This is a genomic window from Emticicia sp. TH156 (genome assembly GCF_002855535.1).
In the GTDB taxonomy this organism is placed as follows: Bacteria; Bacteroidota; Bacteroidia; order Cytophagales; family Spirosomataceae; genus Emticicia; species Emticicia fluvialis.
Window position 1 is genome coordinate 447,859 of record NZ_PKRS01000002.1, and the last position, 55,340, is coordinate 503,198.

General features: G+C 41.0%; 63 protein-coding genes, 1 tRNA gene and 1 riboswitch (2 of these 65 only partly in view). Of the genes, 36 read left to right on the forward strand and 28 right to left on the reverse strand.

Features of this window, described 5'->3' with window-relative positions; translation table 11 throughout:
• A protein-coding gene (locus C0V77_RS05845; RefSeq protein ID WP_173830524.1) for a histidine phosphatase family protein crosses the window boundary here: on the reverse strand, window positions 1-461 show its 5' portion. The gene continues 52 nt to the left of window position 1, outside the view; only the first 461 of its 513 coding nucleotides appear in the window; its start codon is at window positions 459-461; its stop codon lies off the left edge, out of view.
• Between the two features lie 194 nt (window positions 462-655).
• Here C0V77_RS05845 and C0V77_RS05850 point away from each other — a divergent pair, with 194 nt between their 5' ends.
• Both C0V77_RS05850 and C0V77_RS05855 read left to right on the forward strand, forming a co-directional pair.
• The gene (locus C0V77_RS05850; protein WP_101725385.1) at window positions 656-1,522 is read left to right on the forward strand and encodes a bestrophin family protein; all 867 of its coding nucleotides are present in this window, start codon (window positions 656-658) and stop codon (window positions 1,520-1,522) included.
• A gap of 102 nt (window positions 1,523-1,624) precedes the next feature.
• The gene (locus C0V77_RS05855) at window positions 1,625-3,043 is read left to right on the forward strand and encodes a S41 family peptidase (protein ID WP_101725386.1); all 1,419 of its coding nucleotides are present in this window, start codon (window positions 1,625-1,627) and stop codon (window positions 3,041-3,043) included.
• 188 nt (window positions 3,044-3,231) lie between these two features.
• Here C0V77_RS05855 and C0V77_RS05860 read toward each other — a convergent pair whose 3' ends face one another.
• Window positions 3,232-4,185, reverse strand: a complete 954-nt coding sequence (locus C0V77_RS05860; protein WP_101725387.1) for a hypothetical protein — start codon at window positions 4,183-4,185, stop codon at window positions 3,232-3,234.
• Between the two features lie 152 nt (window positions 4,186-4,337).
• Between C0V77_RS05860 and C0V77_RS05865 the strand changes: the two genes are divergently transcribed.
• On the forward strand, window positions 4,338-5,549 hold the full coding sequence (locus C0V77_RS05865; protein WP_101725388.1) for an MFS transporter: 1,212 nt from the start codon (window positions 4,338-4,340) through the stop codon (window positions 5,547-5,549).
• A 6-nt stretch (window positions 5,550-5,555) separates the two neighbouring features.
• On the opposite strand, the gene C0V77_RS05870 is transcribed toward C0V77_RS05865, so the two are convergent.
• Complete coding sequence (locus C0V77_RS05870; RefSeq protein ID WP_101725389.1) at window positions 5,556-5,927, reverse strand: DUF423 domain-containing protein; 372 nt, start codon at window positions 5,925-5,927, stop codon at window positions 5,556-5,558.
• A gap of 175 nt (window positions 5,928-6,102) precedes the next feature.
• On the opposite strand from C0V77_RS05870, the gene ygiD reads away from it, so the two are divergent.
• Window positions 6,103-6,927 (forward strand): 4,5-DOPA dioxygenase extradiol, encoded by an 825-nt coding sequence (gene ygiD / locus C0V77_RS05875; RefSeq protein ID WP_101725390.1) that lies wholly within the window; start codon window positions 6,103-6,105, stop codon window positions 6,925-6,927.
• On the opposite strand, the gene C0V77_RS05880 is transcribed toward ygiD, so the two are convergent.
• The 3 genes from C0V77_RS05880 to C0V77_RS05890 are packed head-to-tail and all read right to left on the reverse strand — an operon-like array spanning window position 6,915 to window position 9,352.
• Window positions 6,915-7,580: a YggS family pyridoxal phosphate-dependent enzyme gene (locus tag C0V77_RS05880; protein WP_101725391.1), complete on the reverse strand. Its 666-nt coding sequence runs from the start codon at window positions 7,578-7,580 to the stop codon at window positions 6,915-6,917. The two genes, ygiD and C0V77_RS05880, sit on opposite strands and share 13 nt — an antisense overlap.
• Window positions 7,581-7,583: 3 nt before the next feature.
• Window positions 7,584-8,837 (reverse strand): peptidase T, encoded by a 1,254-nt coding sequence (gene pepT, locus C0V77_RS05885; protein WP_101725392.1) that lies wholly within the window; start codon window positions 8,835-8,837, stop codon window positions 7,584-7,586.
• Window positions 8,838-8,881: 44 nt separating this feature from the next.
• Window positions 8,882-9,352, reverse strand: coding sequence for a nucleoside triphosphate pyrophosphohydrolase family protein (locus C0V77_RS05890; protein WP_101725393.1), 471 nt, complete (start codon window positions 9,350-9,352; stop codon window positions 8,882-8,884).
• Between the two features lie 230 nt (window positions 9,353-9,582).
• On the opposite strand from C0V77_RS05890, the gene C0V77_RS23275 reads away from it, so the two are divergent.
• The 5 genes from C0V77_RS23275 to C0V77_RS05915 all read left to right on the forward strand — a co-directional run bounded on the left by C0V77_RS23275 (window position 9,583) and on the right by C0V77_RS05915 (window position 13,593).
• On the forward strand, window positions 9,583-10,197 hold the full coding sequence (locus C0V77_RS23275) for a collagen-like protein (RefSeq protein ID WP_101725394.1): 615 nt from the start codon (window positions 9,583-9,585) through the stop codon (window positions 10,195-10,197).
• A gap of 115 nt (window positions 10,198-10,312) precedes the next feature.
• A complete protein-coding gene (locus C0V77_RS05900) occupies window positions 10,313-11,425 on the forward strand; it encodes a M48 family metallopeptidase (RefSeq protein ID WP_143706015.1) in 1,113 nt (370 codons plus the stop codon).
• A 300-nt stretch (window positions 11,426-11,725) separates the two neighbouring features.
• Entirely contained in the window at window positions 11,726-12,241 is a 516-nt protein-coding gene (locus C0V77_RS05905) for a ubiquinol-cytochrome c reductase iron-sulfur subunit (protein ID WP_101725511.1), read from the forward strand.
• Between the two features lie 127 nt (window positions 12,242-12,368).
• Window positions 12,369-13,010, forward strand: coding sequence for a hypothetical protein (locus C0V77_RS05910; RefSeq protein WP_101725396.1), 642 nt, complete (start codon window positions 12,369-12,371; stop codon window positions 13,008-13,010).
• Window positions 13,011-13,038: 28 nt separating this feature from the next.
• The gene (locus C0V77_RS05915; protein ID WP_101725512.1) at window positions 13,039-13,593 is read left to right on the forward strand and encodes a YceI family protein; all 555 of its coding nucleotides are present in this window, start codon (window positions 13,039-13,041) and stop codon (window positions 13,591-13,593) included.
• A gap of 10 nt (window positions 13,594-13,603) precedes the next feature.
• On the opposite strand, the gene gldD is transcribed toward C0V77_RS05915, so the two are convergent.
• Window positions 13,604-14,209 carry a gliding motility lipoprotein GldD gene (gene gldD, locus C0V77_RS05920; RefSeq protein WP_101725397.1) on the reverse strand — a complete coding sequence of 202 codons (606 nt, stop codon included), beginning with the start codon at window positions 14,207-14,209 and terminating at the stop codon, window positions 13,604-13,606.
• 12 nt (window positions 14,210-14,221) lie between these two features.
• Window positions 14,222-14,722, reverse strand: a complete 501-nt coding sequence (locus C0V77_RS05925; protein ID WP_101725398.1) for a phosphoribosyltransferase family protein — start codon at window positions 14,720-14,722, stop codon at window positions 14,222-14,224.
• Between the two features lie 281 nt (window positions 14,723-15,003).
• Between C0V77_RS05925 and C0V77_RS05930 the strand changes: the two genes are divergently transcribed.
• Window positions 15,004-15,498, forward strand: a complete 495-nt coding sequence (locus C0V77_RS05930; protein ID WP_101725399.1) for a YcxB family protein — start codon at window positions 15,004-15,006, stop codon at window positions 15,496-15,498.
• A gap of 33 nt (window positions 15,499-15,531) precedes the next feature.
• On the opposite strand, the gene C0V77_RS05935 is transcribed toward C0V77_RS05930, so the two are convergent.
• Window positions 15,532-16,557, reverse strand: coding sequence for a low specificity L-threonine aldolase (locus tag C0V77_RS05935; protein ID WP_101725400.1), 1,026 nt, complete (start codon window positions 16,555-16,557; stop codon window positions 15,532-15,534).
• A gap of 327 nt (window positions 16,558-16,884) precedes the next feature.
• Here C0V77_RS05935 and C0V77_RS05940 point away from each other — a divergent pair, with 327 nt between their 5' ends.
• The 7 genes from C0V77_RS05940 (at window position 16,885) to C0V77_RS05970 (ending at window position 23,004) form a co-directional block, all read left to right on the forward strand.
• Window positions 16,885-17,376: a (2Fe-2S)-binding protein gene (locus tag C0V77_RS05940; protein ID WP_101725401.1), complete on the forward strand. Its 492-nt coding sequence runs from the start codon at window positions 16,885-16,887 to the stop codon at window positions 17,374-17,376.
• Between the two features lie 24 nt (window positions 17,377-17,400).
• Window positions 17,401-19,563, forward strand: a complete 2,163-nt coding sequence (locus tag C0V77_RS05945; protein ID WP_101725402.1) for a molybdopterin cofactor-binding domain-containing protein — start codon at window positions 17,401-17,403, stop codon at window positions 19,561-19,563.
• Window positions 19,564-19,612: 49 nt separating this feature from the next.
• Entirely contained in the window at window positions 19,613-20,185 is a 573-nt protein-coding gene (locus C0V77_RS05950) for a Crp/Fnr family transcriptional regulator (RefSeq protein WP_101725403.1), read from the forward strand.
• Window positions 20,186-20,262: 77 nt separating this feature from the next.
• Window positions 20,263-20,697 (forward strand): carboxymuconolactone decarboxylase family protein, encoded by a 435-nt coding sequence (locus C0V77_RS05955; RefSeq protein ID WP_101725404.1) that lies wholly within the window; start codon window positions 20,263-20,265, stop codon window positions 20,695-20,697.
• A gap of 85 nt (window positions 20,698-20,782) precedes the next feature.
• Window positions 20,783-20,848: riboswitch (Fluoride riboswitch) on the forward strand.
• A gap of 27 nt (window positions 20,849-20,875) precedes the next feature.
• The gene (locus tag C0V77_RS05960; RefSeq protein WP_101725405.1) at window positions 20,876-22,174 is read left to right on the forward strand and encodes a voltage-gated chloride channel family protein; all 1,299 of its coding nucleotides are present in this window, start codon (window positions 20,876-20,878) and stop codon (window positions 22,172-22,174) included.
• A 22-nt stretch (window positions 22,175-22,196) separates the two neighbouring features.
• A complete protein-coding gene (locus C0V77_RS05965) occupies window positions 22,197-22,664 on the forward strand; it encodes a CYTH domain-containing protein (protein WP_101725406.1) in 468 nt (155 codons plus the stop codon).
• A 1-nt stretch (window position 22,665) separates the two neighbouring features.
• Complete coding sequence (locus tag C0V77_RS05970; protein ID WP_101725407.1) at window positions 22,666-23,004, forward strand: DUF6984 family protein; 339 nt, start codon at window positions 22,666-22,668, stop codon at window positions 23,002-23,004.
• 4 nt (window positions 23,005-23,008) lie between these two features.
• On the opposite strand, the gene C0V77_RS05975 is transcribed toward C0V77_RS05970, so the two are convergent.
• The gene (locus tag C0V77_RS05975; RefSeq protein ID WP_101725408.1) at window positions 23,009-23,989 is read right to left on the reverse strand and encodes a GlxA family transcriptional regulator; all 981 of its coding nucleotides are present in this window, start codon (window positions 23,987-23,989) and stop codon (window positions 23,009-23,011) included.
• A 112-nt stretch (window positions 23,990-24,101) separates the two neighbouring features.
• Here C0V77_RS05975 and C0V77_RS05980 point away from each other — a divergent pair, with 112 nt between their 5' ends.
• Both C0V77_RS05980 and C0V77_RS05985 read left to right on the forward strand, forming a co-directional pair.
• Window positions 24,102-24,509: a pentapeptide repeat-containing protein gene (locus C0V77_RS05980; RefSeq protein WP_101725409.1), complete on the forward strand. Its 408-nt coding sequence runs from the start codon at window positions 24,102-24,104 to the stop codon at window positions 24,507-24,509.
• Between the two features lie 66 nt (window positions 24,510-24,575).
• Complete coding sequence (locus C0V77_RS05985) at window positions 24,576-24,950, forward strand: DUF1801 domain-containing protein (protein ID WP_158237888.1); 375 nt, start codon at window positions 24,576-24,578, stop codon at window positions 24,948-24,950.
• Between the two features lie 17 nt (window positions 24,951-24,967).
• Here C0V77_RS05985 and C0V77_RS05990 read toward each other — a convergent pair whose 3' ends face one another.
• Window positions 24,968-25,939, reverse strand: a complete 972-nt coding sequence (locus C0V77_RS05990) for a GlxA family transcriptional regulator (protein WP_101725411.1) — start codon at window positions 25,937-25,939, stop codon at window positions 24,968-24,970.
• Window positions 25,940-26,069: 130 nt separating this feature from the next.
• Between C0V77_RS05990 and C0V77_RS05995 the strand changes: the two genes are divergently transcribed.
• The 3 genes from C0V77_RS05995 (at window position 26,070) to C0V77_RS06005 (ending at window position 26,901) form a co-directional block, all read left to right on the forward strand.
• On the forward strand, window positions 26,070-26,510 hold the full coding sequence (locus tag C0V77_RS05995; RefSeq protein WP_101725412.1) for an SRPBCC domain-containing protein: 441 nt from the start codon (window positions 26,070-26,072) through the stop codon (window positions 26,508-26,510).
• A 5-nt stretch (window positions 26,511-26,515) separates the two neighbouring features.
• Entirely contained in the window at window positions 26,516-26,737 is a 222-nt protein-coding gene (locus C0V77_RS06000; RefSeq protein ID WP_229236208.1) for a hypothetical protein, read from the forward strand.
• Between the two features lie 87 nt (window positions 26,738-26,824).
• Window positions 26,825-26,901: transfer RNA gene (locus tag C0V77_RS06005), tRNA-Ile, on the forward strand.
• Between the two features lie 52 nt (window positions 26,902-26,953).
• Here the strand turns inward: C0V77_RS06005 and C0V77_RS06010 are convergent.
• Window positions 26,954-27,787: a universal stress protein gene (locus tag C0V77_RS06010; RefSeq protein ID WP_101725413.1), complete on the reverse strand. Its 834-nt coding sequence runs from the start codon at window positions 27,785-27,787 to the stop codon at window positions 26,954-26,956.
• A 159-nt stretch (window positions 27,788-27,946) separates the two neighbouring features.
• Between C0V77_RS06010 and C0V77_RS06015 the strand changes: the two genes are divergently transcribed.
• Together C0V77_RS06015 and C0V77_RS06020 are read left to right on the forward strand one after the other, a co-directional pair.
• A complete protein-coding gene (locus C0V77_RS06015) occupies window positions 27,947-28,768 on the forward strand; it encodes a bifunctional 2-polyprenyl-6-hydroxyphenol methylase/3-demethylubiquinol 3-O-methyltransferase UbiG (RefSeq protein ID WP_101725414.1) in 822 nt (273 codons plus the stop codon).
• A 104-nt stretch (window positions 28,769-28,872) separates the two neighbouring features.
• The gene (locus C0V77_RS06020; protein ID WP_101725415.1) at window positions 28,873-29,082 is read left to right on the forward strand and encodes a hypothetical protein; all 210 of its coding nucleotides are present in this window, start codon (window positions 28,873-28,875) and stop codon (window positions 29,080-29,082) included.
• 23 nt (window positions 29,083-29,105) lie between these two features.
• On the opposite strand, the gene C0V77_RS06025 is transcribed toward C0V77_RS06020, so the two are convergent.
• The 4 genes from C0V77_RS06025 to C0V77_RS06040 all read right to left on the reverse strand — a co-directional run bounded on the left by C0V77_RS06025 (window position 29,106) and on the right by C0V77_RS06040 (window position 31,376).
• Window positions 29,106-30,035 (reverse strand): AraC family transcriptional regulator, encoded by a 930-nt coding sequence (locus C0V77_RS06025; protein ID WP_143706016.1) that lies wholly within the window; start codon window positions 30,033-30,035, stop codon window positions 29,106-29,108.
• 21 nt (window positions 30,036-30,056) lie between these two features.
• Window positions 30,057-30,356, reverse strand: a complete 300-nt coding sequence (locus C0V77_RS06030) for a DUF3817 domain-containing protein (protein ID WP_101725417.1) — start codon at window positions 30,354-30,356, stop codon at window positions 30,057-30,059.
• An 11-nt stretch (window positions 30,357-30,367) separates the two neighbouring features.
• Window positions 30,368-30,748 (reverse strand): hypothetical protein, encoded by a 381-nt coding sequence (locus C0V77_RS06035; protein ID WP_143706017.1) that lies wholly within the window; start codon window positions 30,746-30,748, stop codon window positions 30,368-30,370.
• Between the two features lie 184 nt (window positions 30,749-30,932).
• Entirely contained in the window at window positions 30,933-31,376 is a 444-nt protein-coding gene (locus tag C0V77_RS06040; protein WP_101725419.1) for a GNAT family N-acetyltransferase, read from the reverse strand.
• 322 nt (window positions 31,377-31,698) lie between these two features.
• Here C0V77_RS06040 and C0V77_RS06045 point away from each other — a divergent pair, with 322 nt between their 5' ends.
• Complete coding sequence (locus tag C0V77_RS06045; RefSeq protein ID WP_158237889.1) at window positions 31,699-33,189, forward strand: two-component regulator propeller domain-containing protein; 1,491 nt, start codon at window positions 31,699-31,701, stop codon at window positions 33,187-33,189.
• Window positions 33,190-33,194: 5 nt separating this feature from the next.
• Window positions 33,195-35,792 carry a response regulator gene (locus C0V77_RS06050; RefSeq protein WP_101725421.1) on the forward strand — a complete coding sequence of 866 codons (2,598 nt, stop codon included), beginning with the start codon at window positions 33,195-33,197 and terminating at the stop codon, window positions 35,790-35,792.
• A gap of 451 nt (window positions 35,793-36,243) precedes the next feature.
• Here C0V77_RS06050 and C0V77_RS06055 read toward each other — a convergent pair whose 3' ends face one another.
• The 3 genes from C0V77_RS06055 to C0V77_RS06065 form a co-directional block, all read right to left on the reverse strand.
• The gene (locus tag C0V77_RS06055) at window positions 36,244-36,426 is read right to left on the reverse strand and encodes a hypothetical protein (protein ID WP_101725422.1); all 183 of its coding nucleotides are present in this window, start codon (window positions 36,424-36,426) and stop codon (window positions 36,244-36,246) included.
• Window positions 36,427-36,489: 63 nt separating this feature from the next.
• A complete protein-coding gene (locus C0V77_RS06060) occupies window positions 36,490-36,915 on the reverse strand; it encodes a hypothetical protein (protein WP_101725423.1) in 426 nt (141 codons plus the stop codon).
• Between the two features lie 49 nt (window positions 36,916-36,964).
• Window positions 36,965-37,612, reverse strand: coding sequence for an MgtC/SapB family protein (locus C0V77_RS06065; protein WP_101725424.1), 648 nt, complete (start codon window positions 37,610-37,612; stop codon window positions 36,965-36,967).
• Window positions 37,613-37,792: 180 nt separating this feature from the next.
• On the opposite strand from C0V77_RS06065, the gene C0V77_RS06070 reads away from it, so the two are divergent.
• Complete coding sequence (locus tag C0V77_RS06070; RefSeq protein WP_101725425.1) at window positions 37,793-38,173, forward strand: histone H1/H5 family protein, HCT subfamily; 381 nt, start codon at window positions 37,793-37,795, stop codon at window positions 38,171-38,173.
• A 28-nt stretch (window positions 38,174-38,201) separates the two neighbouring features.
• Window positions 38,202-39,917 carry a lamin tail domain-containing protein gene (locus tag C0V77_RS06075; protein WP_101725426.1) on the forward strand — a complete coding sequence of 572 codons (1,716 nt, stop codon included), beginning with the start codon at window positions 38,202-38,204 and terminating at the stop codon, window positions 39,915-39,917.
• 57 nt (window positions 39,918-39,974) lie between these two features.
• On the opposite strand, the gene C0V77_RS23025 is transcribed toward C0V77_RS06075, so the two are convergent.
• The gene (locus C0V77_RS23025) at window positions 39,975-40,112 is read right to left on the reverse strand and encodes a hypothetical protein (RefSeq protein WP_158237891.1); all 138 of its coding nucleotides are present in this window, start codon (window positions 40,110-40,112) and stop codon (window positions 39,975-39,977) included.
• A 188-nt stretch (window positions 40,113-40,300) separates the two neighbouring features.
• On the opposite strand from C0V77_RS23025, the gene C0V77_RS06080 reads away from it, so the two are divergent.
• Window positions 40,301-41,179, forward strand: a complete 879-nt coding sequence (locus C0V77_RS06080; RefSeq protein ID WP_101725427.1) for a serine hydrolase — start codon at window positions 40,301-40,303, stop codon at window positions 41,177-41,179.
• Window positions 41,180-41,181: 2 nt separating this feature from the next.
• Here the strand turns inward: C0V77_RS06080 and uvrC are convergent, their stop codons facing one another.
• Complete coding sequence (gene uvrC / locus C0V77_RS06085; RefSeq protein WP_101725428.1) at window positions 41,182-42,996, reverse strand: excinuclease ABC subunit UvrC; 1,815 nt, start codon at window positions 42,994-42,996, stop codon at window positions 41,182-41,184.
• A 261-nt stretch (window positions 42,997-43,257) separates the two neighbouring features.
• Here uvrC and C0V77_RS06090 point away from each other — a divergent pair, with 261 nt between their 5' ends.
• The 5 genes from C0V77_RS06090 to C0V77_RS06110 are packed head-to-tail and all read left to right on the forward strand — an operon-like array spanning window position 43,258 to window position 46,842.
• Window positions 43,258-43,959, forward strand: coding sequence for a DUF1361 domain-containing protein (locus tag C0V77_RS06090; protein WP_101725429.1), 702 nt, complete (start codon window positions 43,258-43,260; stop codon window positions 43,957-43,959).
• Window positions 43,943-44,287, forward strand: coding sequence for a diacylglycerol kinase family protein (locus tag C0V77_RS06095; RefSeq protein WP_229236209.1), 345 nt, complete (start codon window positions 43,943-43,945; stop codon window positions 44,285-44,287). Before C0V77_RS06090 ends, C0V77_RS06095 begins: the two co-directional genes overlap by 17 nt.
• Complete coding sequence (locus C0V77_RS06100) at window positions 44,284-44,895, forward strand: hypothetical protein (RefSeq protein ID WP_101725431.1); 612 nt, start codon at window positions 44,284-44,286, stop codon at window positions 44,893-44,895. Before C0V77_RS06095 ends, C0V77_RS06100 begins: the two co-directional genes overlap by 4 nt.
• A gap of 44 nt (window positions 44,896-44,939) precedes the next feature.
• Window positions 44,940-45,233, forward strand: coding sequence for a transcriptional regulator (locus C0V77_RS06105; RefSeq protein WP_216824397.1), 294 nt, complete (start codon window positions 44,940-44,942; stop codon window positions 45,231-45,233).
• A gap of 52 nt (window positions 45,234-45,285) precedes the next feature.
• On the forward strand, window positions 45,286-46,842 hold the full coding sequence (locus C0V77_RS06110; RefSeq protein WP_101725433.1) for a DUF4153 domain-containing protein: 1,557 nt from the start codon (window positions 45,286-45,288) through the stop codon (window positions 46,840-46,842).
• Window positions 46,843-46,906: 64 nt separating this feature from the next.
• Here C0V77_RS06110 and C0V77_RS06115 read toward each other — a convergent pair whose 3' ends face one another.
• Both C0V77_RS06115 and lptB read right to left on the reverse strand, forming a co-directional pair.
• Window positions 46,907-47,626 (reverse strand): Bax inhibitor-1/YccA family protein, encoded by a 720-nt coding sequence (locus tag C0V77_RS06115; RefSeq protein WP_101725434.1) that lies wholly within the window; start codon window positions 47,624-47,626, stop codon window positions 46,907-46,909.
• Window positions 47,627-47,769: 143 nt separating this feature from the next.
• On the reverse strand, window positions 47,770-48,507 hold the full coding sequence (gene lptB / locus C0V77_RS06120) for an LPS export ABC transporter ATP-binding protein (protein WP_101725435.1): 738 nt from the start codon (window positions 48,505-48,507) through the stop codon (window positions 47,770-47,772).
• A gap of 121 nt (window positions 48,508-48,628) precedes the next feature.
• Here lptB and C0V77_RS06125 point away from each other — a divergent pair, with 121 nt between their 5' ends.
• Together C0V77_RS06125 and C0V77_RS06130 are read left to right on the forward strand one after the other, a co-directional pair.
• Window positions 48,629-49,213, forward strand: coding sequence for a Crp/Fnr family transcriptional regulator (locus C0V77_RS06125; RefSeq protein ID WP_101725436.1), 585 nt, complete (start codon window positions 48,629-48,631; stop codon window positions 49,211-49,213).
• 72 nt (window positions 49,214-49,285) lie between these two features.
• Window positions 49,286-49,861, forward strand: a complete 576-nt coding sequence (locus C0V77_RS06130) for a DinB family protein (protein WP_101725437.1) — start codon at window positions 49,286-49,288, stop codon at window positions 49,859-49,861.
• 39 nt (window positions 49,862-49,900) lie between these two features.
• On the opposite strand, the gene recJ is transcribed toward C0V77_RS06130, so the two are convergent.
• From recJ to C0V77_RS06155, 5 genes are all read right to left on the reverse strand, one after another.
• Window positions 49,901-51,616, reverse strand: coding sequence for a single-stranded-DNA-specific exonuclease RecJ (gene recJ / locus C0V77_RS06135; protein WP_101725438.1), 1,716 nt, complete (start codon window positions 51,614-51,616; stop codon window positions 49,901-49,903).
• Between the two features lie 36 nt (window positions 51,617-51,652).
• Entirely contained in the window at window positions 51,653-53,797 is a 2,145-nt protein-coding gene (locus C0V77_RS06140) for a 3-hydroxyacyl-CoA dehydrogenase NAD-binding domain-containing protein (protein ID WP_101725439.1), read from the reverse strand.
• Complete coding sequence (locus C0V77_RS06145) at window positions 53,787-54,275, reverse strand: hypothetical protein (protein ID WP_101725440.1); 489 nt, start codon at window positions 54,273-54,275, stop codon at window positions 53,787-53,789. The genes C0V77_RS06140 and C0V77_RS06145 overlap by 11 nt, the downstream gene beginning before the upstream one ends.
• A gap of 149 nt (window positions 54,276-54,424) precedes the next feature.
• The gene (locus C0V77_RS06150; RefSeq protein WP_101725441.1) at window positions 54,425-54,787 is read right to left on the reverse strand and encodes a DUF1304 domain-containing protein; all 363 of its coding nucleotides are present in this window, start codon (window positions 54,785-54,787) and stop codon (window positions 54,425-54,427) included.
• Between the two features lie 11 nt (window positions 54,788-54,798).
• On the reverse strand, window positions 54,799-55,340 hold the 3' portion of the coding sequence (locus tag C0V77_RS06155) for an LD-carboxypeptidase (protein WP_101725442.1). Its footprint extends 370 nt past the window's final position; only the last 542 of its 912 coding nucleotides appear in the window; the start codon falls outside the window, past its right edge; its stop codon occupies window positions 54,799-54,801.

Sequence of the window (55,340 nt, forward strand, 5' to 3'; positions counted from 1 at the left end):
TTGTTCGAAATCTCATTCCAATTTACGTCTTCAAATTCAATGGCTACTACGCTGGCCTTTTCCATAGACCCGCCAATATCGGCACGGGTAAGGTATTCGGCAAAAAAAGTAATATCCGGATTATGCCCGAAAATAGCCACCGATTTAACTTTCTCATCTAAATTATTAACAGCAGCCAGATAAGCCCTTGCACCGCCGCCGTAAATGGCCTCATCCAGTTTAATTTCATCAGCATCTACATGTAGTTGCTCGGCAAAAATCTTGGCTGTAGACTTACAACGGTCAGCTTCACTGCTTATCAGAAGTTCAATTTTTATGTTATTTTCTGCCAGATGCTTACCCATACGGGCGGCTTCGATGATACCATGTGAAGTAAGGATACGGTCAAAATCCCGGAACATCGGGGTATTACCTCCTTCTTCAGCAGTGGCGTGTCGAACCAAATAAAGCAGTTTCTTCATATTTTCCATGGTTTTGGCACGAATATACAAGCATTATCAGAAAAAAAATTAATTTTTTCTGAATAATTCATAAAAAATAATGTGGCGCATTTGTCACGATATTAAATAATAAAAATCATTATTTGCAGGCACTTACAGTATTCACAAAAAATTATATTTGTACCTTATATAAATAAAACGTTACAGGCATTTTTATGATAGATTACAACCCCCGCAACTGGTGGAAGTTTATTTTTTACTTCCATAAGGCCGATACCTTCAGGAAACTCCTACCTGCAATGATGGGGCTGGCAGCCTACACAGCCACTTTTGCGTACCTGGAAAACAACATTCTGCATTATTCGCCAATTAAAAATCCGCTTACTATTCATTCTCTGGTTGGTTTCGTGCTATCGTTATTACTGGTTTTCAGAACCAATACTGCCTATGACCGCTGGTGGGAAGGGAGAAAAATATGGGGATCGTTTACCAATAACTCGAGAAACTTTGCCCTAAAACTGGCAACTTTATTGCCAGAAAAGCATCCTTCGAGAGAAACATTCAGAATTTTAATTGGTAACTATGTACATACCGTGAAAGACCACCTGAGAGGCCGGGTAAACCTTGAACATCTGGAATTTACAGAAAAATATAACAGAGAATACTATAAAGACTTTAAACACATACCCAACCGTATAGCCCGGGCCATTTATACAGAAATTTATCAGTTGCATAGCGAAGGAATGTTTAATGCCGAACTATTACTATCATTGAACAATGAGTTATCGTCCTTTACGGATAACCTTGGAGCTTGCGAGCGAATTAAAAATACGCCTATTCCGGTTTCTTATAATATTTTTATCAAGAAAATTATCTTTATTTACGTGTTCACTATGCCATTTACGGCAGTGCTTGAGTTCAAGTTCTGGTCAATACCTATTGTTACCCTGGTGTTTTATGCATTTGCCGGTATAGAAATTATGGCAGAAGAAATTGAAGAGCCATTTGGTACAGACGCCAACGACCTGGGGCTTGATTCCATCGTGAAAAATATCAAGGGCAACCTGGCTGAGATTTTGTAATCTTGCACATTTGCAGATTAAAATTTTATGCTCAAAACAAAAACCGCAACGATTCGTTAGTAAAATACGTCAATATCAACAGAACGCTAAATAATAATTTATATGAAGTTTTCTCCTGCCAAATTTCTCATTCTGGGTCTGTTTCTTACTGCAAGCGTATGGTCGTGTAAAGTAGAAAACAATCCTACGCCTTCTACAACGGGCAGTAATGGTAATTCAACAGACCAAACCAATAACACAGTTAATGAATGGATTTATGATAATATGAAATTTTATTATCTGTGGACAGACCAAATGCCAGCCAAAACTGCTACCAACCTTACGCTTACACCAGATAAATATTTTGAAACTATTTTGAACGACTACCCGAATACTGACAGGTTTTCGTGGATTCAGGAAGACGTAGATGCACTTACAGCATCATTGAATGGTATCAACAAGGTTTTTGGTATGAGTTACTACATTTACTATCTTGATAATACCCAGACAACCGTAGGTTTCTTTATCAATTATGTGGTGAAAGGCAGCCCTGCAGAAAAAGCAGGACTGAAAAGAGGAGATATTATTTTAAGTGTAAACGGAACCCAGCTGGATAAAAACAATTACGATGCGCTCAGAAACCTTGAAACGGCCTCTTTCGGACTGGGAACAATAAGCAATGGTGCAGTTGTTTCTAACGGTGTTACTACCACCCAGATAACTAAAGTTGAAATTCAAGACAACCCTGTTCATTACTGGAAAGTAATTGAAAAAGGAAATAAAAAAATAGGTTATCTGGTTTACCGTCAGTTTATCAGCTCTTTTGATGCTAACCTAAGACAGGTATTTGCAGAATTTAAAAGCAAAGGCGTAAATGAGTTGGTGCTTGATTTAAGGGTAAACGGAGGCGGTTACATTTCATCGGCCGATGTGTTGTCTTCGCTGATTGTGAAGAACCTTAACACAGATAACGTAATTCATTATGACCAGTGGAATGCCAATATCACTGCCAAGTATCCTTCGTATTCAACACCTTCAAAATTCAGAAACGAACCCAACAATTTAGGTACGCTTAACCGCCTGTTTGTGCTTACCTCAACCGGCACTGCATCTGCCAGCGAACTGGTAATTAATGGTCTGAGGCCTTACATGGATGTGATACTGATAGGAGACCATACCTATGGCAAAAACGTTGGTTCTGTAACCCTGCAGGATGACAGAAGCCCCAAACGCTGGAAATGGGGCATGCAACCCATAGTTTTGAAAACCTTTAACTCAAAAGGCGAATCTAATTATGGCACGAAAAATGGATTTACCCCAGACTACTCAGTAAAAGACCTGTCGCCATTTAAGGTTTGGGGCGATGAGTCTGACCCTTTGCTTGGCAAAGCCATTGAGTTAATTACGGGTCAGGTTGCCCAAACTGATGCATCGCCTAATGCCAGAAAATCAATCCTGGACATGGGCGAACCTCTGAAGGTAAACGTTTCAGAAAACCCATACCAGAACATAAAAGATATGTTTATTACAATGCCTAAATAAATCTCGGGTATTGTATTTGAAACAGGCGGTGGGTTCTCTCCTACCGCCTGTTTTTTTTAGGCCAAGTTGATTTTGTTCAGAGCCAATTTAACCGCAGCTATACCCTCTGGACATTGAAAAACCACAAAAAAAAATGCCCCTGGCTATTACCAGAGGCACTCACTGTTAATTGTTTATATCTTTACTGTTTATCTTACATCAAAAGTACCACGCCCGATGCTGAATCCTTCTGAATACAATTCTACAGTATATTTGCCTTTTTCGTAAGCACTACCGCGAGAATAAACGAAGTCTACATTCTGCCCTGTGTTATCATACATAACGGTTTGTTTAGAAGTATAAACGGTCTCATTGCCGCCAAATGTAAACGTGCCCGAGCCAGTAGCCATGTCAGATATAACGTTGCCTTTAGGGTCAAGCAATCTCAGGTATATTACCTTATCTTCTTTCTTGGTTAGTGGGTTTTCGGCCAGTTTAAACGAAATTCTTACTTTGTCTACTCTTTTGGCTTTGTAAGCGCCACCGTCACGTTCTCTTCCTCTTGAGTTGATGGCGTTTACACTTACATTCATAGCCTTCAAGGCTGCTGCCAGTGTTACCTTTTCTGTTAATTCTCTGTTTTTAACAGTTGTGCTGTAAACCGAGTCAGACAATGCCTGTTTATCTGTTCTAAGGCTACTGTTTTCTGATTTCAGTGTGGTGTTTTCAGAGCCTAATGTCTGGTTTTGCGTTGTTAGCACTGAGTTCTCTTCTCTCAGTTTGGCTATTTCGGCATCTTTTTCGGTAAGAGCAGCCTCATAGTCTTTAATTTTAGATTCGTATTGTTTAATACTTACGTTTTTTGAGTTTATTAAATTTTTCTTGTCTTGCTCTAACTGAACTTTCAAGGCTTGTAAATCCTCTACCTGACCACCCAAAGCCTGCACTTCAGCAATTTTTGCATCTAACTGTACGGCAATTGAATCAAGTTTAGAGTTGGTAAGGAGGAGTTCTTTGGTTTTCTGCGATATATTCACAGTTTTTGAGTCAATGTCCTGACGTGCATTGAAATACAGGAAGCCAAAAAGTGCCGCTAATGCACAGGCTAAAACAAGTCCGGCAGTTAAGGCCGTGTTACTTCTTCTTTCTTGATTTTGTTCCATAGAAATCTGAATATTTAGTATTTAACAGTTTAGGCTTACTAACGACAAAGTTAGCCTTTTATTGAATTGATTTCAGAAAATTATCGAAAATGCCGTTATTTTTTTCGTGAAATTCTAGCCGAATTTCTATTTTCGTGAAACTTTGATAATACATGAAAAAATCTACTTTTCTATTAGTATTGGTGGCAGCGTTAGGTTATTTCGTAGATGCATATGACTTGATTCTGTTTGTTGTACTACGTCATAGCAGTCTAACCGAATTAGGTGTAGCAGGAAATAATAATACGAGTATAGGTTTATGGCTTTTTAACGTTCAGATGATTGGCTTATTGTTGGGCGGCATCTTTTTTGGCGTTCTGGGCGATAAAAAAGGCCGTCTCTCTGTTCTCTTTGGTTCCATTGTTCTTTATTCAGTGGCTACCATAATTAACGGATTTGTAACCGACATTTATACGTATGGCGCATTAAGATTTTTAGCAGGCATTGGTCTTGCGGGCGAATTAGGCGCAGGTATTACCATTGTGGCAGAAACCATGCCTAAAGAAAAACGAGGATATGGAACCATGATTATGGCATCTGTAGGAGCCTTTGGCGCCGTTGTGGCGGCTCTGGTAGGCGATGCCTTCTACTGGCGCACCGCCTACTTTATTGGAGGAGGAATGGGTCTGCTTTTGCTGCTATTGAGAATTGGCACCTTTGAATCAAAAATGTTTAAACATGCTGAGACGTTGAACGTGTCAAGAGGAGATTTTCTGAGCCTGTTTACAAAAAAAGACCGTTTCAGACGCTATATAGCCTGTATGTTTATTGGTTTTCCGATTTTCTTTATTGTGAGCATTCTGATGCAGCTGGCACCTGAAGTAGCCAAGGCATTGGGTATACAGGGCAAAGTTACCGCAGGCCAAGCCGTTATGTTCGTATATATAGGGCTAACTTGCGGAGACCTGATCAGCGGGTATGTAAGCCAGTTGCTACGCAACAGAAGAAAAACCATCTTTATTTTTCAGGCGGTATGCCTGTGTATGTGCCTCATTTATCTCAACCTATGGGGTGCCAGTAATACTGCTATTTTTGTAATGTGCGTACTCATGGGCACAGCCTCCGGCTATTGGATTGTACTTATTACTATGGCAGCTGAGCAATTTGGCACTAATATGAGAGCTACAGTAGCAACCACGATACCTAATTTTGCCCGTGGTGGCGCGGTACCCATCTCAATCTGCCATCAATATCTGACTGAAGCCTTGGATGGCGACCTCATAACCAGTGCCACCATTATTGGTATTGTTTGCTTCGGAGCAGCATTTATAGCCAATGCCACCCTGAAAGAAACCTTTGCCAAAGACCTTGACTTTGTTGAATAACAATTATCAGCTTTTTAATACCGCCCAGAACAATAATAGCCAGCCGGCAATCATAAGCGTACCACCGATAGGTGCAATGGCGCCAAATGTCTTTATACCGGTAAAGCATATCAGGTAAAGTGAGCCACTGAAAACAAGCGCCCCCCCTAAAAAACAATAGCCACTATAAGCCAGATTTTTAGAGGCAATTTCTTTTGCCAGAAAACCCACCAAAACCAATGCAAGTGCATGATAAAACTGATATTTAACCGCTGTTTCAAAAGTATCCAGCCTGCCGCTTGCAGTTAATTTGTCTTTTAAAGCATGCGCGCCAAAAGCGCCCAGGGCCACACCCACTGCTCCCAGCAAGGCTCCTGCCTGTAAAAAGAATTTATTCATAATGTTATTTGTTTTCTTGTTTGGTATAATTCTACAAAAATAGCATGGCAATATCTATAAAAATGCACAAAGCCAAACTTCTTTTGCAGAAATGAATTTTATATATCAATAATTAGTTGTATATACATATAATGTATTTGTATATACAACATTGCAAGTAATTAGCTACTGAAAAATGAATTTACAGGAATTAAAAAACATATCAGCGGGCTTTAAGCTGACAGAAAAAATGCCTGCTATTTTTATTGGTCACGGAAATCCGATGAACGCACTGGCTGACAACAGTTTTACTGATAGCCTGCATACACTTGGCGAAAACATTGAACGCCCAAGGGCAATTCTGGTTGTATCTGCCCATTGGCTTACCATGAACCGCACCTATGTATCTGTTAACCCGGCACCGCATACCATTTATGACTTCGGCGGGTTTCCGCAGCAATTGTATAATGTTAAATATGAGCCCAAAGGAGCGCCTGCGGTAGCCCGAGAAGTAATTAGTGAGGTGAAGTCTATTGGTATACTGGAAGAACATAAGATGGGCCTTGACCACGGCGCATGGACGGTTCTGCGACATATTTATCCGGATGCCGATATTCCAACTTTTCAGATGAGTATCGATTTCTCTAAACCACCCCAATTTCATTTTGAACTTGCCAGAGAATTACGGAGTTTGAGAAACCGGGGCGTGATGATTCTGGCCAGTGGCAATATTGTACACAACCTGCGCCAGATTAACTGGGGTGGCGACACCGCCCAACCTTACGACTGGGCATTGGAGTTTGACACCATGGTAAAAAATAAGCTAGATAACCGCCAATTAGCTGAACTGGCCGATTTTAAGTCTTTTGGCGCTTTAGGGCAAATAGCGCATCCAAGCAATGACCACTACCTGCCGGTACTTTATACAGCAGGACTGATTAACACAGATGAGCCAATAAAATACCTGTATGAAGGCTTTGATATGGGCAGTATTAGTATGAGGTGTTTTCAGGCAGGGTAAATACGGTTGCCGAAAATCCTGCTGCCTACACGAATCATTGTGCTACCCTCTTCAATGGCAATTGGGTAGTCGCCGCTCATTCCCATTGAAATGGTTTGAAGGTACGGATGCGCTGAAAGCAGGGAAGCCTGAAAAGATTTCAGTTTCCTGAATTCTTTTCGCACCTGCTGCTCATCATCAGTAAAGGTACTCATGCCCATAAGGCCAATTATGTTTACGTTCAAAAAAGTTTTCAGCGCTTCAGAATCCAGTATTTCACTGCACTCCGCTTCTGTCATACCACTTTTTGTATCTTCTTCTGCAATGTAAATCTGAAGCAGGCAGTTAATTACCCTGTTATGCTTAGCTGCCTGCTTGTTTATTTCCTGCAATAGTTTGAAACTATCTACAGAGTGAATCAGGCTTACAAAAGGCGCTATATATTTTACTTTATTAGATTGCAGATGCCCTATAAAATGCCATTCAATGTCTTTTGGCATTTGCTCGTATTTATCAGCAAGTTCCTGCACGTAGTTTTCGCCGAAACGCTTAAATCCGGCATCGTAAGCCTGCATTAACGCATCAACAGGCTTTGTTTTTGATACAGCAACGAGCGTAACTCCTTTGCCTGTAATCTCATTTTCTATTAACTTTATGTTCTCAGCAACCGACATACCTTAAGAATTCTGTTCCCAGATTTTAACCAGATTAATAATTACTTCTGCGGCCTTTTCCATATCCTGTACCGACACCCACTCCAGTTTTGAATGAAAAGCGTGTTCACCAGCAAAAATATTCGGGCAAGGCAAACCCATAAAAGATAACCTTGAGCCGTCTGTTCCGCCTCTAATGCTTCTAAGCTCGGGTTTTATTCCTGCCCGGCTTATGGCTTCAAGTGCATACTCAACCACTGTGGGATAATTCACCAGCACCTCTTTCATATTTCGGTATTGCTCAATTATTGTAACCTCAGCATTCGAGTTTGGATAACTTTTTAATACTTCATTAACTATATTTTTTAAATAAGCCTCTTTTTCGTGTAGCCCCTCAACTTTAAAATCTCTGATGATAAAATCAAGTTTTACCTGCTCCTGAATACCCGATACCTGCGTTGGGTGGATAAACCCTTGGTAGCCATCGGTGGTTTCAGGCGATAACGAGTCTTTTGGTAAAGCAGCCAGAATATCGGCTGCAATCTTTAAGGCATTTTCCAACTTGCCTTTGGCAAAGCCTGGGTGAGTACTAACCCCATTGATAGTGATACTCACGGCATCTGCAGAAAACGTTTCATCTTCCAGCGTTCCCAGCGTTTCTCCGTCCATGGTATAGGCAAAATCAGCACCCAGCTTCTGCAAATCAACTTTTTCAGTGCCTCTGCCCACTTCCTCGTCGGGGGTAAACAAAATCTTAATGGCACCATGTTTTATTTCAGGATGCTGCACCAGGTATTCGGCAGCAGCCATAATTTCGGCAACCCCGGCTTTATTATCAGCACCCAGCAGCGTAGTGCCACTGGCAGTGATGATATCTTTACCTATCTGTTGTTGAAGATCCGGATGCTCTGATACCCTGATAACCTGAGAAGGGTCATCAGGAAGCACAATATCGCGCCCGTCCCACTTTTCATGCACCAGAGGTTTTACCCCAAACCCGCTGCAATCAGGCGATGTATCTACATGAGAACAAAAACAGATAACCGGTACATGTTTAGCTGAATTGGCAGGAATAGTTGCATATACATATCCCCATTCATCCAGATGTGCATCTGCAATACCCATCGCCTTCAGTTCTTCAACCAGCAGGCGGCTTAAGTCTTTCTGCTTTGCCGTAGATGGATTGGTTTCTGAGTTAGGGTCTGACTGCGTGTCAATCTGCACATACCTCAAAAATCTGTCTTTAACATGAAAGGAATTGCCAATATTTGCCGTCATAAAAAATGTTATTGCCGTTAAGAAATAGTTAAATTTCAGCCTTATTAGCTGTTCAATATTGTCTGTAAATCGGCAGGAGAATAGTTAATATTCTTCAATGTTTTATCATCTCCTTTCCGGTAAACCAGATACTTACCCTCCTTTTCTTTGTAGTAAGATTCCACACCTTTTTCTTCAGCATAAAACTTCATAGTTGCCTCTGCCTCTTCAATTGTGGTGCAGGCTTTGCTCATGTTAGAACGCTGCACCTCATCAAACAAAGCCCGGAATTTATTGCCTAATCCAAACTCCAGAATAGCCCCTGCTAAAACGTATTGAATATCGGCCAAAGCGTCTGCAACTGCCACAATATCCTTTTCTTCAATGGCTTCTTCCAGTTCTTTCAGTTCTTCGGCAATTAATGAAACCCGTAAATCGCAGCGTTGTTTAGAGGGTATCTGAGGAGTTTCAAGAATAGGGTGCTGAAATGTACGGTGGAAATCGGCTACCTGATTAAGACAATCAATTGCTTGCATAAAAGTAGGTTGAAATTTATTTTTTTTGTGTATAATAATTTTTTTAATCTGAAGGTTTATTAGCTTTGCATATCTATTCGAAGAAAAGCAATATAGATTTTCGTTTTATTGAATGTTGGAATTTTTCCAGCCGTAAAATAAATAATACGAAATACTGATTTGCAAAGTTGAGCAAATTTCAATAATATTGCTACGTATCTGAAGTCAAATTATCAAAACCCACTTAAATCATGAACAAATTTTATAGACTTCTTTCTGTCGTAACACTGGCTTTATCTGTTGCTTTATGGTCATGTAAAGGAGATCAAGGTCCACAAGGTCCGGCTGGCCCTCAAGGCCCAACAGGCGCTACCGGGGCTACAGGTCCTACTGGTTCAACAGGCCCTACCGGTCCAACTGGTGCAACGGGTGCAACTGGTAATGCCAACGTGAAAGGAGGTGATTTTAACGCAATTGCCGCTAGTTGGAGAACAATTGATGTACCTGGTCTTGGAAAAGATGGTAATGGCACAGTTGGTGCTTACCAAATTTCAGACACCAGAATCTCAGCTAATTCATTTGTTGTCGTTTATGCCAGTGTTGGTAATATAAACTATGCCTTACCAAGAGTTTTGACCAGATCATCTGATGGCGCAACTGAACAATACAATTTCAGCTATGAAACCGGTAAACTTAATGTTTATTTCTATGCCACTTCTCCATCTGGTGCAGTAAGCTATAGCCCACTACAAGATATTAAATTCTCTTATGTTATTATAGAGAAAACTTTGTTGGCGTCAATGAAACAATCAGGCGTTGATTTAAACAGTTTTGATGCCGTTAATAGCTACATCCAAAGCCATTGATTTAATCTTTTTTCGGTCGCAATTTTAATGCCAGCCTGACAGATTAACAAAAAAGCCTCCGCATGGGAGGCTTTTTTGTTTTGTTTTTGTTATGTACGAGTATCCGCATAAAATTATGTTAAAACTATTCGCATTTATCACTATTCAACTACTGAGCTTTTCAGCTTATGCACAATTACTTAATGATGCAGACGCCAAGCAATTGATAACAAAAGGGCTTGACAAGCTCTACAATTACAATTTCAAGGACGCTGATGCTTATTTTCAGAAGGTAAAATCAAAATATCCAAATCACCCTGTAGCTCCGCTTTTGAGCGCTATTCAGGTGCAGTGGCAGAATCTGCCCCTTGAAAAAAATCCTAAAGCAGTAGGCACTTACATGTCTTTGCTTGAAAAATGCCAGAAAGCAGCAGAACCCATGCTGGGAGATGCCAATAAAAAGGCCGAAGCCACGTTTTTTCTGCTGGCAGCACATGGATATACGGCTTTGGCCTACACCTACAGAAAAGAACCAATAAAAGCTGCCAATGAAGCCCGCAAAGCCTATGGCTATATGAAAGACGGCTTTAAACTCACAGAGCATAACCCTGAGTTTTATTTTACTACCGGCCTGTATAATTATTACAGGATTCAGTACCCCGATACACACCCTATGGTAAAACCGTTGGTTATTTTCTTTGAAAATGGCAATAAGCGCACTGGTCTGAATCAACTGGAACAGGCAATTCAAAAATCTGTTTTTTCAAGGATAGAGGCCGCCTATTATTATATGCACGTGTGCCTTAAATATGAGCTCAATTATAACAAAGGGCTGGTTTATGCCGACTGGCTACACGACAAATACCCTGAAAACCCTGTTTACCTCATGCGCTACACCGAAGCGCTAATAATGACCGGTAAATTTGATGAGGCTACTCCTAAAATTGGTGTGCTACATAAAATTAACGGCCCGGTTTACCAGCTTGCCGCCCATCTTTTTGAGGCCACTATTGCAGAAAAATCAAAAAGGAATGATAAGCTGGCGCTGGATTTATATAATCAGGTACTTAAGTATGAACCTGACGAACGCTACACCAAAGATTATTACGCGATGGCTTATCTTGGCATTGGCCGAATTGCCGACCGAGCCGGCAATAAAAAAAGAGCCGACGAAATGTATAAAAAGGCGCTGGAATATGCCGAAAACAAAGGCGTAGTTACCGAAGCAAAGAAGAATCTGGAGAGATAATTTTCCGGATTCTTTTAATTTTTTGCAGGCTTCTTATCTATAGATTTCATTCAAAAATAATTGTCTGATACATCTTTCCATTAAACTTTACAAAAGCTTAACCGACTTACAATCAATCATTTTTCTGCACAATAACTATTGCTGTAATGCTTAAAAAGTAAACAACACTAGTTATGCTTTGTTGATTATTGAGCCATTGCTGCACACATTAAATTTTAAAAAACAACGCAACCCAATTTTCTGATTGTCCGTAAAGGCTGTAGTTACCGCGTATTTCAAACTAAAAAAATTATGCTTGCTATGGAACAAACGCAATTAACAAGAGGACAGTTTTTACAAAAGCTCGGCTTGAGCAGTGGCGCACTAATGGCTTTTTATTGCATGGGCACAGGTCTTACTTCCTGCTTAAGCTCTGGCGGAGATGACCCAAAACCCGGTGGCACCAATACCCCCGGCACCGGCTCTGGTACTACCAGTGGTGCTGTTAAGGGTACAACCTCAGGTGCAGGTATCGATTTTACGATTGATTTAACTAATGCCGATTACAGCAAGTTAAAAACATCAGGAGAATTTGGCTACGTGGCCAATATAATCATCGCCAATACCGGGTCTGGTTATGTGGCATTATCTAAATTATGTACGCATCAGGGCTCTACCATATCTTACAGAAACGACTCTAAAGACTTTAGATGCCCAACTCATGGTTCTGAATTTAATCAGGACGGCACAGTTAAACTATCTCCGGCAACACAATCATTACAGGTATTTAAAACCGAATTGCAAAACAGCGGAAATACACTTAGGGTATCGGCTTAATTTACATTTGCGCTATATGTGTTTCTTATAAATGACGATTTATGTGTTTCGAATAGAGAAAGAGTTTTGTTAAAAGGAGGGCCTCATCGCCCTCCACTCTTTAGATTTCACTCAATTTTAAAATGATATGAAAAGATTCTTCCTCGCTTTGTTTTTAGCTTTTGGGTTATCAGAAGTAACAGCACAAGTAACAGATGCTGACAGCCTGCTTGCCGGACTAGATACAAAAGCTGAACAAAACCAATTGCTACCAGAGAAAATGATACTTTCTCAGCGAATTTTCTGGGGTCAGAATGGACTGCTCAGAAAAGCGCACATTGCCCCTGCATTGACACCCGAAAACCGGGCAAAAGAATTAAAAGTGAGAAGAACAATGCTAAAATTACATCAGGCAATGGGTATAATAACGGCCGCTGGCATGCTGGCACAAGGTATTCTGGGGGCGAGGCTTTATAACGCAACCGGCGATAATTATACCAGAATTAAAAGTGCGCATGAAGCCATGGCCACCGGTATAAACATAGCTTATGGCACCACTGCGCTCATGGCCTTTACGGCACCGCCCGGCATGCTTAACCGTAAAGGAATCAGTAACATGAAAGTACACCGTTACCTGTCATACATACACCTTACAGGAATGATAACCACCAATATACTGGCCGATAAAATTGGTGACAATTACAAACTGAAGCCTTATCATCGTGCGGCGGCTTATACTACTTTCGGCGCATATTTTGCTGCAATGGCAGTGCTGAAATTTGAATTCTGAAATCCATTACTTTTACATTTTTACAGAAATGAAAACCAAAACTAATATATTATTCTGCCTTTTGTTAATAGTTAATTCGGCATTTTTGCCCAAAGCAGATAACAAAAAATTAATGGCAGATAAAAAAGCATCAACAGTTACCTATGCCATGAGCCACCCTGCTCATGACTGGGAAGGAACCAGCAAAGATGTAAACGCTGTAATTGTGTATGACGATGCCACCAAAAGCATAAGCCAGGTAGCTGTTTCACTGAAAGTTGACTCTTTTGACAGCGGCAATGCTAACCGCGATTCTCATGCCATTGAGGTGCTTGAAGGGCTTAAGTTTCCAAAAGTAACGTTTAGCAGCAACAAAATCAGAGCTAGTAATAACACAATTACGGCAGAGGGGAATCTTTCATTTCATGGGGTTACAAAGCCTGTAACAATGACCGTAATACGGACCGAAAGCGGCAACCGCCTGGAACTAAACGGAAAATTTGATATCCTTTTAAGTGATTTCAATATTGATAGGCCTTCATTGTTTGGTATCAAAACCAAAGATGAGGTCAAACTAAGCTTTAAGGTTATTTTTTCGCTTTGAATAAGAACAATCAATTATTTTTCCACTTCAGGGTTTCAAGCAGATGATTGCAATCTGCCTTCATGTAATCAATTACAGGGCGTAATGAATCATTTCTGGTGGCTGTCTTGAGGTACACCACACCTCTCAGATAATGGTTGGTAGTATCAGTAACAAAAAACTGATAATGACTGGGTACTTCACCCTCCAGTTCAAATATAATAACCTTTTTACCCGCCTTGGTGGTCATTACTTTGTCGGCAATTGAATAGGCTTTTTTATCATGATGAAACGCCAGCCGTGCAGCATCTGCCATCATATTCTGCAAACGCCGGGGATCGTTTTTTACAGGCTTGTAGGTAAACTGTATGCGGGTATCAAGCTTAGGATAATACAGAATTATCCAGTGAGGCTCGGCACGGCTGTGCGTGTCCTTCTGCACTATAGCTGCTTTTGAGTACTCAAAAGTATAAGGATGGTCTTCTGTAAGGGATTGATACTGATGCGGAGGCAGGTCCAGACGGTTGAAACCCGTAGGTTTGGGCAGAAAATCAGACTTGTTTTTCTGGCATGCCACTACAACACCCGCCAGAAAAACAAGTACCGTAAACCTTAGAAGGGTTGATCTCAATGTCATTCTTTGCAATGATTAATATAAATATACGCCGGTTTTTGTGTTATCGCTCAACACTACCTGAATATGCTCATTAAGTGTAGTTGAAAGCGAATACCCCACGTAATCGGCAGCAATTGGATAACGCGGATGATTCCGGTCTACCACAACAGCTACCTGAATTTTTTTCAGCGGAATACTCAGAAACGGACGAAGGCTGTAGGCGAGTGTCCGGCCTGTATTTAACACATCATCACATAGAACGACATTTTTATTCCTGAAAGTATCTACATCACTCTCTATCTTGATATCCGGCTGCGAAACAGCCTCTTTATCTACACTTACTTTGGCAATATCTACCTTCAGAGAAGAAATCTGTTTTAATTCAGATACCAGCAATTGCGCAAAATGAAAACCTTCGCCATCAATACCGGCGATGATTACTTCCGACTCATCAAAATTTTGTTCATAAATCTGATAAGCAATACGACGTATTTTCTGATGGGTTTCAGTACTATTCAATAATTGACTTGACATAATTAGCTTCTATTAAAAACCCTGGGGCGCTTCATTTTCTGGTTTGCCGGGTAGTTTTATGCAAAACAAACCTGTTACAAAGATACTTAAAACTTGCAAAAAAATAACTTTTGGCGCGGGCAATACAAACGCAGCAAATGCGGTATTCCAGTTATTGTATCTGTCTGTGGCTGCTGATTTGGTTCAATTAATATGAAATGATAAAATAATGCCAAAGGTTCTGCTATTATCCATGCCTTTTTCTATTTTTGCACTTCATTTATAAGTTTCAATAAAAAACAATGATAGTTAAGACAAAGAAATTTGCATTAGATAAAAAAGATTACGTAAGTATTGCTTTTAAGCGTCATATGCGTCAGGGTTGGAAATGGCTGTTGATTCCTGCGGCAGTAGTAATTTTAGGATTAGTTTTGCACTTCACAGGCTCTTATAAAAACTGGTGGATACCGGTTGTGGCGGTTGTTGGTGGAGGCTTATATGTTTTGTTCTGGTATGCACAGTTTTATGCGGCCTCGCAGATGGAGCAAAACAAACAGATGTTTGATAAATTTATGTATGAAATAGACAGTCGCCAGATTCTGGTAAAGCTCAACCAAAAAGAAGGCGGCATTATGAAGTGGGAAAGTATCCAGTCGGCTGAAAAAACTGAAGACTCGTTTCTGCTCATTATAGGTAAAGGGCAGTTTCTACGTTTCCCTTTCAATGTTTTCAACAGTGAGCATGACCTTAAATTGTTTGAGTCTATTCTGAAAAGAAAAGATTTACTTCCGGCATAAACAAGAAACCCTCGCACTTGCGAGGGTTTTTCATTATAACTGTATCTGTCTGATTACCTTTTCAAATTCTGCCAGGTGTTCATCAGTAAAATCAAGGTGAGTTACAAACCGCACCAGATGCTTCCCGAAGGTAACACAGCCCAGATTTTTCTCTTTAGCTTTACTAACAAACGCTGTTGCCAGAACAGATTCCGGTAACCTGAAAATTACAATATTTGTATCAATAGGATAAATTTCCTCTACATAAGGTAACCCTTTCAGAATATCGCCAATCTTTCTGGCCCGGGCATGGTCATCTTTCAGCCGGTTCACATGGTTATCGAGCGCATAAATCCCTGCGGCTGCCAGAAAACCAGCCTGTCGCCAGCCGCCACCTAACACTTTACGAAACCGACGCGCTTTTTTTATAAAATCTTTTTTGCCTACTAATAAAGACCCCACAGGGCACCCCAAACCTTTCGACAGGCAAATACTGATAGAATCAAACAGCTGCCCGTAGGTAAGGGTTGGCTCAGCAGTTTCAACCAATGCGTTGAAAAGTCTGGCTCCATCCAGATGCAGAGGCAATTGATTTTTATTACATACTTCTCTGATTGCCTCAATGTCAGACAATCGATAATAACACCCTCCACCCTTATTCATGGTGTTTTCTAAAGAAACCAGGCGAGTTACCGGTTGATGAATATCTTCAGGATTATTAATGGCGTCAAGTACCTGTTGGGCATTGATGCGTCCTTTGTCGCCTTCCAGCAGTTTTACAGATGAGAAAGAATTAAGCGCTACCCCCCCACCCTCATATAAATAGATATGAGACATTTTGTCGCAGATTACCTCGCTGCCGGGCTGTGTATGCACCTTTATAGCCAACTGGTTGGTCATGGTACCTGAAGCACAAAACAAAGCAGCTTCCATACCGAACATGGAGGCGGCTTTCTGCTCCAACGCTGTTACGGTTGGGTCATCACCAAAAACATCGTCTCCTACTTCTGCCATAAACATGGCTTCTTTCATACCCTGTGTGGGCTTCGTAACGGTGTCGCTTCTTAAATCAATAAACATAATTTATATAAACCTGATTTTTTATTTCCTAATAAGTGCGTAGAACAGATTGCTAATCTGTTATTTGCTGAACCACACAATAGCTGAATACTCTGTCTTAATTAGCAACGCAAGGTAGTATTTTTTGGTGTATCGAACCGCTTTCATCGATGGCAAGATTCAATAAAATTGCCCTGCATTACTAAATTACAGGTTCAAATAGCTTTTTGCTACTGTATTACATTTGCTTTGTGTACCCAATACACGAAAAGAAAACGTATTTTCTTTGTAAAAGTCTCATTTTTTAAGAAATTTTACGTTAGCTTAGAAAAAACTATACCTCTTACTATGGCAGTTTACAACTTAACAGTTAACAACAAAAAAGTTAAAGTGGATGTCGAGCCAGACATGCCCTTACTTTGGGTAATCCGTGACTTTGTTGGATTAAAAGGAACCAAATTTGGCTGTGGTATGGCCATGTGTGGTGCCTGCACTGTTCATCTCAATGGACAGCCGATTCGTTCATGCCAGACTCCCATCTCCAGTGTAACTAAAAATGCTAAAATAACAACCATTGAAGGTGTTGGCGAAGTACAACTTCATGCCATACAGCAAGCCTGGATTGAAGAACAGGTACCTCAATGCGGTTATTGTCAGTCTGGTCAGATTATGTCGGCAGTAGCGCTGCTAAAAACAACGCCTAAACCAACCGACGAAGAGATTGATATGGCCATGAGTGGTAATTTGTGCCGCTGTGGTACGTATGACCGTATCCGTAAAGCCATTCATAAGGCTTCAGACAGCATTAATAGCGGAGCAAGGGTTGGCGGAGGAAAATAACCGGAATAATTACGACAGAAAACTATGAAAAATACTTCAACTACTCGACGTGACTTTATAAAAGCCACGGGTTTAACCACCTTTGGGCTGGTATTGGGCGTTTCTACGTTTGCCAAAGACGCAGTGGTAAAGAAAATAACACCGGCAGTTTTAAGCCTGGAAATTAACCCATTTATAATTATAGATACCGCCGGCAATATTACTTTGGTTAATCCGCGCCCTGATATGGGTCAGGGTTCAACACAGGCGGTGCCGTCTCTTTTGGCCGAAGAACTGGAAGTAAGTCTCGATAAAGTCAAAATTGTACAGAGCGATGGAAAAGGCAAGTATGGCGACCAGACATCAGGCGGAAGCAGTTCGGTAAGAGCTTTGTGGCAACCCCTCCGTAAAGCAGGAGCAGCGGCTCGCGAAATGCTGACACAGACTGCTGCCAGGCGCTGGAATGTTTCTACTACCGAATGCTACGCACAAGACGGCAGAATATTACTAAAAGGAAGCGATAAAAGCTTTACCTATGGTGAACTGGCCGATGATGCTTCGAAGCTGGAGATACCGAAAGACCCAAAACTAAAAGAGGCAAAAGACTTTAAGATAATTGGCAAATATAATAAACGCCTGGATGTGCCTGAACGCGTTACCGGCAAGGCTGTTTATGGATTAGATGTTGACATACCCGGCATGGTATATGCCGCTATAGTGCATTCGCCGATGCTTCATGGTAAAATTGTTTCGGTAAATGACGCCGATACAAAAAAAATACCCGGAGTTTTGCAGGTAGTAAAAACCGAACGCCCCATGCCTCACCGCAAATCAGAGGCGGTGGCAGTTATAGCTACCAACTGGTGGGCTGCGCTGAAAGGCAAAAAGGCGTTGAATGTGCAATGGGAGAACGGTAACTACGACAAAACCCTGAGTACCCAAAAATATTTTGAAGATACCTACGCAGCAGCTAAAAAAGAGGGCATCAATTACGAAGAGAAAGGAGATTTTGCAGCCAAATATACATCAGCTAAACAAAAACTGGAAGCCAATTACGAAACGCCTTTTCTGGCACATGCCCCAATTGAGCCAGAAAACGCCATAGTGCATGTAAAAGATGATGGCTCAATTGAGATTTGGGCTCCGGTGCAAGGACCCGACTGGGCGCTGCGTGATGTTTGCGGTTATATGAAAGTAAAGCCGGAGCAGGTAAAAATTAACGTTACTTTGCTGGGTGGGGCTTTTGGCAGAAAAGCCTATCATGATTTCCTTCTGGAGGCCTGCCACCTTTCGAAAGAATTAAAAAAACCGGTAAAAGTTATCTGGACGCGTGAAGATGATATTACACAGGGGCCATATCGCCCGGGTATGCTTAGCCACATGCAAGGGTTTGTAGAAAATGGAAAAATTACCGGTTTTCATCACCATGCCATTGGAGAATCTATTGTAGGCCAGGTATTTAAAGGCCTGAAAGCAGATGAAGCCGACCCCTGGTTAAGTGGCGAAATAAGCACTGAAAACAACAAATATAATTTTGAAACAGCCTCTAAAGTAAGCTGGACAAACGTAAAAACCGAAATACCTGTTGTATGGTGGCGCTCTGTTTATGCTTCTAACTTTGGTTGGGGCCAGGAGTGCTTTATTGATGAACTGGCGCATCTGGCAGGTAAAGACCCGCTGGAGGCACGTATGGAAATTCTGACCGACGAGCGTTTCAGAAAAGTGCTTGAAACCCTGGCAGACAAAGCCAGATGGAAAGAGAAACTACCTGAAGGGCAAGCCAAAGGCATGGCGGTTTTCCGCTCATTTGATAGCATATCTGCCGCTTGTATTACTGTAAGCAAGCAAGGCAATGGCATAAAAATAGACAAAGTGGTGTCGGTCATTGACTGCGGCCATTATGTAAACCCCGACAACGTGAAGGCGCAAACTGAAGGTAATATTGTAATGGGTCTGACAGCAGCTATTAAAGATGGCATTACGTTCACGAATGGTGTATGTGACCAGACTAATTACCACCAGTACAATATTTTACGGATGAACGAGACCCCTAAAATGGAAATCCATATCATTGACAGCGGAGCTAATCCGGGCGGTGTTGGCGAACCAGGATTGCCTCCTATTGCTCCGGCCTTAGGCAATGCTATCTTTGCAGCGACGGGCAAGCGTGTACGCAAACTACCATTTGATATTACCAACATTGCCTAGTTCATTTCAGGAGCAGAAGTCAAACTCTGCTCCTTTTTTTATATACTGCATGTCAACACCACTCATTAATCATATCAAAAGATTCATCGATTTAGATGAGTATCAAGAACAAAAACTACTTGCCGGTATACAAAAGCAATCTGTAAAAAAGAAAGAATATCTACTGAAAGAAGGGCAGGTTTGCAAGGCCAATTATTTTGTAGAAAAGGGCTGTTTAAGAATATTCTTTATTGGTGAAAAAGGAGAGGAACAGACCACCTATTTCGCTATTGAAAACTGGTGGATAAGCGACTACGCCAGTTTGCTCAGCCAGGCTCCGTCCTCATTCTATATCCAGGCAGTTGAAACTACCGATATAGCTGTCTTTCCTTACGTCCATCTGGAATCGCTTGCGCAAGACATTCCGCAAATTGAGCGGTACTTCCGTATACTTATGCAAAAAGCCTACGGAGCATCTCAGCAGCGTATTAAATATTTGTATAGTTTCTCAAGAGAAGAAATGTACAGGCATTTTCTGAAAAATTACCCGCACTTCGTTAATCGCATTCCACAATATATGCTGGCCTCTTTTCTGGGTTTTACCCCTGAATACCTCAGCGAAATACGCAAAAAAAAGATATAGCGCTACATTTCTTAAACCTGTTTAAGTTTTTTCCGGCGCCTGCTTATGACCTTTGTTTACATTAAAACACAAACAAAATGAGCAACAGAATCAATATCCTTCAGGTTGAACCAACCGCCTACAAAGCCATGATGGGCCTTGAAGCTTATCTGCAAAGTACTCAGGTAAGCAAAAGCCTTAAGCACCTGATTAAAATTAAAACCTCTATAATAAACGGCTGTGCCTACTGCGTAAATATGCATACCAGAGAAGCACGTAAAGACGGTGAAACCGAGCAACGCATTTATTTATTGAGCGCCTGGCGGGAAACCACTATTTATACGGAAGAAGAAAGAACAGCACTGGCACTAACCGAAGAAGTAACAATGATTCAGAACCATGTTTCAAACGAAACCTACCTGAAAGCAGAACGCCTGTTCGGACCAAATCTACTGGCGCAGATAATCATGGTTATTGTAACCATCAACGCCTGGAACCGCATAGCTATTACTACCGAATTGCCTTTAGACTAATAAGGCGGCCCAAAGAAAAGTCGTAAGAACTCATCAATCTTGCGACTTTTCTTTTTTTGCTTTTCAACATTTATTACTTTTGCTGAAACAAAAAGGAAATGGTGTCTTCCTAACTGAACCGCCCTAAAAAGCTGATGGCGCCTGATTATAAATGTTTTACCATTTAATCAGGACAGGTATGTCTAATAAAAATCAATCACTACGAATTTCGCTCCGCATACGTCTGTTTTTCAGACAATTTCCGGCCACGCCTTACTTACTTAAATGGCTTTTCATAAGCTTGGTAACAAGTACATGTATTGGTATTGCCTCTGCTGTATTCCTGCTCTCGCTCGATTGGGTTACCCATTTCAGAGAAACACACCTGTGGCTCATTGCCCTGTTACCCATTGGGGGGTTTGGTATAGGCTGGCTAAACATGCACTACGGTAAAAATATAGAAGCAGGCAATAACCTATTGATAGACACCATCCACCAGCCGCAGGGAATCATTCCCTTGAGGATGGCTCCGTTTGTTTATCTGGGCACAATGGTTACCCATCTTCTCGGAGGCTCTGCCGGCAGAGAAGGCACAGCCCTGCAAATGGCCGGTGCTATTGCTGACCAGTTCAGCAAGCCATTCAGGCTCAAAGAAAGCGAAAGGCGCATCCTGATTATCTCGGCCATAGCAGCCGGATTCGGTTCTGTTTTTGGTACGCCACTGGCAGGTGCGGTATTTGGTCTGGAGTTTTTCCGGATAGGCAAAATAAGATATGACGCCCTGCTGCCTGCTTTTTTGTCGGCTATCATTGCTGACCTCGTAACGCGTCTTTGTGGTGCGCATCATACGCTTTACGCCATAGGGCCGGTACCTGTTATAGCAGCAATGCCTGTTATTTACGCCATTATAGCAGGGGTTGCCGCAGGTTTGTGCGCCGCCACATTCAGCCGAACGATTCATTATGTAAACAACCTCTTTAAAACATTTATTAGTTATGCACCTTTAAGGCCTTTGGCTGGCGGCGCTATAGTTGCACTAGCCATTTGGCTAATGGGCACAACCAAATACATTGGTTTAGGGATACCCACCATTGCCGAGGCTTTCCATGCACAATTACCGCCCTACGATTTTGCACTGAAAATGATATTTACCATTGTAACCCTGGCTGCAGGGTTTAAAGGCGGTGAGGTAACACCTTTGTTCTTTATTGGTGCAACACTTGGCAATGCGTTATCATACTTTATTCCGCTGCCAATGGGTTTGCTGGCAGGCATGGGCTTTGTGGCTGTTTTTGCAGGGGCAACCAATACTCCGCTGGCCTGTATGCTGATGGGCATAGAATTGTTTGGCGCAGAATGCGGCATTTATGTAGCTATTGCCTGCGTTGTGGCTTATTTGTTTTCAGGAAATACCACAATTTACCGGAAACAAATGATTGGCGAACCAAAACATAGTAAATTTGCAAATTATAAAGGGAAACGCATTAGTGAATTATAAGCGCATTATTTAGAAAAAAAACATGGCTTTAGAAATAGAAAGAAAGTATCTGGTTCAGACTGATAAATGGTATTGTCTTGAGAAAAACGCCGGACAACTCTTCAGGCAGGGGTATATCTTAAAAACGCCTGAAAAAACCATTCGGGTAAGGTTAACAGAACAAACTGCGTATATGACCATTAAAGGAGCAACTACCGGCATGACCCGCACAGAGTTTGAATATGAAATTCCGAAAGATGATGCCACTGCCTTGCTCGACAATTTTGCCGAAACCGAACTTTCTAAAATTAGACACGAAGTGATACATGCTGGTAAAACATGGGAAGTAGACGTGTTTTTAGGAGAAAATGAAGGCCTTATTGTGGCTGAAATTGAACTTAACAGTGAAGATGAAAGTTTTGAGATACCCGAGTGGATTGGCGCCGAGGTAACCGGAATTGAACAATACTATAATTCAAGGCTCTCAGAATGGCCCTATAAAAAATGGTAATATGAACGAAAAAAGACTTATACGTGAAGAAGAAAAAGAACTGATTCATTTTTTGTTATTGCAATTGAATCTAAACCCGGCAGACTACCCTTATGATGAGTACGTAGATGATTATGAAGGAGGTATAATGGGCAGCATTAGCCTGGGTGGTGATGTAAACGGCTATGCCGGCGACCTGATTCAGGTTGAATATACCGATGCAGACGGCACACCGGTTGTGATAACGCTTACCCATGACCATCAGCACAGGTTGTTGGATCTGGACTTCTGGAAAGTTGATTTTTCTAAGCTGATTGAATACCCCACGCCTGATAAAGTAACTGTCAGAACTGCTGAGTAAATGTTTAAGAAAAAACCGCGCTCCGGTTATATTTGTTTTTGTAGGCAATAGGCGATAGCCCCGTTACTTTTTTAAATGTACTTCTGAACGCCTTATTGTCAGTATAGCCCACATCATACATCACCTCATTGATGTTCTTTCTGCTGGTTTCAAGACGTTTTTTGGCAGCTTCCATTTTCACCCTTTGTATATACTCCATTACTGTATTGTTGGTAGCTTTCTTAAAACGGCGCTCCAGGCTGCGGCGGCCAATAGCAAACATATCAGCCAGTAAATCAAGTGTAATTTTTTCTTCAAAGTTCTTCTCTATAAACTCCTGTGCCTTTTTTACAGCATCGTCTTCATGATCTTTCTGCCCGTTAAAAATCATAAAGGAAGCCTGGCTGTCTCGGTCAATATCTATGGCAAAATATTTAGATATTTTTATTGCCATGTGACGACCTGTAAACTTTTCAATCAAGTGTAGAAGCAGATTCCAATATGAAGTAGCGCCACCGCTTGAATACAAGCCCTGGTCTTCTGTTATTATTTTATCGTCAACCAATTCTACATCCGGAAACATATTTCTGAAATCATTGGCAGCTACCCAATGAGTAGAGCATCTTCTGCCATTCAGTAAACCGGTTGATGCCAGCAAAAATGCACCTACACAAAGACTGATAACCTCGGCACCGCTTTCATACTGTTTTACAATCCAGGGCAGTAAACCCTGGTTTTCATTCAGCGCCTGCATCATGTCTCCGGCCAGTGCGGGCACAAATACTACATCTGTATGCTCCACCTCCTCTATGGTAGCATCAGTATGTACGGTAAAAACGTGGTCATGCAGTTTCACCTCTCTGGTAAGGCCAACAAGCTGAACCTGAAAAGCCGGAGGTTTACCATCTGCCTGAAGAAACTGATTGGCCGTAGTAAAAACAAGGCGTGGGTCGTTTACACTTGCCAAAACGGCACTTTCAGGAACCAGAATACTGATTTTTTTCATAGAATTAAAGTAGAAAGAATGGCGGGTTCAACCCTGTTTTTGTCGTTTTCAACCCACATCAAAAATAATAAATACTCCTAATTTTGTAAGCATCAACGCAATATTTTATACAATGAACCCAATTGAAGTTTCCAACACCAAAAGCCTGATTAAGGTAAAAGATGCCTGTATTGACGATTCAACGTTTGAAAGTGTGAGCCTGGCGAATGTTACTTTCATTGATGTAAACCTGACAGGCATTAAAATTGCCAATGCCAACATGACCGGCATTGAAATTAAAGATGCTCAATTAGGCGGCGCTTACATACATGGCATTGGCTTACCACCCGAAGACCACCCAGACTTTACACCAGGGGCCACACAGCAGCCAATTACTTTTGAAGATTGCTATCTTGGTGGAAGCACACTTACCAATTGTAACCTCACAAATGTTGTAATTAAGGATTGCGATTTGAAAGGTATGACCATTAACGGCATTGCCGTTGAATCTTTATTAAATTCTTACAAAAAAGGCCATTAATAAAGCAGTATCTTTAAAATGATTTTATTCAATGACCATAACCGACATTTAAGCACCTTTTACAAGATGGCAAAGAAGCAATCTGACCCTGAAAAAGTAATTGAGTTTATGACTCAACTCAGGCATCCACTGAAAAAAGAAATAGAGGCAGTCAGAGATATTATTAAAAACACTGACACCAGAATATCAGAACGCATAAAGTGGGCAGCACCCAGCTACTATTACAAAGAAGACCTGGTAACTTTCAACCATCGTGCTCAGGATTGCGTACATCTTATTTTCCATCATCCAAATATAGAAAAAATCAATTCGCCGATACTGGAAGGCAACTTTGTGTCTCGCCGTATGACTTACCTGCGCAATATGGATGAAATAATGGCCCAAAAGACAGAAATTGAAAGAATAATGAAACAACTAATTGCCTATCTTGAAGAAGAATAAGATTGTTTTATTTTTGTTTAGTTGGCCTGGAATTTCTCACGGTAAGCCGTTGGTGTCATACCCACTATCTTTCTGAATATCCTTCTGAAGGCCTTCGGGTCATTATAACCCGAGCTAAAAATCACCTCTCCCATGTGTTGATTAGTCTGTTCAAGTAGTTTTTTGGCCGCTTCAATTCGTATTTGCTGCAGGTATTCAATAGGCGGTATGCCTGTTATTTGTTTAAAACGCCTCAAAACGTTTCTTCTGCTTGAGGGTATATCTTTTATCAGTTCTTCAATGGTTTCAGCTTCCTGGTAATTTGACTCAATTTTTTGCTGTACCATTGCCACCAGGGTATCGTTATGGTTGCGCAAAGGCTGAAAAGTACTGAAATAAGATTGCCGTTGCCTGTCCATATCGATAGCAAAAATCTTGGCAATTTTAACAGCCACATCTCTGTTGCAGTATTGCTGAACCAGGTAAAGCAACAGATGAAAAGTAGAGGTAGACCCACCACTGGTATACAAGCGGCCATCTTGTGTTACGGTTTTGTCGCCCCGCAGTATAACCTCCGGAAACGCCGCAGAAAACGCAGGACAGGCATCAACGTGTGTAGTAGCCACCTTCCCGTTAAGCAAACCACTGGCTGCCAGCAGAAATACACCCGTACAAAAAGTGGCAATTCTGGCACCTTTTTGAAACTGCCCATTGAGCCAGGGCAGATACGCTCTGTTTTTGCCTATGGTAAACTGCATATTGTCGGTACTGAATGCAGGCACAAGAATTAAGTCAACAATGCTACTGTTGTCTGCTTTGCTGACAGCATGCCCATGAAAAACCTCTAAAACAGGCTGATGTGCATCGGCTACCTGAAACAGGTTTATTTCAAATGGCAGTGGTTTCTGCGCTACCTCATAAACCTTATTAGCAGCTTCAAAAACGTCTAATATAGCTGCAACACTTAATAGCCGGTAATCGTTGGGTATTAATATACCTATGCGTATCATAGTCTTTTTTTGTAAAAATAAGAAAAAAATGTCTCAAACACCCCCCACAAATGACTTTTTTAGCACCCCGGGAATCAATAAATGTTCCTTAGCTTTGTTGTGTAATTTTTTAAAACTATAAAACCCGACTATGAAAGTAATAAGCAAATCTATTGAAATAGCAGCACCAAAAGAGAGAATCTGGGATGTGCTGCTGAAGGATAAATACGGCAGAATCTGGATGGATATATTCAGCCCGGGGTCTCATGCACTTACCGACTGGGAGTTGGGCAGTAAAGTAATATTTACTGATGGTTCTGGTGGAGGTATCTTTGGCCGGATTATTATGAAAGAACCATATAAAATCATTTCTGTTGAATATGACGGGCTTTTGAAAAACAACCTGGAAGATACCACAAGCGAAGAAGCAAAACCCTGGATAGGCACACACGAAACTTACAAACTCACTGAAAAGGAAAACAAAACTTTGCTGGAAATTGAGTCTGACATGATTGATGATTACTATGATATGATGGCAGAACATTGGGATAAAGCCCTGCTAAAAATTGAAGAATTGGCAATAAGTGCATAAACGAAATGGTAAAAACAATGGTTGAGGTTTTTAAAACAAATATTAAGGAAAGAACACAGGCAAGGGCAATTTTTGAGATTTTGTCGAAACATTTTCCGTATTTTAAAATTAATTTTGATTTGGAGGACTGCGACAAAATACTGAGAATTGAAGGTGAAGGGATATCTAACGAACGGATTATCAGCCTTATTACTACCAATGGATATTACTGCCAGATACTTGAATAAGAGAAAGCATTTATGAACTTTAAAGATTTTTTTTTGAAGTTTGTTTCTTAATGCTTACTTTTGCACCACAAAACCACAACGGTTTTAGGGCCTATAGCTCATTCGGTTAGAGCAACTGACTCATAATCAGTAGGTGCCTGGTTCGATCCCAGGTGGGCCCACCAACAGCAAAAAAGCTACACTTACGGTGTAGCTTTTTTGCTGTAATCTATTTGCTTATGCTTCCAGGTCATACACCAGTAATGGTATATCTGTTTTACCTATAATTTCTTTTGATTTACTCGGATTCACTAACTGAGATAAAAAGTTATGATGGTGCCTTGCTATAACCAGTAAATCTGCATCGGTTTTATGTGCCGCCTGCAGAAGACCTTCGCTTACTAAAGAAGCATCTACGATTTCGTACGAGAAATGCTGTTCAGCAAAACTTTCCTTTATATCAGCCAGCATTTGTTTATCATCCTGAATATCAGGCTCAAAAGCAACATTGATTTTAGTGAGCGTTACTCTGGCTTTTAGTTGGTTAGCAAAAGCAAAAACCTTGGCCAGCACTTCTTTTTCATCGCTCTCCAGTTCGGTTCCGTAAATAATGCTTTTAATGAAAGGCTTATGGCTGGCTGCAGGAACAATCAAAACCGGGATACTCGTATTTTTTACTATGTCTGAGGCACTGCTTCCGATGAGTCTTTCAAAGAAAGAACTTTCATGGTTTCTGCCAACCACAATAAGGTCTGCCCCTACTTCCTCGGCATAACCTGAAACACCCGAAGAAACACTACCAATTATCAACTTACTTGAAGTTTTTAAGGTTTTGTTCGGTATTGAGGCCAGTGTTTCAGCCAATCGGGTTTCATAGATTTGAATCATTTCCTCCTGTAGCGATACCGGCGCTATGCTATCATAAGGCATGTTTGGGTCGGTAGACACGATAGGAAAATACACGTGCACCAGAGCCAATTCGGCTTCAAACTGCTCTGCCAGATACGTTGCATAGGCAAAGGCATCTTCTGAGCTGCTCTGAAAATCTGTTGCTACTACTATTTTTTTCATGACGATTATTCGTTTATTTACTTTTATTAAAAGTAGTAAAAAATAACATACTACCCGTGTATGCAATATTAACTATCAATAAAATTTCTTGCTGATATTTCATATTTTTGCGCCCAAACTAAAAAAAACATTCTTTAAGAAGTAATAGTAGTACTGGCGATGAGTACCGACAGATTAATCAGCTCTGAAATCGAGCATTTCTATACCCAAACATCAGAAGAAGCCCGCCTTCAATTAGGTCTGGGGCCTCTGGAGTTTGAACGCAACAAAGAACTGCTAAAGCGTTATATACCAAATGCAGGCACCATAGTAGATGTAGGCGGAGGGCCTGGGGCCTACTCAGAATGGCTTGCGGGTCTTGGTTACCAGGTGCATCTGATAGACCCGGTGCCGAAGCATATCAAGCAGGCAAATAAGAAGGCAGCCAGCCTCAAAAAGCCTTTTAAAGCGTATCTGGGCGAAGCAAGAAAATTGCCATTTGCCAATGAGTTTGCCGATGTGGTTATTCTCCACGGACCGTTGTATCATTTACAGAAACGAGAAGACCGGATTGCTGCTATTCAGGAAGCAGGGAGGGTCTTGAAAAAAAAAGGCATAATACTGGGCTTTGCCATTAATTATGCGGCGTCTACCATTGCAGGCCTATTGAATGGTTTTATGCACGAACCCGGATTTATGGATATGTGTCGGCAGGAATTACTGTCAGGGATACACACCCCACCTGAAAGCATGCCTGGCTCTTTAGCGGAGGCATTCTATCATCGCTCGGACCAACTGTTGCAGGAATTTAGAGACTCCGGCCTTGAAACGATTGACATACACGCAGTTGAAGGCATTGTATGGCTTGATAAAAAATACTTTGAAAACAGAGCTGACCCGGCAAAAAAAAATGCATTGATGGAATTGTTGAAAATAACAGAAAATGACCGCTCATTGTTGGCATTGAGCCCCCACATGATGCTGGCAGCCCGGAAACCCTGACAACTGCACCTATTTAAAGAAAAATTAATAAATACAGCATTTTTAATTTTGTTCAATTGATTGTCTTATATTTGGGAGCATCATATTAAAAGTTATAGACAAAAATGCCCAACATTAATAATTTCAGAGCTTTCTTAACTAAACAACAAAAAGACGAGCCTACCTTCTCATTGAGTGGAATAGAAGAAAAACTTGAATTGCCCGACTTATTGCTCCAACACTTTGTAAAAGGCAGAAAAGACCTGGGCGAACATACCGATAAAGTAATTGAATTCTTCGCGTCAATTGGTTATGACGATAACGCAGAATATTAATTATTAAAAATAATTTTGTCTCACTAACTATTTCTTTCCGGGCGTTCTATTGTTTTTCTGAACTGAAGAGGCGTTATACCTTCATATTTCTTAAAAACCCTGCTAAAATAAGACTGATCAAGCAACCCGACCTCGACGGCAATCTCACTGATTGAAAGACCACTCTGGTATAAAAGCACTTTTGCTTCCAGCACAATGGCTTCATCTATCCATCGGGTAGGCGTTTTACCTGTTGCCATTCTTACTGATTTATTGAGGTGATTGGCCGTTATGTTTAATAACTCAGCATATTCGCTTACCAGATGCTTGTTTTTCAGGTGTGTAAAAAGCAATTCTCTGAATTGGTTGGCTATTTGCCACGTTTTTGTTTGTGGCTCCTGATTGTTATTGCCATATTCGGTTTTTAACTCTTGCAATAAAGCAAGCAGGTATGCCTGAATAATGCTTCTGTTCTGTAAACCGTCTTTCTGGTATCCTTTAAGAAGCCTGCCCAGCAAATTGTTTACAAAAACCGATGTTTCAGCATTCAGGCTTATTTTTGGGTTGCTCCATCCCGTAAGAAACTCAAATTCACGTAGCGATGCACTTTTATAGACACTGCCCGCAAAGATGTCGTGATTAAAATTAACCAGATACCCCTGGTTAATATCTATTTTATCAAATGAAAAAACCTGCCCTGCGGCTACTATCAGGCACTGGTCTTTTACAATTTTATAAGTCTCGCTTCCAATACGCATAACTGCCTCCCCTTCCGTCAGATAGATAAAGGTGTGGTTTTCTACCCTGCCGGGAGGAACCGGAAGCCTCATTAGCCTTATTAGTTCTTCCACACGCACAATAAAGAACTTCTCAGAGCCTGCCATTAGCATGGACCTCAGTTGCTCATTATTCTTCATGAAGTTTCTATTGTAAAGCTCGGCGCTGAAAGACTTTATCTGACGATTTAAGGCCAATTTGCTATGGTTTAATAGTTTTTAATTATTCTGAAATAGTTTTTTATCGGCCCAGAAAGTGCCAAATGGGATAACAGAAGCCAGCAAAGCAAGCCCCGTCTTACTGAAACTCCAGTTTTGTTCTATTCTCATCTGAACAACCGCAAGTACATACAGTATAAACAAAACGCCATGCGCCATGCCAAAGACCCGGTTGGGTTCAGGATTTTGTAACAGGTATTTCAAAGGCATGGTGATAAACAATATCACTAAAAAAGATACCCCCTCAATAAATGCCAGTACTCTTAACCTGCCCAACGATGTTTTAAAAATTTCAAACATTAGTAATCGATTTAAAGGTTTCTGAACAGTGGCCTGTACCACGGAATAGCCGACAGAATAAGAATCAAAGCAAATGAAAACCAAATGGCAATGGTTTTAAACTTCTGGGTGTCTGAAACCGCTTTCTTTGACAACGCACTGCCTATAGTTGCTACTACTATTGAGCCAAGCATCAATGCCAGATGATACATACCAAAGAAACGGATTTCGTCATTGCCGCCGGCACCATTTTTTATAAAAAAACCAGTTATTGGGCTAAGCGCAAAGTAAAGCACGAATCCGATTATTAACTGTGTATGGCAAATAGTATTAACCGCAATGCGTAAAAGCTTATCTGTTTTACTATAGATGCGTGCCGTTATAAGCCCATGAATACTGCTGCCAATAGCCATTAGAAGACTGATTAAAACCAGCCACCGGAAAAATGAATGAAAAAATAAAGTGTAGGTGTACATAAAACGATTTTGGTGAAGCACAAAATTAGCCATACCTCATACGGCTATGTTAGGATAACCCACACTAAAAAAAGGATTTTTCAATCATTTTAACAACTCTAAATATGAGCGCGTATGCCATTTACAGAGAGTCGCGGTGCATCCATTCAAGCACATCTCCGTCTTCAGGGTCATTCGCTACATCAATACATAAAAAGTTATTGCGTTCAAGAACCCGGCAGGAAAATTTGTTTTCCGGTAAAGTTCTGGCTGTAATTTTTACAGATGCATCTGTTCTTGTTGACAACTCCACCAATAATCTGCAAATTTCGGTTCCCACCCCCCTGTTCCGGTAACCATCCATGGTACCATAAGCAATTTCAATAGTGCTATTAATTGGCTTACCTTTAATGGCGGCGCTCCCTATTATTTTTCCCTCTTCCATAACAAAATAGCATATCCAGGGTGGATGGTACCCAACTTTCTCATAAAACTCAACACTCATTTCAACTATTTCTGTACATTCGTCGTCTATTTTAAATTCTTCATTTTCATGCATGTACTCTCTGATAGGCACCAATTCCATAACAATATCCGGGTTTAATTTTTATTGGTATAACAAGCAAACTATTTGATTTTCTAAATGTTAAAACCCCTCTCAAATATTCATAATCTATCAATGGGTTATGCAATCAAAAAGTTGGCAAAACATAGCCTTTACCTCAAACTCCATTATTTTTGTTTATTTTTTTCTATAAAAAATTCAATATATTTTTTTATTTCTTAATTTTCTGCCTTGTTTTGTTTCCCTGATATATCTTCCGACTTTGCTGTACCCTAGAAGCAACAGATTAAGTTCTAATTAATAATTTATGAAATGTAATTTCTTGTGGTTTTGCTGCTTCCTTTTGATAAAATCTGTAACTGGTATCGGGCAAATTCGTAAACCATCATTTAAGCATATATCTACTGATGACGGCCTGTCGCAGGGCCATATCAGCGCAATTCTAAAAGATAAAAAGGGTTTCATGTGGTTTGCCACAGACGAAGGTCTGAACAAATATGACGGCTACCGCTTCATCGTTTACAAGCATTCATCTGAAGACAGCCTCAGCCTCAATGATAATTATCTTTTTGACATCCTTGAAGACCACGAAGGAACAATCTGGGTTGCCACCTCGGCAGGTCTTGATAGATTCAACCGCAAAAAAGAGAATTTTTCACACTTCTTCAATCAGAATACACGAGTAAATTCAAAAGATATTTTTCAGGACAGCAAAAAAAGAATCTGGCTCGGCACCGCTGACGGGCTATTTCAAATTAATACTAAAGACGGCACCTACAAACAATTTAAACATGACCCCGCCAATAAAAACAGCCTGACAGATGACCTGATATACAATATCGAAGAAGACAAGGATGGCTGGCTATGGCTGGCTACTCGTAACGGACTAAACAGGTTTAACCCTGAAACCCACAAATTTGAGCATTTCTTTAACGACCCCAAGCATATAAACAGCATTGCGGGCAACCATGTCAGAACTATTTTTAAAGACTCGAAAAACAACTTATGGATAGGTACACTGGGGAATGGTGTTACCCGGTATAACCTGACAGATAAAACATTTGAACACTTTAAATATAATGCCAAAAACCCGAAAGGCATTGCCCATAACGACATCATGTCTTTTATGGAAGACGAAAAAGGGAATATCTGGATTGGCACAGAAAACCGTGGAATAAGTATCTGGGATATTCATACCAAAGAATTTGTAACCTTTACATACCAGCCCGATGACCCTAAAACCATTAGTAATAACTCAGTTTACTGTATGTATACCGACAACCTGGGGAACATCTGGGTAGGGACTTTTTCAGGGGGAGTTAATTTTTTTCCAAAATTTGACAGAAAATTTAAGCTTTACAGACAAGGTACGGCCAAAAAAGGGCTACAACAAAATAGTGTGCTTGCCATTACCGGCGACAACAAGGGTAATGTTTGGCTGGGAACCGACGGTGGCGGACTAAGTTATTTTAACAAACAAAATGAAACATTTACTACTTACAGAAAACAGCCCGGCAACCCCACCAGTATTAACTCCGACCACGTCGTATCTGTTTTAGAATTAAATCAGAATCAGGTTGCCATTGGCTTGTACATGGGCGGCCTGGATATTCTGGATAAAAAAACCGGAAAATTTAAACACCACATGCCAGACCCTAAAAACCCAGGTAGCCTGTCGTCAGAAAGCGTCTTCAGCATGATTAAAGCCAAAGACGGGGGTATCTGGCTGGGGACTCTTGCCGGCGGATTTAGTTACTATGACCCGCAAAGAGACACTTTCACCAATTATAAGCATGATCCCAAAACCAGAATACTGTTGCCAGCGAGTACGTAAAAGCATTGTATGAAGACAACTCGGGTACTTTATGGGTGGGTACTGAAAACGGGCTTGATGCGTTTAATTTAAAAACAAAAACTTTTACGCACTATACCCACAAAAACACAGATACCACCACCGTAGCAAATAACAATATAAATACAATAATAGAGGCCGATAATGACCATATCTGGATAGGAACCGTAGACGGACTTAGCTTATTTGATAAAAAAACAGGCAGATTTAAAACATACAGAGAAAAAGACGGGCTGTCTAATGGCTCAGTAAATGCTATCTTAAAAGAAAAAAATGGGGTGTTATGGATTAGTACGAACCGAGGCATCACCAAGTTTAATCCTGCCACAAAGACCCGCAGGCATTATGGAATATCAGATGGCCTGCAGGGCAACGAGTTTAAGCTGCGCTCGGCCTATCAGGCTTCCGACGGTGAAATGTTCTTTGGCGGCCCAGACGGGCTTAACACTTTTTACCCTGATAGCCTGAAAGACAACCCATTTATTCCGCCTGTTCACATAACCGATTTCCTGATTTTCAATAAATCGGTACCCATAAGCAAGGAAAGCGGTTCTCCTTTGAAACAATCCATTAGTGAAGCCAAAAAAATTATACTTAACTATGAGCAATCGGTAATTACTTTTGAGTTCTCTGCCTTAAATTATATCTTACCTGAACAAAACCAGTATGCCTATAAACTGGAGGGATTCGACAAGAACTGGAATTACATCGGAAGCAGGCGACTGGCCACTTATACAAATCTAGACCCCGGCACTTATACTTTCAGAGTAAAAGCCTCTAATAACGACGGAGTCTGGAATGAAGAAGGCACTTCTGTCATTATCAGAGTGCTTCCCCCCTTCTGGGAAACCTGGTGGTTCCGGGGATTACTAGCCCTGATTATTGCGGGTGTGGCATACATAAGTTATAAATACAGGGTTAACCACATTCAGAAACAGAATGCCTTTCTGGAAGAGCAGGTGGAAATGAGAACTGCCGAACTGAAAAAATTAACAGAAAAAGAACTGAAAGCCAGACAGGAAGCTGAAAAAGCCAACCTTGCTAAAAGTACTTTTCTGGCCACTATGAGCCATGAAATAAGAACCCCTCTCAATGGCATTATTGGCATGGCGTCTTTGCTGGAAGAAACCGAGCTGAACGAAGAACAAAGAAACTATACCGATACAATTCAGATTTGTGGTGATGGCCTGTTAACGGTTATAAATGACATCCTGGATTTCTCGAAGATTGAATCCGGCAATATGGAGCTTGAATGCAAAGACTTTGATTTAAGGCACAGTATTGAAGAAGTGCTTGACATATTTGCCGAGCGGGTTGCCAAATCTAATGTAGATTTATTGTACCAGATTGACCTGGATGTGCCCACACAATTAATTGGTGATAATCTGAGGCTAAGGCAGATACTGCTCAATATTATTGGCAACGCCATTAAGTTTACGCATCAGGGAGAAATATTTTTGCGAGTGTATCTGATTCATAAACAGAACAATCAGGTTGAACTGGGCTTTCAGATTAAAGACACCGGCATTGGTATTCCTGCCGATAAAGTTGACCGACTATTTAAGGCCTTCTCGCAGGTTGACTCATCCACTACCAGAAAATATGGGGGAACAGGCCTAGGGCTGGCCATTAGCGAAAAACTGATAAACCTGATGGGCGGCACCATTCAAGTGCAAAGCGAAATAGACAAAGGCACCCAATTTACCTTTACTATTAAAGCCGAAATAAGCACTGTGAAGACATCCACCTTGCCCCTTAACCTGGATATACTGAAAGGTAAAAGGATTTTAATTGTAGACGATAACCAGACCAACCTAAACATATTAAAGGCGCAGCTTGAGTATTGGCACATGCTTCCTACGCTTGCGTCTTCTGCCCGTGAAGCCTTAAGTCTGATAAATGGCCATAATGATTTCGATATTGTTATTACTGATATGCAAATGCCAGATACAGATGGCATACAGCTTGCCCTTCAGATAAAACAGAAAGCGCCCAAAATGCCAATCATGCTGCTGAGTTCAATTTCAGATACATTCTATAAAGAGCATCCAGATTTATTTTGCTCGGTTATGATAAAACCCGCCAAAATTCATGTGCTTTGCCGGAATATACATAACCAGATTTTGTCTAAGGATTTTCCTGCCGGTAATGAAAAAACACAGGGCTCACCTTCACAAAAGTTGTCGGCAGATTTTGCCACAAAATATCCGATGAATATACTGGTTACTGAAGACTACATCATGAACCAGAAACTTGCATTAAAAATTCTGAGTAAACTGGGCTATGAAGCTGACCTTGCAGAAAATGGAATTGAAGCGCTCGAAGCCATAGCCAACAAACACTTTGATCTGATTCTGATGGATGTGCAAATGCCGGGAATGGATGGATTAACCGCTACCCGGCGCATAAGAGAGCAATCCATTCATCAACCCGTTATAATTGCCATGACAGCCAACGCACTTCAGGAAAGCCGCGATGAATGCATCAAAGCCGGCATGGACGATTACATAAGTAAACCAATCAATCTTGAATTTCTGGTATCTACACTTGAAAAATGGGGGAAACTGATTTTAACTAGACCATAACGCGAATAACTCTAGTAAGGTAAACAAGCCACTGTGATTTGCTTTTGATGTACCAGTTATTGTAGTGGTGATTATTATGGGCAGCCTCAGTCGCGAAGAGGCGGAGATTCAAAGCATTTGTGTGCCCGCTGATTTAAAAGTAAACATCTGCATACCTGTTAAACAACTATTAACGCCCCCATTGGTTATATGTTGAAATTCCTTGATACATCAACTTGGGATATTTACCTTCTTTTTAAGCCTACATATAAGCAACATCAGTTTTTTTGCCCGAACTGATAAGCAAGCTGAAGCACTATTAGATGAGTACCTGTAAGGTCTTTCATGAATGAATGCGGATTGTATTCTAAAATAGCGGTTTAAACAAAACAATGCAATTACGCATTCACCAAATCTGATTGAGAGTGGATTGACTAAAAGACATAAAAAAGGCGGATGAACCGCCCTTGTATCAGTGATGTCCTTCGTCGGCATGAGAGCGGTTATAACCATTAGCAAATGTAATGCCCACAACCAACAGCCCAAGTATAAAGACAAACAAATCGCCAAAAACCCAAAGGATAGTCATAATTAGTATAAAAAGCACTAACATAAACCAGCTTGGAAGCGGTTGAGGAGCAGATGATTTTGCCATAATTTATCTTGATACGTTAATTTCCGGCTGCAATTTATGACATAAGAATCATAATTGAAAATATTACTTTATTTTCTCATAAAAAAACAGATTGCCGTCTGCCAGCCTGGCTCCTACCGGAGCGCTCTGGTACAAAACCAGGTATTTGGGTGTTTCGGTAAACCACAGGTATGAATACGTTTTAGTATTTTCAAAAACTATCATATCGCGTTTGATACTTGCGTTTTCGTCAACACGCATACTTACGGTTGACCTCTCTACCACTTTGCCATCTTTAGTACGGGTAAAAGACTTTTTTGAAGCGTTAAATTCAAGAATTTCTTCATATTCCGGCACTTTTTCAGATGGGCTGCCCGGCGCCGGAAAACCTGCTCCAATCTTTACCAGTTTCCATCTACCGTTTATTTCATTCAGCTGTGGGTCAGGTATGTTTGTCTCGCATGATGTGACAAACAAAATGCTGAGAATGTGCATTAACAAGGTTTTCATAGTTATACAGTTTTTGTCTGGATACCCTTTAACTAAAAAAGGTTGGAATCTAAAAATCAAATTCCATAATATCGGGGTCATTCAATAAGCTTTTAATTATCTTCTCATGGTTTTTCTCTGAACCCCTCACCGTCCAGGTACCGCTGATACGGTCGTTAGTTTTGGTCTGCATATTTCTTTCTGCCTCCAGATTAAACTTTTCAAATAAATGCTCGTAATGCCTGAGCGTTCCGTTGGTGTACTTGCAAACAATTCTGTAGGTACGTATCAGGTTCCTTCGTTTAATTCTCACCTGTAAAGGCACCAATACATATAAAGTAAAAATAACCAGCAACATGGCAAAAAAGCCTGTTTCGTACAGGTCTTTGCCTACGCCTACACACAGGCCTAAAGCTGCCGTAACCCAGGCGGTAGCAGCAGTAGTAATGCCCGTAATGCGCCCGCTAGAGTTATCTCTGAATATAATTCCGCCACCCACAAACCCAATGCCGGTTACAATATTGGCAGCAATGCGGGATGGGTCAGAACCCAATTTGATAGACACCAGAGTAAAGAGTGTAGAGCCAACACAAATAAGAATCATGGTTCTTAACCCGGCCGATTTACTATGATATTCCCTTTCAAAACCAATAATCGCGCCCGTACCTGCCGAAATCAAAAGCTTTAAGATATCTTCGGTTACAAATTCTAAATCCATAAAAACAACAGTAGTTTTTCTAAAAACGAATCCAATCGTAATTAGCGCATAAAACATCAACAAATACAGGCTCAAAAGTAATATTTTAGTGTTTGCCGCAAAACTTAACACATTTTTTTTGTTTTTTTTGATTGCTTTGGTTGTATTTGTAAATTAATTAAACAATCTCATAAAATTATTATGAAAACTGATCTTAAACAGAAGGTTTCTGAAATCTCAACTGCACTTGCCAATATTATCAGCGGAGATTCTGCCAGTAAAAAAATCAAAAAAGCCATTGATAAGACTGCAAAAAAGCTAGCAAAAAAAATTGCTAAAGTAAATAAAGAGGCAGAAAAAGAGAAAAAGAAAGAAGAGAAAAAGGCTGCTAAAAATGCCGTGTTAAAAGTAAAAAAAGAGAAGAAAAAAGAAAAAAAACCAGCAGCACCTACTGCAAAAGCGAATGCCCCTAAAGCCTCAGTTGCGCCGGCTCCGGTTGTTCCGAAAGTAGCCGTACCTGAAACAGCAGCAGCCAAACCAAAAGCGGTAGCACCTGCTAAACCTAAAGAAGAATCTAAATAATTTATACATAGATTATTTACGCTGTGACATGACATGCGCCAAGCCCGGGTGCAGATCGATACTGATTTGCACCTTTTGCATTCTTTTACTTTTCATAAACACCACATTGGCTCAGCAGACCAATGAATTGATTATTAGTGAAATTATGGCAGACCCTACCCCTGCTAAGGGTCTGCCTGAAAAAGAGTATCTTGAACTTTATAACCGCTCAGGCAAAGCGCTTAACCTTAACCAGTTTGTATTAGGCTATAACAACAGCACTGTCAGTTTCCCTGATTTTATCATCCAACCCAAAGAATATGTAATTGTTACGAACCGCAACAACGTGTCGGAGTTTCAGGCTATCGGAAGAACCGTAGGCCTGAGTAGCTTTTCATTACTGAATACAGGTACTACTTTAACACTAAAAACCAACAGTAACAGAACGGTTTTTTCTGTTACTTATACCAGCAAATGGTATTCTACAGGTAAAACACAGGGTTTCTCGCTAGAGATGATTGATACAGAATTTGCCTGTGTAGAAACTGGAAACTGGGTTTCAAGCGAAGCCGTTTTGCAAGGAACACCGGGCAAAGAAAATTCAGTTAAGGCTTCCCGCCCTGATTTAACGCCCCCTGTTTTGCAACGCTATGAATATCTCAACAACCAACAGATAAAGCTCGTTTTCAATGAAAAACTGGATAGCCTTTCTGCGGTTAGTCAGTTGGCCTACACGGTCGATAAATCCGTTCAAATAAAGAGTATTGTCACTGAAAGCCCGGCAAATACTTCAGTAACACTAACTTTTCAGTCTGATTTGCAAACTAAAACAAGTTATACGCTTACTGCCAGAAATGTTGCAGACTGTTCTGGTAATGTACTGAAAGAGGCATCTTTGCAGGTAGGCATTGTAAGTGAGGCTGACTCTGGCGATGTGGTGTTGAATGAAATATTGTTTAACCCCGGTAGCGGAGGCGAAGACTTTGTTGAAATTTATAACCGGAGCAACAAATTTATTAGTCTGAAAAACTGGGCTTTGGCCAATGCAGACAATACAGGCACGGTGGGCAATATAAAACCTATCACTTTAACTAATTATGTTTTGATGCCGGGTCAGTTTTTGGTTTTAACCCGCAATGCAAGTGTCATTAGTAGTCAATATTACAAAACAATAGCAAGCCACATACTGGAGATGGAAAGCCTGCCCGCATTTGCTAATGAAAAAGGCACGGTTGTTTTACTGAATCAATTGAGAAAAGTACTCGACAGGTTTGATTACTCAGAAACAATGCATCATGGGCTGATTGACAATAAAGCGGGCGTATCGCTAGAGAAGTCAGATTATAACCTACCGTCCTCGTTACCATCTAACTGGCATTCGGCAGCGGCCTCTGATGGCTACGCCACGCCCGGTTATGCCAATTCGCAGTATAAAAGCGCTGCTGAAAGCAATACATTTATGATTGAGCCTGAGGTTTTCACCCCCGACGGAGACGGCTCTGATGATGTTGCTCAGTTAAAATTTCAGCTTACTCAAACCGGGTTTGTAGCCAACTTATATGTATTTGATGCAAACGGACGAATGCTGAAACAACTGGCACAAAACCAGATTCTGGGGGTAAATGACCAGATTGTTTGGGATGGAAAAAGTTACAATAATGAGCTTGCGCCAGTAGGATATTATATTATTCTGGCTGAGCTTTTTAACACGAATGGCGAGAAACTGGAATTTAAAGCAAAAGTGGTATTGGGAGCCAAATATTGAGTTGGCTGCAACAATACCACTATTCTTGGTTTATGTTTGAGGAGCCTGATAAAACTGTCACGGTTTTCTTTGCTTTCTGTTAGACATCATATTCTCTCTGTAAAGTTTCTGCTCTTCTCTTTCCAGATGCAATCCATAGGCAGACACACACCCCATGGCTATAAATTGTGTAACTATAAATAATACAACTATCATGGCTTTAAATGTTTGTTTATTAAAATAAAAAAACATTTGCCAAAGCGGGTTTTACCAGATTTGAAGCAGTTTTGTGGAGTGTATTCTACAAAAAACACACCTTTACACATCTGAGTCTTTATCAATTCAGCATTTTTCTCTTAAATTGCAGGTATAGCCTTATCTGTTGACAATTTGATTTACCCTTTATGAAAAACTTCTGTTTCATTACGCTATTTCTTGCTTTTGCTATGCAGTCTGCTGCACAATCAGAACAATTAAAAAACGCCATTCTGGCAAGACTAAACCCGGTTGAGGGAGAATTTGCTTTGGCATTTAAAGACCTGCAAACCGGGCAAACAGTGTTCATAAACGAGAAAGAGAGCTTTCATGCAGCAAGTACCATGAAAACCCCGGTTATGATTGAAATCTTTAAGCAGGCCAAAGCCGGAAAATTTAAGTTGACAGACTCTATCCTGGTAAAAAATGAATTTAAAAGTACTGTAGATGGCAGCCCGTTTAAACTGGATTTAAGTGACGACAGTGCTGATGAAATGTACAAGAAAACAGGGCAGCAAATGACTATCTACGACCTCACCTACCAGATGATTATTGTAAGCAGTAATCTGGCTACCAATATTCTCATTGATTTGGTGGGCGCTAAAAATGCCAATGCTACCATGCGTGCGCTTGGGGCTAATGATATACAGGTGCTTCGCGGGGTAGAAGACAGCAAAGCCTTTCAATCAGGAATGAACAATACCGTAACTGCTTATGACCTGATGCTTATTTTTGAGAAACTGGCACTGGGAGAGGTAGTAAGCAGGAAAGACTCTGAGGCCATGATAAAAATATTACTCGACCAGAAATTCAACGAGATTATACCTGCCAGATTACCCGGCGCCGCAAAAGTAGCCCACAAAACTGGTTCTATTACAGGGGTACAAAATGACTCCGGAATTATATATTTGCCAGACGGACGTAAATATGTACTGGTTATCCTCTCAAGAAAACTTACGGATGTTAAAAAAGGTGTTGAAGCGCTCGCCGATGTATCTGGAATGATATATGACAGTCTTCAACATTAGATTCAGCTTTCTTTGGCCAGAAACTCCCTGATGCGGTGGGTTTTGTCTTTGCCAATCAGTTTTATCAGCTCTTCGTCTGGGGCACTCTTGATGTTTGATATGGTCTTGAATTGTTTCAGCACCTTGGTGGCCGTAAGTTTACCAATACCCGGAGCACTTTCTAAACTACTAATCAGGAAGCTCTGACTGCGTCGGTCGCGGTGATGGGTAATACCAAAACGGTGAGCTTCGTCCCGACAGCGCTGAATAAGTTTCAGCGATTCAGACTTCTTGTCAATATAAAGCGGAAGCGTATCTTCCGGAAAATAAATTTCTTCCAGTCGTTTGGCAATCCCGATAATCGGAATCTCGCCATACAGGCTCAATTCTTTCAGGGCTTCGCAGGCAGCAGACAATTGCCCTTTTCCTCCGTCAATAATAATCAAATCAGGCAAATCCGTTTTTTCTTCCAATAACCTTGTATAACGCCGTGTTACCACCTCTTTCATAGTGGCAAAGTCGTTCGGGCCTTCTACTGTTCTGGGTATATAGTGCCTGTATTCTTTGGGCGCAGGTTGTCCGTTTATAAAACAAACCATTGCCGAAACCGGATTGGTACCCTGTATATTTGAGTTGTCGAAACACTCTATATGGCGCGGCAGGTTCTTTAACTGTAAATCCTGTTTCATTTTTACCAGCACACGGTCTCGCTTGTTGGTAGCGCCACTGGCTGCAATGGCCTCTCTTTCGGCTTTCTCTTTTCTGAAATACACCACGTTTTTTAATGACATATCCAGCAGCTTGCGCTTATCACCTATCTGTGGTACCGCAATATCTGCCTTCATATCGATACTTACCGGTATATTGGTAATAATCTCTTTTGTGGTGCTTTCATATTGCTGGCGCAGCTCAACAATAAACATAACCAGTATTTCTTCATCAGTCTCTTCCAGTTTTTTCTTTACATCAAGCGTCTGGGTAAGAATAATGGTACCATTTACTACTTTCAGGTAATTGATGTAGGCGGTGGTTTCATCAGACGTAATACTGAACACATCTACGTCTTTAATAGAAGGATTAACAACGGTTGCCTTGCTTTGGTAACTCTGAAGAAAATCGAGTTTCAGTTTTAGCTGGTGCGCTTCTTCAAATGCCAGCTTACGCGCGGCCTCCTGCATGCGCTGTTCAAAGTACTGCCTGGCAGGCGCCAGATTCCCCTTCAATATATGATGCACCTGTTCAATCTCTTTCAGGTAGTCAGCCTCGGTTTGCAGGTTTTCACAAGGGCCTTTACAATTACCAATATGATACTCAAGGCACACTTTAAACTTTCTGGCATCTATGTTGTCTTGCGAAAGGTTAAGGTTACAGGTTCTGATGGTATATAGCTGGCTGAACATCTCCAGCAGGGCGTGCATAGCTTTTGAGTTCACAAACGGGCCATAGAGTTTCCCGCGCGACCTGTCTTCCATGCGACGTGTGGTAATTACCCTTGGGAAGCGCTCATTGGTAACACAAACGTAGGGATACATCTTGTCGTCTCTCAACAAAATATTGTATCTCGGCTGATATTGTTTTATGAGTGTATTTTCAAGCAGTAGTGCATCAAACTCTGTAGGCACTATAGTAAATTCCAGTTTTCTTATGCTTACTACCAATCTGCGGGTTTTGCGGTCGTGCCTGTTAAAGTTTGCAAAATAACTAGTTACTCTGTTTTTAAGATTTTTGGCCTTGCCTACGTAAATAACCTCTCCGTTGTCGTCAAAATAACGATACACCCCCGGTTCTTCGGGTACTTTAACCAACTCTGATTTATAATCAAAACTAATCTCCGACATAAAAAAATTGTTCTCTCTGATAACCAATAACACTACCCAATCTTATTCTGTTCAACACCTACCCAATCAGGCTTTATAAAAGTTTCTAATTTATAACATTTATTCTGGATTAAGGCAGCATACTGAGCAAAACCCCGGCTTTTGTGCATTTAAAGGCTCGCCTGAATCAATTTTTTAAATTGAAACAAAAAAATTGCCACATAATTTGGAAACAATCAAATTTCAAATTTACTTTGCATTACAAAGTTCTTTTTTATTCTCATGGCATCTAAAAAAATTACAATAGCATTTAATATCAGTCGACCGACTTTAAGCCTGATATTACTGACATTGCTTAGTTCTGTATTATTACTGGCTGGTGTAATAAAGACGCATCATCTGAGGGGCATCTACTTACTCTGGAATCTGTTTTTAGCCTGGGTTCCATTATTTTTTATTCTGGTTGCTCGCAGGTATCAGTCTTTGCCACATGCATCATTTCGTTTCAGCCAGACTATAGTTTACAGCTGCCTCGGTTTCTGGCTATTGTTTTTTCCGAATTCGCCTTATATAATTACTGACCTGATTCACCTTACAGAGTCGCAGTTGCACCTTTTGTGGTTTGATGCCGTTAGTTTTTTCATTGTTGCGCTGGCAGGTTTAGCAACCGGACTTTACTCTCTGCTGGTGGCGCACGAAATTATTGAAAAGCTAACAGGCAGAATATGGGCCTGGGCGATAGTTTTCTCAAGTGTGGTGCTGTCTGGGTTTGGCTTGTATCTGGGCCGGTATATCCGTTTCAATAGCTGGGATTTGTTCACCAACCCTGCTTTTTTGTTCAGAAAATCAATCCATGAGCTTCAAAATCCGCTGGCTATACAAACCACAATGGTTTTCTCGCTGGTGGTTATGGTGCTATATGTTTCATTAAATCTGTTGATGCCTGCCTCTTATGAACGTTCCAAAAATGTTGCAAAGCTTTAAATATGCTTTTAAGGGTGTAAAAGTGCTGCTTCAGGAAAACAACGCCCGGTTTCATCTGCTGGCAACGGTTGCGGTAGTTTTAAGTGGCATACTCTTAAAACTAAGTTTTGCCGAATGGTCAGCTACCATTATATCAATCGGACTGGTATGGATGGCCGAAGCCTTTAATACCGCGTTAGAAAAACTATGCGATTTTGTTTCGGAAGGTTACCATCCTTTAATCGGTAAAATAAAAGATTTATCAGCAGCCGCAGTTTTAATCATTTCAGTTTGCGCTGCAATTATCGGAATTATTATATTTTTGCCTAAAATTTTAGCTAATCTATGAACGAGCACCTTGAACAACTGAAGGAAATACGCTCTCTGATGGAACGATCGTCCAAGTTTCTTTCCTTAAGCGGGTTTTCCGGTATTTCAGCCGGTATCTGTGCTTTAATAGGTGCCTGGTATGCACACCAGAAAATTCATGTTGATGGATTATATCAGTTGTTTGACCCGGCCGTCAGGCAAGAGATTATTCCGGCACTGCTGCTTGACGCAGCCCTTGTGTTGGTGTCTGCACTGGTAACAGGAGTGTTTTTTACTGTAAGAAAAGCCCGTAAAAAAGGGTTGGATGTCTGGACGTCTACTTCAAAACGCTTGCTGACAAGCATGCTTATTCCGTTATTTGCCGGAGGTATCTTCGGCTTGGGGTTGCTGTATCACGGATTTTTCTGGCTTTGTTTTCCAACCACACTTGTTTTTTATGGCATTGCGCTGGTAAATGCCAGTAAATATACCGTTCATGATACTTTTTATCTGGGCATAAGTGAGATTGTTCTGGGTATTGTGGCTTTGTTTTTGGCAAAATGGAATTTACTGTTCTGGGCAATTGGGTTTGGTGGCTTGCACATTATTTATGGATTAGTGGTGTATTTCAGATATGATAGAAAATAGTTTTGGTGCCAGGTGGCTAAAAGCGCCTGCATCAGGTAATTAACATGAATTTACTTCAGAATTTTAATAAAGCGTTTGAAAGCAAGGCCAGGCTGGGCATTATGTCGGTGCTGATGGTGAATGACGACGTCTCTTTTAATGCCATGAAAGAGATATTGTCTTTGACTGACGGCAACCTTGCCACGCACCTACGCGCATTGGAAGAAGCTAATTACATTTCGTTTAGAAAAGAATTTGTAGGCCGCAAACCCAATACCGTTTATTCGGCAACCGAGTTAGGCAAAAAGGCTTTTAACGAACACCTGAACGAATTGGAGAAATTTATTAAAGGAACCTAATTTTTTTTACCATTTCACTTTGCAAAACAAAGAACTTTTTAACTTTAAAATTATGAATCAGCTAAGTTTCCGTTTACTATCAGTAGTAATACTTACCACCGTTTTTAATTATTTTTTCTGGCTTGAGAAATTCGGCATCAATCTCTTGCTTTTCAATACCTCACTCATTGCCTTGCTGGCCTTTTATAACAAAATAAAATTTGACACCATACCCTTGCGTGTTACTTTGGCTATGGCATTGCTGACAGGTGCTATGGTAATTGTTTATAATTCTGTCCTCAGTATATTGGTGCATTTGTTATGTTTCTTGGTTCTGGCAGGTTTTATACACCGGCGTGAGCTTACAAGTGTTGGTGGCGCCTTATGGCAGTATGGACTAAACCTGCTTATAACAACCTTTGAACCCCTTCTCCTGCTTGCCGAAACCAAAAACCAGCTAAACAATAAGAATCAGCTTCTGGGCAAATCGGTCAGCATTGCACAATTGTTACTGATTCCTATTATTGCTTTTGCGGTTTTCTTGCTTATTTTTAAAACAGCCAATCCAATTTTCAGTGACATAGTTTCAACGCCCTTTGCCTGGCTTTTTGGGGCCATAGAAAGGTTTTTTACTGATTTTTCGATAGGCCATTTCATCTTTCTTCTGTTCGGTGCCGGCTTTATTTTCAGTGTATTGTTTAACTGGAGCCGCGTAAATAATCTTTACCAAATCAAACAAAGACCTGAAACAATTGCTGCCCCGGAAAAACTCAATGAAAAATCGGCAATTAATGAATACAGCACTGCGCTATTACTAATTGTATCGGTCAACATTTTACTGCTTATCATTAACATTATTGACATAAAATTCCTGTGGTTTAATCTGGGAGCAGACTTAAAATCAGCGCATGAGTTGTCTAAACTCGTACATGAGGGAACCTACCTGCTTATTCTAAGCATTGTACTTTCAATATTTATTCTAATCTATTACTTCCGTAATGAGCTCAATTTCCTGCCCGGCAACCGGTGGCTTGTTGTGGCTGCCTACGTATGGATTATTCAGAACGGTTTCCTGATTATCTCGGTTTTACTACGCAATTATGAGTATATTACCAATTATGGGCTCGCTCACGGTCGCATAGTCGTAATTTTCTTACTGCTAATTACTACTATCGGTTTAATTTTACTTTGGCTCAAAATCAAGCATAAATACACAATCCTGCATTCTTTCAAACAGGCTTGTTGGGGTTTACTTTTAACACTGGTAAGTTTTACACTATTTGATTGGGACAGCATGATTGTGCAGTATAACCTATCTACCCAAAAAGCAGCAGACCTTGATTACTATTATTTGAATACGCTCTCAGACCGGACACTTCCTTTGTTGTATGAAAACAGGTCCAAGATAGAAGAAAGCAGCAGGATACATAATCAGTTTAATAAGCAATTTGATACCGACAGGCTTAATAACCGAATCAGTTATTATCTGAAAAAACAAAAGGGATACAACTGGGTATCCTGGGATTTATCAAACAGCAATGCGGTTAACTATTTTAAAGATAAAAAAATTGAAATACCTATTAAGCGACCTGGGTCTAATACCCCTGAAACTACTGAAAGTGCATATTAAAACGGCACAAAAATTGAAAGCCTGCGGTTAAGGCAGGCTTTCATAAAATATTGATTACTGGATATTATCTACGCGCCAACTTGGCTAATAATTTCAGAATCTCTAAATAAAGCCATATTATTGTTACCATTAGTCCGAAGGCTGAATACCACTCCATATATTTTGGCAATTGCATACGTGCTCCTTCTTCAATCAGGTGGAAATCGATAATCAGATTCATGGCAGCAATGGTTACAACCACGCCTGAGAAGATGATACCGATGGTACCTCCTTGATGAATATATGGAATACTGATGCTGAACATACCTAAAATCCAGGTAAGCATATACAACAGAAAAACAGCGCCGGTAGCTGCGGCCACACCAACCATAAAACCTCTGGTAGCTTTAATGATACCGGTTTTATATAATACCCACATAACAAATACAACTCCGAAAGTAAGACCTGCCGCAATAAGAGCAAATTGATGAAAAATGGCAGAAATTGCACCAATAGCTAAACCTTCTAACAAAGCATAAGTAGGTGCCAGCTGCGGTGCCCATTCTTTTTTAAACGCCAGCACAACGGCACACAGAAGGCCGCCTATGCATCCGGCGGGTATCAACATCGGGGCAATGCTCCAGCCTTCTAGCAAACCCACCCAGGAAACTGCCGAAGATGCCAATAGAATGAATAACAAAATACCTACTTTGGTGAGTGTACTTTGTACTGTCATGACCTCGCCACTGTTATAAGTAAGGTCAATCTTTGTAAATGTTTTTTCCGAAAATACCGGATTAGCCATAGTTAAAAATTGTTTAAGTGATTGTATGAAGACACAAATTAGCAAATTCCCGGTTCCTATACAAGTACCGGTAAATGAATTTATTTTAAATAAAACATTAGGTATTCAATGCCTGAAAAAAGAATATCTTCTTAGAAAACGGTTTAAATTTTGCGTTTCAGTTCGAAGTGCTGGCCCAGATATACCTTTCGTACCAGTTCATCGCCTGCCAGTTCTTCGGCTGTACCCTGACGTAGAATTTTACCTTCAAACAGCAGGTAGGCTCTGTCAGTAATTGAAAGGGTTTCGTTTACGTTATGGTCGGTTATCAATATGCCGATATTACGGTGTTTGAGCTTGGCAACAATACCCTGAATCTCTTCTACGGCAATGGGGTCTACCCCTGCAAAGGGTTCGTCTAACAATATAAACTTGGGGTCAACAGCTAATGCGCGGGCAATTTCTGTACGTCGGCGTTCGCCGCCCGAACAAACAATTCCTTTATTTTTTCTGACATGCGTAAGGCTGAACTCCTCCAGCAACGTTTCGGTTTTCTCTTTTCGCTCTGCTTTTGTCATGCCGGGTTTTGCCAGTTCCAGCACACCCAGGATATTCTCTTCAACCGTTAATTGCCTGAACACCGAGGGCTCTTGTGCCAGATACCCTACACCTAGTTTGGCACGCTTGTACATAGGCAGGGCAGTAATATCCAGGTCATCAAGCCAAACCTTACCACTATTGGGTTTTACCAGACCCGTGGCCATATAAAACGAAGTGGTTTTTCCGGCACCGTTAGGACCAAGCAGCCCCACAATTTCACCTTGTGCTACCTGATAACTTACGTTATTGTTAACTAAGCGTTGCCCGTATTTTTTAATAAGGTTTTCAGTACGTAAAATCATCTCTTGCTATTCAGCCGTTTCTTTTGCAAAACTAACGTCTTTTCTTCATAAATCTTGTTAATATTTATTAAATCATTGTCAGAGCCTTATATTTGGCGTAACATCCAAACCCCTTTCTTTCATGCAAACAGCTTTACTTCAACTGAAGCATTTGGTATCAGGCATCCACCCTTTATCTGATGCTGACTGGCAGAAGTTTGCGACACACTGGAAGCCCTTCACAGCTAAAAGAAAAGAGCTGTTAACTGCTATGGGCGAAAAAGAAAGGCATCTGTACTTTGTTATGGATGGCGTGCAGAGAGTGTATTATTTTGACGAGCAAAACAGGGAGGCAACACTGGTTTTTACTTATTGTCCGTCGTTTGGTGGTGTGCTTGATTCATTGCTATTGCAAACGCCCTCAAAATATTTTTATGAAACCCTGACACCCTCGGTTTTTCTTCGGGCACCTGTAAGCGAGCTACAGATACTGATGCAAAGCCGACCCGCCATTGAAACACTTATCAGACAGGGAACTGCACACGCGTTGTCTGGTTTACTGACCAGACTGGTTGAATTGCAATGTTATTCAGCCGAAGAACGCTTTATGGAGTTGCTGAAACGCAGCCCTCATATTTTGCAGCTGGTGCCACATAAGTATCTGGCCAATTATCTGGGTATGGATGCCACCAACTTCAGCAAGTTTATTAACCGGATAAAAATTTAGAAATATTGGTAAATACCAAGAAATAAGAAGTCTGGCCTGCTGAATTTTGCAGTAGAAAACAAAATAGCTTACATGGAGAAAGTTGATAAAATACAATGGCTGGAAAAATTGGAGAACGAGGTAGAAAACCACCTGCAAGCAGCCATCAACACTTTTCAGAACCTGAATGAGGATATCTTATTGAAGCCGCCTTATAATGGTGGGTGGAGCATTGCCCAATGTTTTGAACACCTGAACAGTTACGGTTTATACTACCTGCCACAAATTGAAAAAGGCATTAGAGAAAATCAGGAAAAACCGTTTGATGGTACTTTTAAGAGCAGTTGGCTGGGCCGCTACTTTACCCGGATGATGCGGCCATCAAACACCAAAAAGTACAAAGCACTTAAAGGGCATATACCCCCTCCTGACCTGAATGCACACGCAGTAATGGCCGAGTTCATTAATCAACAGGAAGCATTGCTCCGCTATCTGAAAGAAGCCGGAAAGGTAGATTTGAATGCGATTCGAATCCCTATTTCAATTGGCAAATTTATAAAATTAAAACTGGGCGATGTGTTTCAATTTATCATTGCACACAATGAACGCCATATTCAACAGGCAGGCAGAGTATTAGATGCACTAAAGAGTTATGAGAAGATAGCATAGTAAAAGGGGACGGCACAGGGCTGTCCCTCTTATGATTTTCTAATACTTAATGTCTTTCAGCATTAACTGCAAAGTTGTTTTATTATTGAAAGTGTTCTCTTCAATCTGGTAGGCAATTCTGAAATATTTCTGTTGTGTCAGCCTCCTGTAGTGTTCTTCTACCATACCAAAACCAACAGCCGTAAAGACAGCGCCGGTATCTTCTTCCAGAAGCTCCAGTTTCAGGTGCTTTTCTTTCATGATACGGGGCGTGTACTTCAGTGTAAGGTTTTCTGTAACAAAAACAGGCTGCATGTTTTCAGGCCCGAAAGGCGCCATCTGGTTTATTATCCGATGAAACTTAGAGGTGATGTCTGCCAGTCGGATTTTTAAATCTACATTTATTACCGGGGTTTGTTGCTCTTCTGTTATATACCTGGCTACTACCTTGTCAAACTCCTGTTGAAACGGCTGAATATTTTGGATGCTCAGCGTCATACCCGCTGCGTGCTTATGCCCACCGAATTGCTCTAACAGATGCGAACACTCTTCTAAAGCTGAGTACAAATCGAATCCGGCTACAGAACGTGCCGAACCAGCAGCCATTGCCTCTTTGGTTTTAGTAAAAATGATAGTTGGCCGGTAGTACTTTTCAATACAGCGGCTGGCTACAATTCCAATTACGCCTTTGTGCCAGTCTTCTCTGTACAGAACCGTACTCTTGGCAGTACTGCTCAGCCAGGCATCCTGCTCAATCATAGCCAGGGCTTCTTCGGTCATGCGGGTATCATGGCCCCGGCGTTCGGTATTATGTTTTTGTATTTCTTCGGCAAAAGCAAGCGCTTCATCAAAATTATCAGACAACAACAGTCTTACGGCATCACGGGCATGCTTTATTCTGCCTGCTGCGTTTATGCGCGGCCCCAATACAAACACAACATTTTCAATGCTCATGTTACTATTGAAACCTGCCACACTCTTCAATGCTTTTAGTCCAATTTGCGGGTTTTCGTTCAGTTTCTTTAAACCATAATAGGCAAGAACCCTGTTTTCGCCGGTAATTGGTACTATATCAGACGCTATGCTAACTACGCTTAAATCAATAAATTGATACAGATTGGTTAATGGAATATTTTTTCGGACACAATAAGCCTGCAAAAGCTTAAAGCCCACTCCATTGCCGGTTAATTCTTTGTAAGGATACGCGCAATCTTTGCGTTTGGGGTCAAGCACAGCCACTGCCTCAGGCAGGTTCTCATCCGGCTCGTGGTGGTCACATACAATAAAATCTATTTTAAACTGCTCCTTAGCTATTTTTACTTTGTCCTGCGCTTTTATACCACAGTCGAGACAAATAATTAAAGAAGCGCCCTGTTGTGCGGCAAACTCAATACCCTGCAATGAAACACCGTATCCTTCCAGATAACGGTCGGGGTTATAGTATTCAATGTTTGGGTAAAAAGTACTTAAAAAACCATAAACCAGCGCAACTGCCGTGGTGCCATCCACATCATAATCACCGTAAACGAGTATCTTCTCGTTCATTTCAATGGCTGCTTCCAGCCGAGCAACTGCCTTATCCATATCAGCCATCAGGAATGGGTCATGCAGATGCGACAGTTGCGGACGGAAAAAATCTTTTGCCTGTTCAAAATTACAGATACCTCTCTGCACCATCATATTAGCCAGGGTATTATCAATATTCAATTGCCCGGCTAACGTTTTAACCACCTGTTGATCAGGGACAGATTTATATGCCCACCTCTTTTCGTACATTTATCGTTCTTTTATTCAGCTGGTACAACGCCGTAATTATAAGTTCCTAACTAATTCTTCTTGTTTTTGTGTAAGCCTGAATCGCTCTCCGTAAGTGTTGGCTAACCGGTTACATTCGTTTATAAAAGTCTCTTTGCCTACAAATTCTGGAAAATTGAGGGTGCCGCCTGCGTAAGGCGGGAATCCCCAGGCCAGAATAGAACCAATATTGCCATCCAGTTTTGTTGTCAGCACACCTTCATCAAAACAACGGATTGACTCTACCACCTGGCGGTAAAGCAGGCGCTTTTTCACTTCATCCATATCAGGCTGCGCATCTGATACAGGGAAATATTCAGCCAAACCATCCCAAAGATATTTTTTACCATCGGCGGGATACTCGTAAAATCCTTTTTTATTCTTTTTGCCCAACCGGCCCAAATCTTCCACCATCAATCTGATAGCCTGATAAGTTTCATCGCTTTCAGTTAAAGCGCCATCGGCAATACTTTGCCTGGTAATTTTAAGAGCCAGGTCAAGGGCTACTTCATCAGATACAGCCAAAGCCCCTACCGGCATTCCGGCATATTTGCCTGCGTTTTCAATCAGAACCGGGTCTACACCATCTTTTAGCAGATAAATACCCTCGCTAGTATAGGTACTGAAACAACGAGAGGTGTAAAAACCTCTTGAATCATTTACCACGATAGGTGTCTTTCTGATTTTCTTTACGTAGTCGACGGCTAATGCCACTGCATAATCTGAAGTTTGCTTACCACGAATCAACTCTACAAGCATCATTTTATCAACCGGAGAAAAAAAGTGTATACCAATGTAGTTTTCCGGTTTGGCAGATGCCTTTGCTAAGCCTGAGATAGGTATAGTTGAGGTGTTAGAGCCAAACACGCCACCTTCTGCCAGCATGGGTTCTGCTTCTTGTGTTACGGTGGCTTTCAACTCGCGGTTCTCAAAAACAGCCTCAATTATCAAATCGCAACCTTTTAAATCTGCAGCTTTGTCGGTTGGTTGAATCAGGCTTAGTAGCAAGTCTCCTTTTTCTTTCGTGGTTTTACCTTTTTCTATCCCTTTTTGTACTAAAGACCGTGAATAATCCTTTCCTTTTTCGGCACCTTCAATACTCACATCTTTTAAAACTACCTCAATACCCGCCATTGCCGATACATAAGCTATGCCCGAACCCATAAAGCCGGCTCCTAATATACCAAGTTTCTTTACCTCGGTTTTAGGAATATCTTTCGGGCGACTTGCACCTTTATCGGCTTCGTTTTTGCCCAGAAACATTACGCCAATCAGGTTTTTGGCTTCTCTTGAGGTGGCAACTTTTACAAAATGCCGTACTTCTATGGCAATAGCTCTGTCAATATTTACCTGCAGGCCTTCATAAACGCAAGAAAGTATCTCAATCGGTGCCGGATAATTCCCTTTGGTTTTATCCATAATCATGGCTGTGCCACCGGCAAAGGTACGCATTCCCGTTGGTGACTGCACATTACCACCCGGTACCTTATAGTTTTCTCGCGCTTTAATGGCACCCGTTTTTTTATCATATTCGTCCCAGGGTTGTATGGCTTTCGGGTTCGCTAATATCCACTTCATGGCTTTTTCCATAAGCTCTTCTCTGGTGGCAGCCAAATCATTTACCATACCATAACCTAAGGCTTCTTTAGGGCTTATGCGCTTGCCTTCAACCATCAGCAGCAAGGCGGGTTCCATGCCAATCAGGCGTGGTAAACGTTGTGTTCCGCCACCGCCGGGCAATAAACCCAGTTGCACTTCCGGCAAGCCAATCTGTGCTTTGGGGTTGTCTAAAGCTATTCTGTAATGACAAGACAGACACACCTCATAGCCTCCGCCCAGCGCTGTGCCGTTAATGGCCGCCACAACCGGCTTGCCGCAGGTTTCAAGTGTGCGGAATATCTTATTAAAGTCGAGCGAAAATTTATAAGTTTCTGAAGGGTCTTTATCGTTATTTTTTAAAAGCATTTTCACATCTGCGCCTGCTATAAACTCATTTTTCTCTGAGGTAATAATTATACCCTTTACCTCGGGGTCGGCGTAAGCGTTTTTTAGATGTGATTCAAATTCAGGAATAGAAACATCATTTAGTACATTCATGGGCGACGTGGTCATGTTCCAGCTGAGAATCGCCACATTGTTTTCAATTCTATAATTAATTTCCATTGTCAGGTTGAATTATGTGCTTTAAAATTAAATCTGCTTTTACTAAATCTTTTGAACGCCCAAACAGCCGGAAAACCCTTTCCTGCTCCTGAAGCGTAGGTATTCTTACTTTTAATTGGCCTATGCTTAGCTCAGCATATTGATTTACCCGTAACTTTTGCCATTGGTTATTATTACAAACTTCCAAATCGCCCAAGACCTCTACCCAAACGCCGCCTAACTGAAACCTCGCAAAACGAGAACGGAATTTGTCTGAGTCTTTAGGTGCATAATTGTCTATTTTACTGGCTTGCCAGCGTTTCTTCAGAAAGTCGGCATCTCTTGCAGATGTCAGTAAATCAAGGTCTTCGGTTATCTCTAAAGGTACTCCCGCCAGTACAAGAGCCGAACTGCCAATGATGTAAACGGGGTCCTGCAATGCAGACAAATCATCAGCCAGATACTCGACAGATTCCAGTATTTTATTGAATGGGGTCATTGTTAAATAAAGTATGCAAGCATACTGTTATGCAAATATAGAAATAATAGCGTAGCTATGAAGCCTATCGATAAAATTTTATAAACAGGCCAGCTAACTTTAAAACAAGACCGGAAAAGAAAGAAAAATACTGATTTTTTACCGTGTAATCAGGCAAGCCAGGTAATAATAAATGCCAGAATTGCGGGCAGGGCCTGTACAAAAAATATACGTTTGCTGGCAGAAAAGGCTCCATAAACACCCGCCACAATTACACAGCCAAGAAAGAAAAAAGCCACATTTTTACTCCATACCGCATCGGTAATAAACAACGACCAGACAAGGCCAGCCGAAAGAAAGCCATTATACAAGCCCTGATTGGCAGCTAACGTTACAGTTTTAGGAAATAAATCTTTAGGTAACGAGCCAAAAACCTTAGGGCCTTTGGTTGTCCAGGCAAACATTTCAAGATACAATATATAAACGTGCTCTAAAGCAACCGCACCAATCAGAATTTTAGAGAGTATTTCCATGGTTTTGTTTATTATGAGTTTAAAAATAAAAGCCTTACTCCAATTTCGTTCACTTCCAGTTGGGCAGCCCTTCCACATGCCAGAGCCCGGTTTGCAATGTCATGCCCGACGGGGAAACCGTAACAAACAGGATAATTATATTCGGCCACGTGTTCAGCAATAATCTCATAGGCATCCTTACCGAAAGGTTCATTGTTTTCTTTTAAATCATTAAAAGACCCCACAATCAGGCCTGCCAGCTTCTTCAGTTTTCCGGCTCTTTTCAGTTGCACCATCATGCGGTCTATGTTATAAAGGTATTCGCCAACGTCTTCAATGAAAAGTATTTTATTGTCATAGTTGATGTCAGACGCAGACCCTATCAAATGCGCCAGCAGACACAGATTTCCTCCTGTTACAAGCCCCTCTGCCTCACCTGTTCTGTTCATCTGATGCGCTGCCACTTCATACATGGCCTCTTTACCAAAAAGAAATGGCTCAATCGACTTCAAAGAGGCGTTGTCTTTCATGAAAGTTTTAGGCATGGGCGCATGCAAACTCTGAAACCCAAGTG

What these genes read in the sequence shown, in the direction of transcription:
- C0V77_RS05850 (WP_101725385.1), top strand. Translation starts at nt 656, where the DNA reads ATGATAGATTACAACCCCCGCAACTGGTGGAAGTTTATTTTTTACTTC.
- C0V77_RS05855 (WP_101725386.1), top strand. Translation starts at nt 1,625, where the DNA reads ATGAAGTTTTCTCCTGCCAAATTTCTCATTCTGGGTCTGTTTCTTACT.
- C0V77_RS05860 (WP_101725387.1), bottom strand. Translation starts at nt 4,185, where the DNA reads ATGGAACAAAATCAAGAAAGAAGAAGTAACACGGCCTTAACTGCCGGA.
- C0V77_RS05865 (WP_101725388.1), top strand. Translation starts at nt 4,338, where the DNA reads ATGAAAAAATCTACTTTTCTATTAGTATTGGTGGCAGCGTTAGGTTAT.
- C0V77_RS05870 (WP_101725389.1), bottom strand. Translation starts at nt 5,927, where the DNA reads ATGAATAAATTCTTTTTACAGGCAGGAGCCTTGCTGGGAGCAGTGGGT.
- ygiD (WP_101725390.1), top strand. Translation starts at nt 6,103, where the DNA reads ATGAATTTACAGGAATTAAAAAACATATCAGCGGGCTTTAAGCTGACA.
- C0V77_RS05880 (WP_101725391.1), bottom strand. Translation starts at nt 7,580, where the DNA reads ATGTCGGTTGCTGAGAACATAAAGTTAATAGAAAATGAGATTACAGGC.
- pepT (WP_101725392.1), bottom strand. Translation starts at nt 8,837, where the DNA reads ATGACGGCAAATATTGGCAATTCCTTTCATGTTAAAGACAGATTTTTG.
- C0V77_RS05890 (WP_101725393.1), bottom strand. Translation starts at nt 9,352, where the DNA reads ATGCAAGCAATTGATTGTCTTAATCAGGTAGCCGATTTCCACCGTACA.
- C0V77_RS23275 (WP_101725394.1), top strand. Translation starts at nt 9,583, where the DNA reads ATGAACAAATTTTATAGACTTCTTTCTGTCGTAACACTGGCTTTATCT.
- C0V77_RS05900 (WP_143706015.1), top strand. Translation starts at nt 10,313, where the DNA reads ATGTTAAAACTATTCGCATTTATCACTATTCAACTACTGAGCTTTTCA.
- C0V77_RS05905 (WP_101725511.1), top strand. Translation starts at nt 11,726, where the DNA reads ATGGAACAAACGCAATTAACAAGAGGACAGTTTTTACAAAAGCTCGGC.
- C0V77_RS05910 (WP_101725396.1), top strand. Translation starts at nt 12,369, where the DNA reads ATGAAAAGATTCTTCCTCGCTTTGTTTTTAGCTTTTGGGTTATCAGAA.
- C0V77_RS05915 (WP_101725512.1), top strand. Translation starts at nt 13,039, where the DNA reads ATGAAAACCAAAACTAATATATTATTCTGCCTTTTGTTAATAGTTAAT.
- gldD (WP_101725397.1), bottom strand. Translation starts at nt 14,209, where the DNA reads ATGACATTGAGATCAACCCTTCTAAGGTTTACGGTACTTGTTTTTCTG.
- C0V77_RS05925 (WP_101725398.1), bottom strand. Translation starts at nt 14,722, where the DNA reads ATGTCAAGTCAATTATTGAATAGTACTGAAACCCATCAGAAAATACGT.
- C0V77_RS05930 (WP_101725399.1), top strand. Translation starts at nt 15,004, where the DNA reads ATGATAGTTAAGACAAAGAAATTTGCATTAGATAAAAAAGATTACGTA.
- C0V77_RS05935 (WP_101725400.1), bottom strand. Translation starts at nt 16,557, where the DNA reads ATGTTTATTGATTTAAGAAGCGACACCGTTACGAAGCCCACACAGGGT.
- C0V77_RS05940 (WP_101725401.1), top strand. Translation starts at nt 16,885, where the DNA reads ATGGCAGTTTACAACTTAACAGTTAACAACAAAAAAGTTAAAGTGGAT.
- C0V77_RS05945 (WP_101725402.1), top strand. Translation starts at nt 17,401, where the DNA reads ATGAAAAATACTTCAACTACTCGACGTGACTTTATAAAAGCCACGGGT.
- C0V77_RS05950 (WP_101725403.1), top strand. Translation starts at nt 19,613, where the DNA reads ATGTCAACACCACTCATTAATCATATCAAAAGATTCATCGATTTAGAT.
- C0V77_RS05955 (WP_101725404.1), top strand. Translation starts at nt 20,263, where the DNA reads ATGAGCAACAGAATCAATATCCTTCAGGTTGAACCAACCGCCTACAAA.
- C0V77_RS05960 (WP_101725405.1), top strand. Translation starts at nt 20,876, where the DNA reads ATGTCTAATAAAAATCAATCACTACGAATTTCGCTCCGCATACGTCTG.
- C0V77_RS05965 (WP_101725406.1), top strand. Translation starts at nt 22,197, where the DNA reads ATGGCTTTAGAAATAGAAAGAAAGTATCTGGTTCAGACTGATAAATGG.
- C0V77_RS05970 (WP_101725407.1), top strand. Translation starts at nt 22,666, where the DNA reads ATGAACGAAAAAAGACTTATACGTGAAGAAGAAAAAGAACTGATTCAT.
- C0V77_RS05975 (WP_101725408.1), bottom strand. Translation starts at nt 23,989, where the DNA reads ATGAAAAAAATCAGTATTCTGGTTCCTGAAAGTGCCGTTTTGGCAAGT.
- C0V77_RS05980 (WP_101725409.1), top strand. Translation starts at nt 24,102, where the DNA reads ATGAACCCAATTGAAGTTTCCAACACCAAAAGCCTGATTAAGGTAAAA.
- C0V77_RS05985 (WP_158237888.1), top strand. Translation starts at nt 24,576, where the DNA reads ATGGCAAAGAAGCAATCTGACCCTGAAAAAGTAATTGAGTTTATGACT.
- C0V77_RS05990 (WP_101725411.1), bottom strand. Translation starts at nt 25,939, where the DNA reads ATGATACGCATAGGTATATTAATACCCAACGATTACCGGCTATTAAGT.
- C0V77_RS05995 (WP_101725412.1), top strand. Translation starts at nt 26,070, where the DNA reads ATGAAAGTAATAAGCAAATCTATTGAAATAGCAGCACCAAAAGAGAGA.
- C0V77_RS06000 (WP_229236208.1), top strand. Translation starts at nt 26,516, where the DNA reads ATGGTAAAAACAATGGTTGAGGTTTTTAAAACAAATATTAAGGAAAGA.
- C0V77_RS06010 (WP_101725413.1), bottom strand. Translation starts at nt 27,787, where the DNA reads ATGAAAAAAATAGTAGTAGCAACAGATTTTCAGAGCAGCTCAGAAGAT.
- C0V77_RS06015 (WP_101725414.1), top strand. Translation starts at nt 27,947, where the DNA reads ATGAGTACCGACAGATTAATCAGCTCTGAAATCGAGCATTTCTATACC.
- C0V77_RS06020 (WP_101725415.1), top strand. Translation starts at nt 28,873, where the DNA reads ATGCCCAACATTAATAATTTCAGAGCTTTCTTAACTAAACAACAAAAA.
- C0V77_RS06030 (WP_101725417.1), bottom strand. Translation starts at nt 30,356, where the DNA reads ATGTTTGAAATTTTTAAAACATCGTTGGGCAGGTTAAGAGTACTGGCA.
- C0V77_RS06035 (WP_143706017.1), bottom strand. Translation starts at nt 30,748, where the DNA reads ATGGCTATTGGCAGCAGTATTCATGGGCTTATAACGGCACGCATCTAT.
- C0V77_RS06040 (WP_101725419.1), bottom strand. Translation starts at nt 31,376, where the DNA reads ATGGAATTGGTGCCTATCAGAGAGTACATGCATGAAAATGAAGAATTT.
- C0V77_RS06055 (WP_101725422.1), bottom strand. Translation starts at nt 36,426, where the DNA reads ATGGCAAAATCATCTGCTCCTCAACCGCTTCCAAGCTGGTTTATGTTA.
- C0V77_RS06060 (WP_101725423.1), bottom strand. Translation starts at nt 36,915, where the DNA reads ATGAAAACCTTGTTAATGCACATTCTCAGCATTTTGTTTGTCACATCA.
- C0V77_RS06065 (WP_101725424.1), bottom strand. Translation starts at nt 37,612, where the DNA reads ATGGATTTAGAATTTGTAACCGAAGATATCTTAAAGCTTTTGATTTCG.
- C0V77_RS06070 (WP_101725425.1), top strand. Translation starts at nt 37,793, where the DNA reads ATGAAAACTGATCTTAAACAGAAGGTTTCTGAAATCTCAACTGCACTT.
- C0V77_RS06075 (WP_101725426.1), top strand. Translation starts at nt 38,202, where the DNA reads ATGACATGCGCCAAGCCCGGGTGCAGATCGATACTGATTTGCACCTTT.
- C0V77_RS23025 (WP_158237891.1), bottom strand. Translation starts at nt 40,112, where the DNA reads ATGATAGTTGTATTATTTATAGTTACACAATTTATAGCCATGGGGTGT.
- C0V77_RS06080 (WP_101725427.1), top strand. Translation starts at nt 40,301, where the DNA reads ATGAAAAACTTCTGTTTCATTACGCTATTTCTTGCTTTTGCTATGCAG.
- uvrC (WP_101725428.1), bottom strand. Translation starts at nt 42,996, where the DNA reads ATGTCGGAGATTAGTTTTGATTATAAATCAGAGTTGGTTAAAGTACCC.
- C0V77_RS06090 (WP_101725429.1), top strand. Translation starts at nt 43,258, where the DNA reads ATGGCATCTAAAAAAATTACAATAGCATTTAATATCAGTCGACCGACT.
- C0V77_RS06095 (WP_229236209.1), top strand. Translation starts at nt 43,943, where the DNA reads ATGTTGCAAAGCTTTAAATATGCTTTTAAGGGTGTAAAAGTGCTGCTT.
- C0V77_RS06100 (WP_101725431.1), top strand. Translation starts at nt 44,284, where the DNA reads ATGAACGAGCACCTTGAACAACTGAAGGAAATACGCTCTCTGATGGAA.
- C0V77_RS06105 (WP_216824397.1), top strand. Translation starts at nt 44,940, where the DNA reads ATGAATTTACTTCAGAATTTTAATAAAGCGTTTGAAAGCAAGGCCAGG.
- C0V77_RS06110 (WP_101725433.1), top strand. Translation starts at nt 45,286, where the DNA reads ATGAATCAGCTAAGTTTCCGTTTACTATCAGTAGTAATACTTACCACC.
- C0V77_RS06115 (WP_101725434.1), bottom strand. Translation starts at nt 47,626, where the DNA reads ATGGCTAATCCGGTATTTTCGGAAAAAACATTTACAAAGATTGACCTT.
- lptB (WP_101725435.1), bottom strand. Translation starts at nt 48,507, where the DNA reads ATGATTTTACGTACTGAAAACCTTATTAAAAAATACGGGCAACGCTTA.
- C0V77_RS06125 (WP_101725436.1), top strand. Translation starts at nt 48,629, where the DNA reads ATGCAAACAGCTTTACTTCAACTGAAGCATTTGGTATCAGGCATCCAC.
- C0V77_RS06130 (WP_101725437.1), top strand. Translation starts at nt 49,286, where the DNA reads ATGGAGAAAGTTGATAAAATACAATGGCTGGAAAAATTGGAGAACGAG.
- recJ (WP_101725438.1), bottom strand. Translation starts at nt 51,616, where the DNA reads ATGTACGAAAAGAGGTGGGCATATAAATCTGTCCCTGATCAACAGGTG.
- C0V77_RS06140 (WP_101725439.1), bottom strand. Translation starts at nt 53,797, where the DNA reads ATGGAAATTAATTATAGAATTGAAAACAATGTGGCGATTCTCAGCTGG.
- C0V77_RS06145 (WP_101725440.1), bottom strand. Translation starts at nt 54,275, where the DNA reads ATGACCCCATTCAATAAAATACTGGAATCTGTCGAGTATCTGGCTGAT.
- C0V77_RS06150 (WP_101725441.1), bottom strand. Translation starts at nt 54,787, where the DNA reads ATGGAAATACTCTCTAAAATTCTGATTGGTGCGGTTGCTTTAGAGCAC.